At 69.2% G+C, this 55,350-nt stretch carries 56 protein-coding genes and 1 other RNA gene (2 of these 57 running past the window's edge); 40 read left to right on the forward strand and 17 right to left on the reverse strand.

Translation table 11 applies throughout. The features are described 5' to 3' along the window. The 10 genes from hpf to F790_RS0105310 form a co-directional block, all read right to left on the reverse strand. Positions 1-27, reverse strand: the 5' portion of a protein-coding gene (gene hpf / locus F790_RS0105265) for a ribosome hibernation-promoting factor, HPF/YfiA family (RefSeq protein WP_018869833.1). Its footprint begins 312 nt before the window's first position; only the first 27 of its 339 coding nucleotides appear in the window; its start codon is at positions 25-27; its stop codon lies beyond the left edge, outside the window. Positions 28-30: 3 nt separating this feature from the next. Beyond that, positions 31-1,551, reverse strand: a complete 1,521-nt coding sequence (locus tag F790_RS0105270; RefSeq protein ID WP_019591032.1) for an RNA polymerase factor sigma-54 — start codon at positions 1,549-1,551, stop codon at positions 31-33. 84 nt (positions 1,552-1,635) lie between these two features. Beyond that, complete coding sequence (gene lptB / locus F790_RS0105275) at positions 1,636-2,376, reverse strand: LPS export ABC transporter ATP-binding protein (RefSeq protein WP_019021459.1); 741 nt, start codon at positions 2,374-2,376, stop codon at positions 1,636-1,638. Then, positions 2,373-2,915, reverse strand: a complete 543-nt coding sequence (gene lptA, locus F790_RS0105280; protein ID WP_019021458.1) for a lipopolysaccharide transport periplasmic protein LptA — start codon at positions 2,913-2,915, stop codon at positions 2,373-2,375. The genes lptB and lptA overlap by 4 nt, the downstream gene beginning before the upstream one ends. Continuing rightward, complete coding sequence (lptC, locus tag F790_RS0105285) at positions 2,912-3,490, reverse strand: LPS export ABC transporter periplasmic protein LptC (protein WP_019021457.1); 579 nt, start codon at positions 3,488-3,490, stop codon at positions 2,912-2,914. The genes lptA and lptC overlap by 4 nt, the downstream gene beginning before the upstream one ends. Continuing rightward, complete coding sequence (locus F790_RS0105290; protein ID WP_019021456.1) at positions 3,487-4,023, reverse strand: HAD family hydrolase; 537 nt, start codon at positions 4,021-4,023, stop codon at positions 3,487-3,489. The genes lptC and F790_RS0105290 overlap by 4 nt, the downstream gene beginning before the upstream one ends. Beyond that, the gene (locus F790_RS0105295) at positions 4,023-5,000 is read right to left on the reverse strand and encodes a KpsF/GutQ family sugar-phosphate isomerase (RefSeq protein ID WP_019021455.1); all 978 of its coding nucleotides are present in this window, start codon (positions 4,998-5,000) and stop codon (positions 4,023-4,025) included. Before F790_RS0105295 ends, F790_RS0105290 begins: the two co-directional genes overlap by 1 nt. Then, positions 4,991-5,965 carry a calcium/sodium antiporter gene (locus F790_RS0105300; RefSeq protein ID WP_019591033.1) on the reverse strand — a complete coding sequence of 325 codons (975 nt, stop codon included), beginning with the start codon at positions 5,963-5,965 and terminating at the stop codon, positions 4,991-4,993. The genes F790_RS0105295 and F790_RS0105300 overlap by 10 nt, the downstream gene beginning before the upstream one ends. 18 nt (positions 5,966-5,983) lie before the next feature. Continuing rightward, positions 5,984-6,931, reverse strand: a complete 948-nt coding sequence (locus F790_RS0105305; RefSeq protein WP_026279483.1) for an NAD-dependent epimerase/dehydratase family protein — start codon at positions 6,929-6,931, stop codon at positions 5,984-5,986. A gap of 4 nt (positions 6,932-6,935) precedes the next feature. Further along, positions 6,936-8,021: an LLM class flavin-dependent oxidoreductase gene (locus F790_RS0105310; RefSeq protein WP_026332861.1), complete on the reverse strand. Its 1,086-nt coding sequence runs from the start codon at positions 8,019-8,021 to the stop codon at positions 6,936-6,938. 99 nt (positions 8,022-8,120) lie between these two features. On the opposite strand from F790_RS0105310, the gene F790_RS0105315 reads away from it, so the two are divergent. The 11 genes from F790_RS0105315 (at position 8,121) to hisC (ending at position 17,497) form a co-directional block, all read left to right on the forward strand. Further along, positions 8,121-8,741, forward strand: coding sequence for a hypothetical protein (locus F790_RS0105315; protein ID WP_019591035.1), 621 nt, complete (start codon positions 8,121-8,123; stop codon positions 8,739-8,741). Positions 8,742-8,844: 103 nt separating this feature from the next. Next, positions 8,845-9,678, forward strand: a complete 834-nt coding sequence (locus tag F790_RS0105320; RefSeq protein ID WP_019591036.1) for an ABC transporter ATP-binding protein — start codon at positions 8,845-8,847, stop codon at positions 9,676-9,678. Then, positions 9,671-10,453, forward strand: coding sequence for a lipid asymmetry maintenance ABC transporter permease subunit MlaE (gene mlaE, locus F790_RS0105325; RefSeq protein ID WP_018869845.1), 783 nt, complete (start codon positions 9,671-9,673; stop codon positions 10,451-10,453). The genes F790_RS0105320 and mlaE overlap by 8 nt, the downstream gene beginning before the upstream one ends. 17 nt (positions 10,454-10,470) lie before the next feature. Further along, positions 10,471-10,929, forward strand: a complete 459-nt coding sequence (mlaD, locus tag F790_RS0105330) for an outer membrane lipid asymmetry maintenance protein MlaD (RefSeq protein ID WP_018869846.1) — start codon at positions 10,471-10,473, stop codon at positions 10,927-10,929. 35 nt (positions 10,930-10,964) lie between these two features. Next, positions 10,965-11,657, forward strand: coding sequence for a phospholipid-binding protein MlaC (locus tag F790_RS0105335; protein WP_019591037.1), 693 nt, complete (start codon positions 10,965-10,967; stop codon positions 11,655-11,657). Beyond that, positions 11,654-11,986: a lipid asymmetry maintenance protein MlaB gene (locus F790_RS0105340; RefSeq protein ID WP_018869848.1), complete on the forward strand. Its 333-nt coding sequence runs from the start codon at positions 11,654-11,656 to the stop codon at positions 11,984-11,986. Before F790_RS0105335 ends, F790_RS0105340 begins: the two co-directional genes overlap by 4 nt. A 99-nt stretch (positions 11,987-12,085) precedes the next feature. Further along, positions 12,086-13,345, forward strand: a complete 1,260-nt coding sequence (murA, locus tag F790_RS0105345) for a UDP-N-acetylglucosamine 1-carboxyvinyltransferase (protein WP_019021448.1) — start codon at positions 12,086-12,088, stop codon at positions 13,343-13,345. A 1-nt stretch (position 13,346) separates the two neighbouring features. Then, a complete protein-coding gene (gene hisG / locus F790_RS0105350) occupies positions 13,347-13,997 on the forward strand; it encodes an ATP phosphoribosyltransferase (protein WP_018869850.1) in 651 nt (216 codons plus the stop codon). An 11-nt stretch (positions 13,998-14,008) separates the two neighbouring features. Then, complete coding sequence (locus F790_RS0105355) at positions 14,009-15,076, forward strand: 3-deoxy-7-phosphoheptulonate synthase (RefSeq protein ID WP_018869851.1); 1,068 nt, start codon at positions 14,009-14,011, stop codon at positions 15,074-15,076. 22 nt (positions 15,077-15,098) lie between these two features. Further along, positions 15,099-16,403, forward strand: a complete 1,305-nt coding sequence (gene hisD, locus F790_RS0105360; protein WP_019021447.1) for a histidinol dehydrogenase — start codon at positions 15,099-15,101, stop codon at positions 16,401-16,403. A gap of 32 nt (positions 16,404-16,435) precedes the next feature. Beyond that, entirely contained in the window at positions 16,436-17,497 is a 1,062-nt protein-coding gene (gene hisC / locus F790_RS0105365; RefSeq protein ID WP_232199248.1) for a histidinol-phosphate transaminase, read from the forward strand. A gap of 41 nt (positions 17,498-17,538) precedes the next feature. Here the strand turns inward: hisC and F790_RS0105370 are convergent, their stop codons facing one another. After that, positions 17,539-18,660 (reverse strand): trypsin-like peptidase domain-containing protein, encoded by a 1,122-nt coding sequence (locus F790_RS0105370; RefSeq protein WP_019591039.1) that lies wholly within the window; start codon positions 18,658-18,660, stop codon positions 17,539-17,541. A gap of 396 nt (positions 18,661-19,056) precedes the next feature. On the opposite strand from F790_RS0105370, the gene F790_RS0105375 reads away from it, so the two are divergent. From F790_RS0105375 to F790_RS0105400, 6 genes are all read left to right on the forward strand, one after another. Further along, a complete protein-coding gene (locus tag F790_RS0105375) occupies positions 19,057-19,803 on the forward strand; it encodes a Nif3-like dinuclear metal center hexameric protein (RefSeq protein WP_019591040.1) in 747 nt (248 codons plus the stop codon). A 233-nt stretch (positions 19,804-20,036) separates the two neighbouring features. Beyond that, positions 20,037-20,642: a ubiquinol-cytochrome c reductase iron-sulfur subunit gene (gene petA, locus F790_RS0105380; protein WP_026300780.1), complete on the forward strand. Its 606-nt coding sequence runs from the start codon at positions 20,037-20,039 to the stop codon at positions 20,640-20,642. After that, positions 20,642-22,051 (forward strand): cytochrome bc complex cytochrome b subunit, encoded by a 1,410-nt coding sequence (locus F790_RS0105385; RefSeq protein WP_019589130.1) that lies wholly within the window; start codon positions 20,642-20,644, stop codon positions 22,049-22,051. The genes petA and F790_RS0105385 overlap by 1 nt, the downstream gene beginning before the upstream one ends. Then, the gene (locus F790_RS0105390; RefSeq protein ID WP_018869858.1) at positions 22,051-22,788 is read left to right on the forward strand and encodes a cytochrome c1; all 738 of its coding nucleotides are present in this window, start codon (positions 22,051-22,053) and stop codon (positions 22,786-22,788) included. The genes F790_RS0105385 and F790_RS0105390 overlap by 1 nt, the downstream gene beginning before the upstream one ends. 100 nt (positions 22,789-22,888) lie before the next feature. Then, the gene (locus F790_RS0105395) at positions 22,889-23,515 is read left to right on the forward strand and encodes a glutathione S-transferase N-terminal domain-containing protein (RefSeq protein ID WP_019021441.1); all 627 of its coding nucleotides are present in this window, start codon (positions 22,889-22,891) and stop codon (positions 23,513-23,515) included. Further along, on the forward strand, positions 23,512-23,949 hold the full coding sequence (locus tag F790_RS0105400) for a ClpXP protease specificity-enhancing factor (RefSeq protein ID WP_018869860.1): 438 nt from the start codon (positions 23,512-23,514) through the stop codon (positions 23,947-23,949). The genes F790_RS0105395 and F790_RS0105400 overlap by 4 nt, the downstream gene beginning before the upstream one ends. Positions 23,950-23,958: 9 nt before the next feature. Here F790_RS0105400 and F790_RS0105405 read toward each other — a convergent pair whose 3' ends face one another. Genes F790_RS0105405 through F790_RS0105415 form a run of 3 tightly spaced genes read right to left on the reverse strand, consistent with a single transcriptional unit; the run spans position 23,959 to position 27,508 of the window. Further along, positions 23,959-25,332 (reverse strand): FAD-binding oxidoreductase, encoded by a 1,374-nt coding sequence (locus F790_RS0105405; RefSeq protein ID WP_019591041.1) that lies wholly within the window; start codon positions 25,330-25,332, stop codon positions 23,959-23,961. After that, entirely contained in the window at positions 25,329-25,685 is a 357-nt protein-coding gene (locus F790_RS0105410; protein ID WP_019570421.1) for a YraN family protein, read from the reverse strand. Before F790_RS0105410 ends, F790_RS0105405 begins: the two co-directional genes overlap by 4 nt. Continuing rightward, positions 25,685-27,508 (reverse strand): penicillin-binding protein activator, encoded by a 1,824-nt coding sequence (locus F790_RS0105415; RefSeq protein ID WP_019591042.1) that lies wholly within the window; start codon positions 27,506-27,508, stop codon positions 25,685-25,687. Before F790_RS0105415 ends, F790_RS0105410 begins: the two co-directional genes overlap by 1 nt. Positions 27,509-27,613: 105 nt before the next feature. On the opposite strand from F790_RS0105415, the gene rsmI reads away from it, so the two are divergent. The 19 genes from rsmI (at position 27,614) to lpxC (ending at position 47,800) form a co-directional block, all read left to right on the forward strand. Then, positions 27,614-28,510: a 16S rRNA (cytidine(1402)-2'-O)-methyltransferase gene (gene rsmI, locus F790_RS0105420; protein ID WP_019591043.1), complete on the forward strand. Its 897-nt coding sequence runs from the start codon at positions 27,614-27,616 to the stop codon at positions 28,508-28,510. Between the two features lie 51 nt (positions 28,511-28,561). After that, an RNA gene (rnpB, locus tag F790_RS14010) (RNase P RNA component class A) lies at positions 28,562-28,916 on the forward strand. Between the two features lie 274 nt (positions 28,917-29,190). After that, positions 29,191-29,631: a division/cell wall cluster transcriptional repressor MraZ gene (gene mraZ, locus F790_RS0105425; protein ID WP_019021436.1), complete on the forward strand. Its 441-nt coding sequence runs from the start codon at positions 29,191-29,193 to the stop codon at positions 29,629-29,631. Further along, on the forward strand, positions 29,631-30,566 hold the full coding sequence (gene rsmH, locus F790_RS0105430; RefSeq protein WP_019591044.1) for a 16S rRNA (cytosine(1402)-N(4))-methyltransferase RsmH: 936 nt from the start codon (positions 29,631-29,633) through the stop codon (positions 30,564-30,566). The genes mraZ and rsmH overlap by 1 nt, the downstream gene beginning before the upstream one ends. Then, entirely contained in the window at positions 30,566-30,850 is a 285-nt protein-coding gene (ftsL, locus tag F790_RS0105435) for a cell division protein FtsL (protein ID WP_019570417.1), read from the forward strand. The genes rsmH and ftsL overlap by 1 nt, the downstream gene beginning before the upstream one ends. Then, positions 30,838-32,550, forward strand: a complete 1,713-nt coding sequence (locus F790_RS0105440; RefSeq protein WP_019591045.1) for a penicillin-binding protein 2 — start codon at positions 30,838-30,840, stop codon at positions 32,548-32,550. The genes ftsL and F790_RS0105440 overlap by 13 nt, the downstream gene beginning before the upstream one ends. Further along, positions 32,547-34,064, forward strand: a complete 1,518-nt coding sequence (locus F790_RS0105445) for a UDP-N-acetylmuramoyl-L-alanyl-D-glutamate--2,6-diaminopimelate ligase (RefSeq protein WP_019591046.1) — start codon at positions 32,547-32,549, stop codon at positions 34,062-34,064. The genes F790_RS0105440 and F790_RS0105445 overlap by 4 nt, the downstream gene beginning before the upstream one ends. Then, positions 34,061-35,434: a UDP-N-acetylmuramoyl-tripeptide--D-alanyl-D-alanine ligase gene (gene murF / locus F790_RS0105450; protein WP_019591047.1), complete on the forward strand. Its 1,374-nt coding sequence runs from the start codon at positions 34,061-34,063 to the stop codon at positions 35,432-35,434. Before F790_RS0105445 ends, murF begins: the two co-directional genes overlap by 4 nt. Next, positions 35,415-36,497, forward strand: coding sequence for a phospho-N-acetylmuramoyl-pentapeptide-transferase (gene mraY, locus F790_RS0105455; RefSeq protein ID WP_024328184.1), 1,083 nt, complete (start codon positions 35,415-35,417; stop codon positions 36,495-36,497). Before murF ends, mraY begins: the two co-directional genes overlap by 20 nt. Further along, entirely contained in the window at positions 36,497-37,849 is a 1,353-nt protein-coding gene (murD, locus tag F790_RS0105460; RefSeq protein ID WP_019591048.1) for a UDP-N-acetylmuramoyl-L-alanine--D-glutamate ligase, read from the forward strand. The genes mraY and murD overlap by 1 nt, the downstream gene beginning before the upstream one ends. Beyond that, positions 37,846-39,054, forward strand: coding sequence for a putative lipid II flippase FtsW (ftsW, locus tag F790_RS0105465; protein ID WP_018869873.1), 1,209 nt, complete (start codon positions 37,846-37,848; stop codon positions 39,052-39,054). Before murD ends, ftsW begins: the two co-directional genes overlap by 4 nt. Next, complete coding sequence (gene murG / locus F790_RS0105470) at positions 39,051-40,148, forward strand: undecaprenyldiphospho-muramoylpentapeptide beta-N-acetylglucosaminyltransferase (RefSeq protein WP_019591050.1); 1,098 nt, start codon at positions 39,051-39,053, stop codon at positions 40,146-40,148. Before ftsW ends, murG begins: the two co-directional genes overlap by 4 nt. Then, the gene (murC, locus tag F790_RS0105475) at positions 40,145-41,569 is read left to right on the forward strand and encodes a UDP-N-acetylmuramate--L-alanine ligase (RefSeq protein ID WP_019591051.1); all 1,425 of its coding nucleotides are present in this window, start codon (positions 40,145-40,147) and stop codon (positions 41,567-41,569) included. The genes murG and murC overlap by 4 nt, the downstream gene beginning before the upstream one ends. Further along, entirely contained in the window at positions 41,566-42,540 is a 975-nt protein-coding gene (gene murB, locus F790_RS0105480; protein WP_019591052.1) for a UDP-N-acetylmuramate dehydrogenase, read from the forward strand. The genes murC and murB overlap by 4 nt, the downstream gene beginning before the upstream one ends. Then, positions 42,537-43,487 carry a D-alanine--D-alanine ligase gene (locus F790_RS0105485; RefSeq protein WP_019591053.1) on the forward strand — a complete coding sequence of 317 codons (951 nt, stop codon included), beginning with the start codon at positions 42,537-42,539 and terminating at the stop codon, positions 43,485-43,487. Before murB ends, F790_RS0105485 begins: the two co-directional genes overlap by 4 nt. Before the next feature lie 47 nt (positions 43,488-43,534). After that, positions 43,535-44,263, forward strand: a complete 729-nt coding sequence (locus F790_RS0105490) for a cell division protein FtsQ/DivIB (RefSeq protein WP_026332864.1) — start codon at positions 43,535-43,537, stop codon at positions 44,261-44,263. Between the two features lie 14 nt (positions 44,264-44,277). Next, positions 44,278-45,513: a cell division protein FtsA gene (gene ftsA / locus F790_RS0105495; protein ID WP_018869879.1), complete on the forward strand. Its 1,236-nt coding sequence runs from the start codon at positions 44,278-44,280 to the stop codon at positions 45,511-45,513. Positions 45,514-45,590: 77 nt separating this feature from the next. After that, positions 45,591-46,760, forward strand: coding sequence for a cell division protein FtsZ (ftsZ, locus tag F790_RS0105500; protein ID WP_019021424.1), 1,170 nt, complete (start codon positions 45,591-45,593; stop codon positions 46,758-46,760). Positions 46,761-46,879: 119 nt separating this feature from the next. Further along, a complete protein-coding gene (gene lpxC / locus F790_RS0105505; RefSeq protein WP_081617416.1) occupies positions 46,880-47,800 on the forward strand; it encodes a UDP-3-O-acyl-N-acetylglucosamine deacetylase in 921 nt (306 codons plus the stop codon). 6 nt (positions 47,801-47,806) lie between these two features. Here lpxC and F790_RS0105510 read toward each other — a convergent pair whose 3' ends face one another. Beyond that, positions 47,807-48,250, reverse strand: coding sequence for a DciA family protein (locus F790_RS0105510; RefSeq protein WP_019021422.1), 444 nt, complete (start codon positions 48,248-48,250; stop codon positions 47,807-47,809). A gap of 51 nt (positions 48,251-48,301) precedes the next feature. On the opposite strand from F790_RS0105510, the gene F790_RS0105515 reads away from it, so the two are divergent. From F790_RS0105515 to F790_RS0105530, 4 genes are read left to right on the forward strand one after another with little or no spacing between them, the layout of a single operon-like run. Then, on the forward strand, positions 48,302-49,171 hold the full coding sequence (locus F790_RS0105515) for a M23 family metallopeptidase (RefSeq protein ID WP_018869883.1): 870 nt from the start codon (positions 48,302-48,304) through the stop codon (positions 49,169-49,171). A gap of 58 nt (positions 49,172-49,229) precedes the next feature. Further along, complete coding sequence (gene secA / locus F790_RS0105520; protein WP_019591055.1) at positions 49,230-52,034, forward strand: preprotein translocase subunit SecA; 2,805 nt, start codon at positions 49,230-49,232, stop codon at positions 52,032-52,034. A 24-nt stretch (positions 52,035-52,058) separates the two neighbouring features. After that, positions 52,059-53,276: a bifunctional glutamate N-acetyltransferase/amino-acid acetyltransferase ArgJ gene (gene argJ, locus F790_RS0105525; protein WP_019591056.1), complete on the forward strand. Its 1,218-nt coding sequence runs from the start codon at positions 52,059-52,061 to the stop codon at positions 53,274-53,276. After that, complete coding sequence (locus F790_RS0105530; protein WP_026279491.1) at positions 53,257-54,243, forward strand: Nudix family hydrolase; 987 nt, start codon at positions 53,257-53,259, stop codon at positions 54,241-54,243. The genes argJ and F790_RS0105530 overlap by 20 nt, the downstream gene beginning before the upstream one ends. Positions 54,244-54,271: 28 nt before the next feature. Here F790_RS0105530 and zapD read toward each other — a convergent pair whose 3' ends face one another. Together zapD and coaE are read right to left on the reverse strand one after the other, a co-directional pair. Further along, entirely contained in the window at positions 54,272-55,042 is a 771-nt protein-coding gene (zapD, locus tag F790_RS0105535) for a cell division protein ZapD (RefSeq protein WP_018869887.1), read from the reverse strand. A gap of 55 nt (positions 55,043-55,097) precedes the next feature. Continuing rightward, on the reverse strand, positions 55,098-55,350 hold the final stretch of the coding sequence (coaE, locus tag F790_RS0105540; protein ID WP_018869888.1) for a dephospho-CoA kinase. The gene runs 359 nt beyond the window's last position; only the last 253 of its 612 coding nucleotides appear in the window; its start codon lies beyond the right edge, outside the window; the stop codon is at positions 55,098-55,100.

A 55,350-nucleotide genomic window follows, 5' to 3' on the forward strand; every position in this document is an offset into this window, starting at 1 on the left:
GTGGTGTCCGGTGAGATTGATCTGCATGGGTCAGGCTCCTTTCGGTTTGCTTCCGGTCGGCATGGCGGCCATCTGGCGGCGCTCGCTGGAGGATGGCAGGTTCATGCCCTCCCGGTATTTGGCCACGGTACGCCGGGCCACGTTGATGCCCCGATCCGCCAGGATCTGGGCGAGGCGGGAATCGCTGAGCGGTTTGCCCGGCGTTTCCTCTTCGATGAGTTCGCGGATCATGGCACGAATCGCGGTCGCGGAGCATTCCCCGCCGTCACTGGTGCCCACGTGACTGGAGAAGAAATACTTGAATTCGAACACCCCGCGGGGGGTGTGCATGTATTTCTGCGTGGTCACCCGCGAGATCGTGGACTCGTGCATCTCCAGGGCTTCGGCGATGTCGCGCAGGATCAGCGGCTGCATCGCCACCTCGCCGTGTTCCAGGAACCCCTGCTGGCGTTCGACGATCGCGCGCGCCACGCGCAGCAGGGTGTCGTTGCGGCTGTGCAGGCTCTTGATGAACCATCGCGCCTCCTGCAGCTGATCGCGCATGAAGGCGCTGTCGCGGGCATCGGAGACCTGGCGGACCATGCCGGCGTAGAGGTCGTTGATGCGAATGCGCGGGGCGATCTCGGGATTCAGGTCGACCTGCCAGCCCCGGTCGGTATGACGCACGTAGACATCCGGGACCACGTATTCCGGCGGTGTCTCGCTGATCTGGGCGCCGGGGCGCGGGTTGAGCGTGCGGATCAGGTCCAGCGCCGCGGCCAGTTCGTCGCCATCGCGTACGCCGCTCTGGCGCTGCAGGGCCTTGTAGTCACGCCGGGCAAGGGCGTCCATGCCGTGTTCCAGAAGCGCGCGCGCCGCCTCGCGCGAGGGCGCGTCCGGCGCCAGCTCGCCCAGCTGGACCTCCAGGCACTCGCGCAGATCCAGCGAACCGACCCCCAGCGGGTCGCAGTGCTGCAACCAGTGGCGTACGGCCTCGACCTCGTCGGTGTCGACGGGGGGTTCTTCACTCCGGCTGATGGTCTCGGCCAGGGTCTCGACGTCGCCCTCGAGGTAGCCGTCGCCGTTGATGGTGTCGATCAGGGCGGCGCCGATGCGCTGGTCGCGCGGGGTCAGGTGCGACAGATGCAGCTGCCACAGCAGGTGATCCTGCAGCCCGCCGCCGTCGTCGTCCGAGGTGTTCTCCAGCGGGTCGCGGTCGTCCAGACCGCGCGGGCTGGCGCTGGCGTCGTAGATGTCTTCCCAGCGGCTGTCGGTCACCAGCTCGTCGGGGATGACGTCCTCCGAGCCGCCGGCATCCACCGTTTCGCCGGTGCCGGCGGTGTCGCTGCCGCTCTCGCCGTCGTCGGTGTTCGCGTCGCTGTCGGTGTCCCCCGCGTCGGCACCGAGTTCGTCATCCTCGGCCTGTTCCAGCATGGGATTGCTTTCCAGCGCCTGCTGGATCTCGGCCTGGAGCTCCAGCGTGGACAGCTGCAGCAGCCGGATGGCCTGCTGCAGCTGCGGCGTCATGGTCAGCGTCTGACCGAGCTGCAGATTCAGCCCGGGCTTCAGCATGAGTTGGGAAAGGCGTTGGTCACCATAAGTGAATAGTAATCCCTTGCTGCGGGCTTGTGCACCGCCCGGGTGCGGCGGTCGGTGTCACAGGCGGAAGTTTTCGCCGAGGTAGACCTCGCGCACGCGGGTGTCGGCCAGCAGTTCGTCCGGCGTGCCCGCGCTCAGCAGGCGCCCCTCGCTGAGGATGTACGCGCGATGGCAGATGCCCAGGGTCTCGCGTACGTTGTGATCCGAGATTAGTACGCCGATGCCGCGTTCGGCCAGGTGGCGGATGACTTCCTGGATCTCGCCGACCGAGATCGGATCGACCCCGGCAAACGGTTCGTCCAGACAGATGAACCGCGGATCGCCGGCCAGCGCGCGGGCGATCTCGGCGCGCCGCCGCTCGCCTCCGGACAGCGCGATCCCGGGGCTGTGGCGCACGGTCTCCAGCTGGAATTCCTCGATCAGGGCGTCGCCGATGCGGCGGCGCTCGTGGCGGTCGAGTTCCGGGCGCAGTTCCAGCACCGCCTGCAGGTTGTCCTGGACCGACAGGCGGCGAAAGATCGATGCCTCCTGCGGGAGATAGCCCAGCCCGGCGCGGGCGCGTTCGTGGATGGGCGCCCGGGTGATGTCGCGCCCGCCCAGGGTGATGCGCCCGGTATTGGGCCGGATCAGTCCGACCAGGCTGTAGAAGCAGGTGGTCTTGCCGGCTCCGTTGGGTCCCAGCAGGCCGACCACTTCGCCGGGCACCAGGTCCACATCCATCGCGTCCAGCACGGTACGCTGGCCATAGCGCTTGCTCAGCTCGCGGGCGACCAGATGGCCGTCGGCCGCGGGGGTCATGGATTGTCCTCGCGTGGCTGCAGGCGGATGTGCACGCGCTCGTCGTCGGTGTCGCCGCGTTCGGCGCGGATCACGTCGCGTTCGAGATCGTAGGTGATGCGCTGCCCGCGGGCATCCTCGGCGGCGGTGATGACGCGTGCCCGTTCGGTCAGGATCACGCGTTCCTCGTCGAGGAAATAGTCGATGCGCAGCCCTTCGGCGATGCGCGTCTCGCCGGTCTCGGGATCGGGCGACTCCAGGCGTGCGGGCTCGCCGTGGGCCTCGATCTCGTAGGGGCGGCGCTCGCGCATGTGCACGATCACGCGGTCCGCTTCCAGCGTGGCATCGCCGCGCACCACGATCACGTCGCCGGTGTAGGTTCCGGTGCCCGCGCGTTCGTCCATCTCGGCGTGGTCCGCGGTGATCTCCACCGGCAGGGCATCCTCGCGGCCGGTCGCCGGCGGGGCCGCCAGGAACAGTGCGAGTATGCCCGCCACGGCAAGCAGCGGGGCCGGTCGGCGGATGCCCGCGCGGCGATGTTCGGTTGTGGCCGGGTTCATTCCGGGCGGTCCTCCTGCGGCAGGTCGCTGTACAGCGTGTAGACCTCGGCGAGCAGCTCAATGGTATCCGCTTGCGGGTCGGCGCGCAGGCCGGTACCCCGCTGGAACAGTCCCGGCTGTTCCAGGGTGCTCGGGGCCGACGAGGTCGTCAGCCGGGTGTCCAGCGCCACGCGCACGTCGCGCGACTCGATCACCGTGCGTACGCGCGCGTCGCGTTCGGGGCGCAGGCCGCGGGTGTGGCCGAAGGTATGCAGCAGTTCGCGATCGGGCTGATGTGCCGCGCGCGGGGCGCGCCAGGTCCAGTTCAGGCCCCGTTGGTCCAGCAGATCCAGCTCCGGGTCATCGATGAACTGGACCGCATCCCGGTCGTATTCGCGCAGCCGCGACCCCTGCAGGCGGTGGGTGGGCCGCCCGTCCTCGCCGGTGACATGCGCGGTAAACCCCTCGATCTGCAGCGTAGGTTCCGCGTCGGCCGCGGGTTCGGCGGGCGGCTCGGCCGCTGCCGGCCCGGCGAGCAGGCATCCGGCGGCCAGCAGCCGGGCGGCGAGCGGGGTGCGGCGCGGATCCGGGGTCATGCGTGCAGGTAGCTTTCGAGCACGGCCTCAAGGCGGCCGCGCGCGGCCAGCAGGTCCTCGCAGACTTCGCGGACCGCGCCGCGCCCGCCACCGGCCGTGGTGACCCATTGCGCGTGCTGGCGCACGAACGGATGGGCGTCGCCGACCGCGATGCCCAGGCCAACCCGTCGCATCGCCGGCAGATCGACCACGTCGTCGCCGACGAACGCGGCCACGTCGGCGCGGTGCCCGGTCTGCTGCAGCAGCTGTGCCAGTGCCTCCCCCTTGTCCCGCCGGCCCTGGATGCAGTGGCGGATGCCCAGATCCTGCAGGCGATGTTCGACGACCGCCGACTGCCGCCCGGTCAGGATCGCGACCTCCAGGCCTTCGTCCATGGCCATGCGCAGGCCGTGGCCGTCGCGGCTGTGGAAGGCCTTGTACTGTTCGCCACCGTCGCCGAGGAACAGCGCGCCGTCGGTCAGCACGCCGTCGACGTCCAGGATCAGCAGTCGGGTGCCGCGCTGCAGGCCGGCGAGATCGATGTCGTCATGCATCAGGCGACCCCCGCGCGCAGCAGGTCGTGCATGTTGATCACCCCCTGCAGCCGGCCGTCCGCATCGGCGACCGGGAGGGCGTTGATGCGGCGGCTTTCCATCACCTCCAGGGCCTCCGCGGCCAGCCAGTCGGCGCGGGCGGTGTGCCCGCCCCGGGTCATCACCTCGCCAATGGTCAGCGTCTCCAGGCTCTCGCCCCGGTCCAGGGTGCGGCGCAGGTCGCCGTCGGTGAAGACCCCCAGGATTCGCGCGTCGGCGTCGCTGACGATCACCAGTCCCAGTCCCTTGCGGGTGATCTCGAACAGCGCGTCCTTCAGCGGCGCTTCGGGCGCGATGCGCGGGATCGCCTCGCCGGTATGCATGATGTCGCCGACGTGGATCAGCAGGCGCCGCCCGAGGCGCCCGCCGGGGTGCGAACGGGCGAAATCGTCGGCGGTGAAGCCGCGCGCATCCAGCACCGCCACCGCCAGGGCATCGCTCATCGCCAGGGCCGCGGTGGTGCTGGAGGTGGGGGCCAGTCCCAGCGGGCAGGCCTCGCGTTCCACGCTGACGTCCAGATGGACGCTGGCATCGGTGCCCAGGCGCGAACCGGGATTGCCGGTCATCGCGATCAGCGGGACGTCGAGGCGCCGGATCAGCGGCAGGATGGTCAGGAGCTCGTCGGTCTCGCCGGAGTTCGACAGCGCGATCACCACGTCGTCGCGGGTGATCATGCCGAGATCGCCGTGGCTGGCCTCCCCGGGGTGCACGAAGAACGCCGGCGTGCCGGTGGAGGCGAGGGTGGCCGCCAGCTTGCTGCCGATGTGGCCGGACTTGCCCATGCCAGTGACCACCACGCGCCCGCGGCAGTCGAGGATGTGGCGGCAGGCCGCGAGGAAGGCGTCGTCGATGCGCGCGGCGAGGCCGCGCACCGCATCGGCTTCGTTCTCGAGGACCGCGAGGGCGAGCTTGCGGGTGGTTTCGGGGTTCAGATCCATGCCGGTGCCGTGATTGCGAGAGTCACAAGGTAGCCGCTGAAGGCCAGCAGGAGAAGGGCCCCGTGCCAGCGGGTGATGCGGCCGGCGCCGAAGCGGGCGGCCAGCAGCACCGCCACGGTCAGGGCCAGCATCACCGGATAGTCACGGGTCAGCACTGCGGGTTCCACCGCCAGTGGCGCGATCAGGGCGGGTACCGCCAGCACCGCCAGCAGGTTGAACAGATTGGAGCCGACGACGTTGCCGAGGGCCATGCCGGTTTCGCGCCGCAGCGCGCTGGCCACGGTGGTGGCCAGCTCCGGCAGACTGGTGCCGATCGCGACCAGGGTCAGGCCGATCAGCAGTTCGCCGGCTCCCAGGGCGGTGGCGATCTCGACTGCCCCCCAGACCAGCGCCTGGCTGCTCGCCAGCAGCACCACCAGACCGCCGGCGAGCCACCCCAGGGCGGTCGGGAGACCGCCGGGCGTGGCCGCCGGCGGGGGCGGGGCCAGCCCGGGGTCGGACTCCGGGGGCGTGCCGGGGTGGCGGGCCGCGCGGATCATCCAGACCACGACCGCGATCAGGCCGGCCAGCATGATCACCCCTTCCGCCCGCGCCAGCCGGCCGTCCAGCAGCAGCAACAGCACGCCGAGCGTGGCCAGCAGCAACAGTGGCAGTTCGCGTCGTACCAGCCCGTGACCGGCGATGATCGGGGCGATCAGGGCGGCCAGCCCGAGTACCAGTCCCAGGTTGGCGATGTTCGAGCCGATCGCGTTGCCCACCGCCAGCCCCGGCGCCCCCTGCAGGCTGGCCAGCAGCGAGACGATGATCTCCGGGGCCGAAGTGCCGAAGGCGACTACGGTAAGGCCGATCAGCACCGGCGAGACCCCGAGCCCGCGCGCCAGGCCGGCGGCGCCGAACACGAAGCGATCGGCACTGGCGGCGAGCAGCACGAGACCACCGACGACGGCGAGCAGCGGCAGCAGCATGCGTGGTCCGGTCGCCCCCTATCGATTGCCGACCCGCAGGCGCTCGAGGCACTCCGGGGTCGTGACCCGGGGTTGCCAGTCGAGTTCCCGGCGTGCGCGGGTGCAGTCCAGGACCAGCGGGCCGTCGAGCCCGCGCACCCAGCCCGGGTCGCCGGCGCGCGCGCTCAGGCGCCAGGCCAGCGGGTGCAGTCTGCGGATGAGGCCGGCGGGCACCGGCAGGGTCAGGCGCCGACCGTGACGGGCCATGGCGCGCAGCGACCACACCGGTTCGGTGCCCAGGTTGAAGCAGCCCGGGGCACGGCGGGTGACTGCGGCGGCGATCGCTCGCGCGGCGTCCTCCTCCCACAGGATCTGCACCGGTGCGTCGATCCCGGCGGGGTGAAGGCGGCTGCGGGCGATCCGCTGCAGCAGCGGCTGGGCATGTGGCCCGACCACCGCGGGCGGCCGCAGCACGGTGGTCACCAGCTCCGGATGCTCGCGGTCCAGAGCCTCCAGGGCCTGTTCGGTGGCGACCTTGTCCTCGGCATAGGGGAAGCGCGGGCGGGGCGGCTGGTCCTCGCTCAGGGGGACGGGCGAGTCCGGCCACGGGCCGTAGACCGCGGCGCTGGAGAGGAACACCACATGGCGCACACCGGCCTGCGCGGCGGCCGCGAAGACCGACCGCGACAGGTCCACGTTCTGCCGGCGAACCCAGTCGCGGTCGTGGCGCCGGCGTCCGCCGTGCCCGCCCATCAGCTGGAAGGCCAGGTGCACCAGGGTATCGGTCCCGGCGAGGTCTTCGGGCGTCAGTTGCGCCAGATCCTTCTGGCGCAGGTCGTAGCGGTCCGCCGGCAGGGTCGCGGCCCCGGGGAAGTCCGCCGGTTCGCGATCCAGGGCAATGATCCGCTCCACCTCCGGGGTGTGCAGCAGTTCGGGCAGCAGGACCCGGCCGATGCGACCCGCCGCACCGGTGACGGCAACACGCATGCGGTTATCGGGTCGGGGCGGGGCCATCGAGGAATTCCGGCATGACCTCTTCGGCGAAGCAGCGCATGGACTCCTCCGCCAGTTCGCGCGGCACGGCCCCGGCGCCGAAGGCCAGCAGCAGATGGTCCACGCCCGCCTCGCGCAGGGCCTCGATGCGCTCGCGGCATTCCTCGGGGGTGCCGACCAGCGTCATGCCCAGCATGTCGAGGATCTTCAGATTGATCCCGGCCTTGACCAGGTGGCGGAAGCGGCCCAGCGAGCGGTAGTAGTCGTAGCCCTCGATCAGGCGTTCCAGCACCGGCAGGGTCTGCCGGAACATGTTGCGGTAGAACCATTCGAACGCGGGCTTGGCCTCGCGTCGGGCACGCTTGCCGTCCGGCAGACACAGCACGCCGAGGGTCATGCCCACGCGCGGCGGATGCGGGGTGTCGCCGGCGGCATGGGTCCAGCCCTCGCGGTACAGGCGGATGTCCTCGCGGATCATCTGCCACGGCTTGAACGGGCCGGCCAGCGCACCGATGCCCTGTTCGGCTGCCCAGGTGAACGACTCGGGACTGACCGCGGCGGTCCACAGCGGCGGGTGCGGGTCCTGCAGCGGTGCCGGCATTACCGGGACGTCGTCGAGGTGGTGGAAGGGCCCGTGCTGGGTGATGCGGCCGGTGGCGAAGGCCTGGCGCAGCGCATCCAGTCCGGCATCCACCCGGGCGCGGCCCTCGCTCATCTCGGCGCCGAATGTGGCATATTCCGGCGGCGAGAAGCCGCGGCCGATGCCCAGCTCCAGGCGTCCCCCGGAGAGCTGGTCGAGCATGCCGACGCGCTGCGCGACCCGCAGCGGGTGGTGATAGGGCAGGGGCACGACCCCCAGGCCCAGGCGCAGGTTCCGGGTGCGCTGGCTGGCCGCGGCGAGCACCAGATCCGGCGCGGTGGAATGCGAGAATTCCGGCATCAGGTGGTGTTCCACCAGCCACGCGGTGTTGAATCCGAGGGTGTCGGCGAGATCCCACAGTGCCAGGGTGTCCTCGATCGCGCGGTGTTCGTCGATACCGAGGAATTCGGGGACCGAGATCTCGTGGAAGAGGTCGAAGTGCATCGGGAAACTGTGCCGCGCCACCGGGGTGCTGGCAAGTCGCAACGGGGGAGATACATGACGGCAGGAGATCCATCGGACGCGGCAACCGAAGGGAGGCGCGTGCAGCTTCAGCCGGCCGCGGTCGCCCGGCCGGGTACGCCGGCCTGGGACGGGTATTTCCCGGCCAGTCTGCCGCTGGACTGGCAGCTGGCCTATCTCGGCCATTTTCGTTCGCGGGTGTTCGTGCCCGGGGTGCTGGGGGCCGACCGGGCGCTCTCCGCTCCGTTCGGGGACTGGGACGACGCCGTGCCGCCCAACCTGCGCGTGACCGTCAGCTGGCCCGCGGACGTGCCCGCGGAGGCGGGGACCGCCGCTCTGGCCCGCCTCGCCGCGACCCTCGGCGAGCGTCTCGAGGGGGTCGCGTTCGAGCCGGGGGCGGCCGTCGAGGCGGCGGTTGCCGGGCTGCGGGGCGCAGGCCTGGAACGCCTGCAGGCGACAGGTCCGGGCGCATCCGTGGGGTTGCCCGGGGTGGACGAGGCGATATGGTACCCGCAGCTCCATGCCGGCGAGGGGCCGGGGCTCTGGCGTCTGCGTCCTGCGGGCGAGCCGGATCCCGCCGACTGGCGCGTGCTGGTGGAGGCGCTGGCCGGATGCAGCCCCGCAGGGGTGGTGCCGGTGTTCCTCGAGGCTTCGCCGGGTGTGCTCGACGATGTGCGCACCATCGCGAAACTGTTGACGTGATTCACGCTGGTTTGACGCACCGTGCGGCCGGGGCCAGACTCCGGCGTCCATGCCTGCGCCGCGCCGCGAGGGACGCCGCGCCCGCATCCCGGGAGACTCGAATGTGAGCCAGTCCGCATCCGCCGAAACGCCGCACATCGTGGTGGAGGACCTGCATTTCCGGCGGGGCCGGAAGGCCATCTTTGACGGCCTGTCGCTGGAGGTCCCGCGCGGTCGGGTGACCACGGTGATGGGCCCCAGTGGCTCCGGCAAGACCACGCTGCTGCGGCTGATCGGCGGTCAGCTGCGTCCGGATGCGGGGCGTATCCTGGTCGACGGCGAGGAGATCGGCCGGCTGTCCACGCGCCGGCTGTATGCGGTGCGCAAGCGCATGGGGCTGCTGTTCCAGACCGGCGCCCTGCTGACCGACCTGTCGGTGTTCGAGAATGTGGCCTTCCCGCTGCGCGAGCACACCGATCTGCCCGAGGATATCCTGCGTACCCTGGTGCTGATGAAGCTGGAGGCAGTCGGCCTGCGCGCGGCACGCGACATGGACCCCGCGGAGCTGTCCGGCGGCATGGCCCGGCGCGTGGCGCTGGCGCGGGCGCTGGCGCTGGATCCGGAACTGATCATGTACGACGAGCCGTTCACCGGTCTCGACCCCATCACCATGGGCCAGATCGTGACCCTGATCCGGCGCACCAACCACAGCCTCGGGCTCACCAGCGTGCTGGTGTCGCACGACGTGAACGAGGCCATGAGTATCTCCGATCACGTGGTGCTGATCGCCGAGGGACGCGCGGTGGACGCCGGCCCGCCGGATGCGCTGCAGGCGCGGGCCTCCGACTGGTCCGCCCAGTTCCTGGAAGGTCGGCCGGACGGGCCGGTGCCGTTCCATTATCCCGGGGCCTCGTATCAGGACGACCTGCTGGACGCGGGAGGGCGCAACCATGATTGACGCGATCGCGTCGGTCGGGCGCTTCAGCCTGAATGCCCTGGCGGTGCTGGGGCGGGCCTCGATGTTCCTGCTGCGGACCTTCGCCGCGCTGGATGCGGTGGTGCGGCGCTTCGGCCTGACCGTGTGGCAGGTCTATTCGGTGGGCGTGCGCTCGCTGCTGATCGTGGTCGTCTCGGGGCTGTTCGTGGGCATGGTGCTGGGCTATCAGGGCTATATCACCCTGGTGGACTTCGGCGCTGCCGAGGCCCTGGGCGGGGTGGTCGCGCTGTCACTGGTGCGCGAGCTGGGGCCGGTGGTGACCGCGCTGCTGTTCGCCGGGCGGGCCGGTTCCGCGCTGACCGCGGAACTGGGCCTGATGAAGACCACCGAGCAGCTCTCGGCGATGGAGATGATGGCGGTGAATCCCTACCGCAGGGTGTTCGCGCCGCGCTTCGTTGCCGGCTTCCTTTCCATGCCGCTGCTCGCCGCGATGTTCAGCGCGGTAGGCGTGATGGGCGGTTACATCGTCGGGGTCGGGCTGCTGGGCGTCGACAGCGGGGCCTACTTCTCGCAGATGCAGGCGGTCACCGACTGGAACGAGGATGTCCTCTCCGGGGTCATCAAGAGCATCGTGTTCGGCTTCGTGGTCACCTGGATCGCGGTGTTCCAGGGCGTGGACGCCTCGCCGACCTCGGAGGGCATCTCGCGCGCGACCACGCAGACGGTCGTGGTCTCCTCGCTGGCCGTGCTGGGGCTCGATTTCATCCTGACCGGCCTGATGTTCGGCGGGGACTGAGAAGTGGAGAAGCAATCATGAAGATGCGTTTCGTCGAGCTGGCCGTCGGGGTGTTCGTGCTCCTGGGCGTGGCGGCGCTGTTCTATCTGGCGGTGCAGGTCAGCAACATCACCGAATACCGCGACGGCGACACCTACGAGGTAACCGCCTACTTCTCCAACGTGGGCGGGCTGAAGGTGCGCGCGCCGGTCAACATCTCCGGGGTGCGGGTCGGCCGCGTGGCCGACATCCGCTACGACCCCGAGGCCTTCGAGGCGAAGGTAACCCTGGCGATTCGTTCGGAACACGACTACCTGCCGGCGGATACCCAGGCGAGCATTCATACTGCGGGCCTGCTGGGCGAGCAGTACGTCGCGCTGGAGCCGGGTGGCGACTACGATACCCTGCAGGACGGTGACCGGATCCTGTTCACCCAGTCGGCCGTGGTCCTCGAGAACCTGATCGGTCGGTTCATGACCAACATGGGGGATGACTGAGTCATCCCGGCCACCCAACCCCGAGGGAGTGTGCCATGCGTTTGTTGCCGAATTTCGTTCGTTCCCCGCGTACCGCGCCGGCATGGCTGGCCGCGGCGGCCCTGCTGCTGGCGACGCTGGCCCCGGCCGCTCAGGCCGAAAGCCCGGTGCAGATGATGGAGCGCTCGGTGAACGAGGTGTACGAGGTCCTGCGCGAGAACGAGGAGCGCGCGCAGGAAGAGCCCGAGTTCGTGATCGAGGTGCTGCGCGAGCGGGTGCTGCCGCATGTCGACATGGACGGCATGGCACGGCTGGTACTGGCGCGCCACTGGCGCGATGCGTCCGACGAGCAGCGCAGCCGCTTCACCGAGGCCTTCACCACGACCCTGCTGCAGGTCTACGGGGTGCAGCTGGCGGATCACCTGGACAAGGAAGTGCGCATCATCGAACGGCGCTCGCGCGAGGACGACCGCATGGCGGTGGTGGCCAGCGAGATCGTGATGGGGTCCGGGCAGTCCAATCTGCAGGTCAATTACCGCCTGCGTCCGGTCAATGGCGAGTGGAAGGTGTTCGACGTGGAGGCCGAGGGGCTGTCGTTCGTGGGCAATTTCCGCAGCCGCTTCGGTGACGAGATCTCCAGTAACGGGCTCGAGGAGCTGATCGTGCGCCTGGAGGATGGCGACGAGGAGCTGATCGAGGAGGCGGTGGACGACGTGGCCGAGGAGACCGGCGCCGCGGAGGACCGGTGAGCGACGCCCGGATCACCGCCGATGACGCGGGCCTGGTGCTGCGCGGTCATCTGACCTTCGTGACCGTGCCGGGACTGGAACGCCAGGTGCGACCGCTGTGGCAGGGCCTGCCCGAACATGCCCGGGTGGCGCTGGACGACACCGGGCGCATCGACAGTGCCGGTCTGGCGTTTCTGGTGACCCTGTGGCGCCAGGCCCGGCACCGGGGGCATTTCCTGGTGTTCGAGCCGGTGCCCGCACGGCTGGCGCCCCTGCTGGAACTGTACGACCTGCGGGGCGTGATCAGTGAATCCGCGGCGAAGGCGGCGGATCCGCCCGGCTGCCACTGACCGGCCCGGGGCGGGGCGCCGCGCGCCGGCGACGCAGTTTCGTTATCATTGCGGGTTTTGCCGGTCCGCTCCTGGCCCGGCGTGCGAACCGGGCAATACATGGACAAGCTCATCATCACCGGCGGCGAGCCCCTGGACGGTCAGGTCTGGGTCTCCGGCGCCAAGAATGCGGTACTCCCCATCCTGTCGGCGACGCTGCTGGCCGACAGCCCCATGGTGATCGGCAACGTACCGCACCTGCAGGACGTGACCACCACCATGGAACTGCTGGGGCGCATGGGCGTGAGCCTCACGGTGAACGAGCGCATGCGCATCGAGGTGGATCCCGCCACCCTGACCCAGTGCGTTGCGCCCTACGATCTGGTCAAGACCATGCGCGCGTCCATCCTGGTGCTGGGGCCGCTGCTGGCGCGCTTCGGCGAGGCCGAGGTGTCCCTGCCCGGGGGCTGCGCGATCGGTTCGCGGCCGGTGAATCTGCATCTGCGCGGGCTGGAGGCGCTGGGCGCCGAGATCGACGTCGATGGTGGCTACATCCATGCGCGGGCCGGGCGGCTGCAGGGCGCGCGGGTGGTGTTCGACCAGGTCACCGTCACCGGCACCGAGAACCTGCTGATGGCGGCGACCCTGGCCGAGGGCGAGACCCTGATCGAAAACGCCGCCCGCGAGCCGGAGGTGGTGGACCTGGCCGACTGCCTGACCGCGATGGGGGCCAGGATCCGCGGCGCCGGGACCGACACCATCCGGGTCGAGGGCGTGGAGCGCCTGCATGGCTGCGATTACGACGTGATGCCCGATCGCATCGAGACCGGGACCTTCCTGGTCGGAGCCGCGATGACCCGGGGGCATGTGTGCACCCGCAACACCCGGCCGGAGCTGCTCGATGCGGTGCTGGCCAAGCTGGACGAAGCGGGCGCCCGGGTGGAGACCGGTCCGGACTGGATCGATCTGGACATGCGGGGGCGTCGCCCGCGGGCGGTGAATCTGCGGACCGCGCCGTTTCCCGCGTTTCCGACCGACATGCAGGCGCAGATGATGGCGATGAACACGGTCGCCGAGGGAACCGGTTCGGTGGTGGAGACGGTGTTCGAGAACCGCTTCATGCATGCGCTGGAACTGCAGCGCATGGGCGCCCGGATCACCATCGAGGGGAACACCGCGATCGTCGAGGGTGTGGAACAGCTGGTCGGTGCGCCGGTGATGGCCACCGACCTGCGCGCCTCGGCCAGCCTGATCCTCGCCGGTCTGGTCGCCGAGGGGGAGACCGCCGTGGAGCGCATCTACCATATCGATCGCGGTTATGAATGCATCGAGGAAAAACTGAGCCAGATCGGCGCAACGATTCGCCGGGAGCCTGCCTGACATGATGGACGCCAATACCCTGACCATTGCCCTGTCCAAGGGCCGCATCCTCGAGGACACCCTGCCGCTGCTGGCACAGGCGGGGATCGAGCCGCTGGAAGATCCGGACAGGACACGCAAGCTGATCCTCGACACCACTCGCGAGGACGTGAAGATCGTGGTGGTGCGGACCACCGACGTGCCGACCTACGTGCAGCACGGTGCCGCCGCGGTGGGAGTGGCCGGCAAGGACGTGCTGATGGAGCACGGGGCCGCCGGGCTGTACGAACCGCTTGATCTGGGCATCGCCCGCTGCCGCATGATGCTGGCGGGCCACCCGGGGCAGCAGCCGGACCCGGGCACGCGCCTGCGGATCGCGACCAAGTTCGTGAACATCACGCGTAATTATTTCGCCAGCCAGGGGCGCCAGGTGGAGATCGTCAAGCTGTATGGCTCGATGGAACTCGCGCCGCTGGTGGGGCTGGCCGACTACATCGTGGATCTGGTGGATACCGGCAATACGCTGCGCGCCAACGGCCTGGAGCCGCTGGAGGAGATTACCCCCATCAGTTCCCGGTTGATCGTGAATCAGGCAGCCATGAAGATGAGACATGGACTGATTCAAAATCTCATTGAGAACCTGCGCGAGGCCGTGACGCCCGCGACGACGTAACCGAGACTGCCATGACCGCCGATACCGACGACCTCAGGATCCGTGACATCCAGGAGGTGTCCGCCCCGGACACCGTGCGCGACGAACTGCCGATCACCGATGCGGCATCCGACACGGTGTACGAGGCCCGCCAGGCCTGCCATCGGATCCTGCATGGCGAGGACGACCGCCTGCAGGTGATCGTGGGCCCCTGCTCGATCCACGACGTGGATGCCGCGCTGGACTATGCCGACCGCCTCAAGCCCCTGCGTGATGAACTCTCCGATGCGCTGAACATCGTGATGCGGGTGTATTTCGAGAAACCGCGTACCACGGTGGGGTGGAAGGGCCTGATCAACGATCCGGATCTGGACGGCAGCTTCCACATCAACAAGGGGCTGCGCGTGGCACGCGGACTGCTGCGCGATCTGGCGGTCAAGGGCATGCCGGCGGCCACCGAGTACCTCGACCTGATCAGCCCGCAGTACATTGCCGACCTGGTCGCCTGGGGCGCGATCGGCGCCCGCACCACCGAGAGCCAGGTGCATCGCGAGCTGGCCTCCGGGTTGTCGTGCCCGGTGGGCTTCAAGAACTCCACCGACGGCAGTCTGCGGGTGGCGATCGACGCGATCCGTTCGGCGTCGCGGCCGCACCACTTCCTGTCGGTGACCAAGGCCGGGCGCTCGGCGATCTTCTCCACCACCGGCAACGACGACTGTCACATCATCCTGCGCGGTGGCAAACAGCCCAACTACGATGCCGAGAGCATCGACCAGGCGTGCCGGGAGCTGCAGATGGCCGAGCTGCCCGAACAGGTGATGGTGGACTGCAGCCATGCCAACTCGCGCAAGGACCCGGCGCAGCAGATGGAGGTCGCGCGGGTGCTGGGCGAGCAGATCGCCGGGGGGGATCGGCGGATCATCGGGGTGATGCTGGAAAGCCATCTCCTCGGCGGGCGCCAGGATATCCTCCCGGGGCAGCCGCTGAACTACGGCCAGAGCATTACCGACGCCTGCATGGGCTGGGATGACTCCGAGGCCACCCTGCGCGGGCTGGCGGAAGCCGTGCGCGCGCGCCGCAAGCACAACACCCCGGCCTGACGCCCGGGCACGAGGACACGCCATGCCTTCGATCAAGCGACTCGACACGCGGGACACCGGATTCGCAACCGAGCTGGAGCGCCTGCTCGCCTGGGAGTCGGGCGAGGAGGCCGGGGTGCGCGACGCGGTGCGCGAGATCCTCGACGCGGTGAAGGCCGAGGGGGACGCCGCGGTGCTGCGCTACACCGAGCGCTTCGACCGCCTGGAGCGCGACTCGGTCGCCGGGCTGGAAGTCCCGCAGCAACGCCTGCAGGCGGCGCTGGAGGCGATACCCGCGGCGCAGCGCGAGGCGCTGGAGACGGCCGCCGAACGCATCGGCGAATACGCCCGACACCAGTCGATGCAGGACTGGCAGTTCACCGACGCCGACGGCACGGTGCTGGGGCAGCGGGTGACCCCGCTGGACTCGGTAGGGCTGTATGTGCCGGGCGGCAAGGCCGCCTACCCGTCCTCGGTGCTGATGAATGCGGTGCCGGCGCGGGTCGCGGGGGTCGAGCAGCTGATCATGGTGGTGCCGGCGCCGGACGGCGAGCTGAATGATCTGGTCCTGGCGGCTGCTGCGGTCGCCGGGGTGGACCGGGTGTTCACCGTGGGCGGTGCCCAGGCCGTCGGGGCGCTCGCGTTCGGAACCGCCACCATCCCGGCGGTGGACAAGATCGTCGGCCCCGGCAACATCTTCGTCGCCGCGGCCAAGCGCGAGGTCTTCGGCACCGTGGGGATCGACATGATCGCCGGTCCGTCGGAGATCCTGGTGGTCTGCGACGGCGAGACCGACCCCGAGTGGATCGCGGCCGACCTGTTCTCGCAGGCGGAGCACGACGAACAGGCCCAGGCGATCCTGGTGTCCTGGGACCATGCCTTTCTCGATCGGGTGAACGAGGCGATGGACCGCCTGCTGGCGGACATGCCGCGGGCCGACATCATTCGCACGAGTCTGCAGGACCGCGGCGCGCTGATCGCCGCGCGCGACCTGGACGATGCCGTTGCGGTGGCCAACCGGGTCGCCCCCGAACACCTGGAGCTGTCGCTGGCCGACCCGCAGGCGGCGCTGGACGCCGGACTGCGGCACGCCGGCGCGGTGTTCATGGGCCGGCACACCTCCGAGGCCCTGGGCGACTACTGCGCCGGGCCCAACCACGTCCTGCCGACTTCGCGCACCGCCCGTTTCTCGTCCCCGCTGGGGGTCTACGACTTCCAGAAACGCTCCAGCATCATTCAGTGTTCGCCCGAAGGCGCGGCGCGGCTGGGTCGCACCGCTGCGGAGCTGGCCCATGGCGAGGGGCTGACCGCGCACGCACGCTCCGCGGAACTGCGGCGGGAATCGTGAGCGTGAGCCGCCACGACCGGCCGGAAGACCTGATGCGCCCGGAGGTTCTGGCGCAGCCGGCCTACGCGGTGGCGGATGCCACGGGGCTGCTCAAGCTGGACGCGATGGAAAATCCGTGGCCCTGGCCGGGCGAGCTGGAGGCCGCCTGGCTGGAAGCCCTGAGCGAGCCCGAGCTCAATCGCTACCCGGATGCCGCGGCGCGCGACCTGGCGGCGCGCGTGCGTGCGGTTGAGGCGGTGCCCGAGGGCGCCGGGCTGATGTTCGGCAACGGCTCCGACGAGCTGATCCAGATTCTGATCCAGGCAGTGGCCGGCAGCGGGCGGCCGGTGATCGCGCCCGAGCCCGGATTCGTGATGTACGGCGTGCTGGCGCGCGCGCTGGGTGTACCCTTCCGCGGCGTGTCCCTGCGGCCCGACTTTTCCCTGGACCTGGAGGCCCTGCTGGCGGCGATCCGCGAGGAGCAGCCGGCGATCGTGTTCCTGGCCCACCCCAACAATCCGACCGGCCGACTGGAAGACCCCGCGACGGTGCAGGCGGTGATCGAAGCCAATCCCGGCATCACCGTGGTGGACGAGGCCTACGCGCCGTTCGCGGGTCACAGCTTCATGCCCCGGGCCGGGAGTACCGCGGGGCTGCTGGTGATGCGGACGGTATCCAAGCTCGGCCTGGCGGGTACCCGGCTGGGTTATCTGGCGGCGGAGCCTGCCTGGATCGATGCGCTGGACCGGCTGCGTCTGCCCTACAATATCAACACCCTGACGCAGCGTAGCGTCCGCTTTGCCCTCGATCACCGCGATGTGCTGGATGGTCAGGCGCGGGCGATCGTGGCCGAGCGCGAGCGTCTGCTGCAGGCCCTGGAGGCGCTGGGCGGGGTCACTTCGGTGGTGCCCTCGCAGGCGAATTTCGTGCTGTTCCGCGTGCACGAAGGGCAGGGGCCGGCGGTGTTCGCCGGGCTGCGCGAGCGCGGGGTGCTGATCAAGGACGTGGGTCGCGCGCATCCGCTGCTGGCCGATCACCTGCGGGTGACCGTGGGCCGCCCGGAGGACAACGACCGTTTTCTCGAGGCGCTGGAGGCCACGCTGGCGCCGAGCTGAGGCCCCGAGGCCGTGGCACGCGGGAGAGGGTGGCGCCGGCGTCAGATGGGGCGCTGGGCGACTTCTGCTGCCAGATCGTGGCGGTCGCCGGCGCGCTCGATGCGGATGTCCAGTGATTCGCCCGGCGCCGTGCGGGCGATGATGTCGAGGGCATCGCGCGGGGATTCCACCCGGTCACCGTTGAGGTGAGTAATCACGTCCCCGGGCTCGATGCCGGCCTTTGCGGCGGGTCCTTCGCGCAGCACACCGGCGACCAGCACCCCCAGGGCATCGTCGATACCGAACGAGCGGGCGAGGTCCGGGCTCAGGGACTGGACTTCGATCCCCAGCCAGCCGCGCGTTACATAGCCCTGTTCGATGATCTGGGTCATCACGTCACGGGCCAGATCCGCCGGGATGGCAAAGCCGATCCCGTGGGAACCGCCGGAGCGGGAAAAGATCGCGGTGTTGATCCCCACCAGCTCGCCGTGCGCATTGATCAGCGCCCCGCCCGAATTGCCGGGGTTGATGGCGGCGTCGGTCTGGATGAAATCCTCGAAGGTGTTGATGCCCAGGCGGTTGCGGCCGGTGGCCGACACGATGCCCTGGGTGACGGTCTGGCCCACCCCGAACGGATTGCCGATGGCGAGGACCACATCGCCCACCCGCAGATCGCTGGACCGGCCCAGGGGGGCGACCGGCGGCTCGTCGGTCTCCACCCGCAGCACCGCCAGGTCGGTGTCCGGATCGATCCCGATGATCTCCGCGGGCAGCGCCCGATCATCGGGCAGGACCACCGCGATCGCCTCGGCTTCTTCGATCACGTGATGGTTGGTCAGTATGTGCCCCTGCCCGGTCATGATCACGCCCGAACCCAGGCTGGACTCCTCGCGTTCGCCGGGCGGCGGGACCCGGCGGCCGAAGAATTCCTCCAGCAGCATGCCCGGGTCCGGCTCCACGGTGCGCGAGGCCATGATGTTCACCACGGCCGGGGCCGAGCGTTCCACGGCCGGCGCATAGGAAGCGGGCGCGGCTGTGGCATCCTCGGCCGGCGTTGCCACCCGGTCCACGGTCGTGCCGTCCTCGCCGGTACCGAGCCAGTCCGGGAAGAACACCGCGATCGCCACCGCGATCAGGACGCCGGTCGCCGCAGCTTGCAGGAAGAAGCGAGAAAAATTCACCATATGGGGCAGCTTAAGGAAACACTGGTCCATGTGCACGTGCGCGTTGGTGCCCCGGGTTTTCCGAGACAAGGCGCGTCGTGCAGCGGGTAGTGGTTCTTACCCGCAAGCGGCGCAACGCAGGATCGGGGAACCCGGGGCGCCAACCCCGAAGTGGCTCGGCCGCTTTTGCGCGCGCACGGCGTTGCGGCTTCCTTGTGCAGAATGACTGCACGGCGGTCGCCGCGCCTTGTTCGCACGCAAAAGCGTCTCGAGCGCGAACGTGCACATGGACCCGTGTTTCCTTAAGGAAACACGGGTCCATGTGCACGCCTGCCCGCGCGGATCATGTGATCCTGACACCCCCAGTCCCAACCCCTTGCCCGGGTCGTCGGCCCGGCCGGAACCGGAGTCCCTCCCATGCATCGTGACGAGCTGCTTGCGGGCCTCGACGCCCAACTCGAGCCTGCCCGGTTTACCGATTACTGTCCCAATGGCCTGCAGGTCGAGGGCCGCGCCGAGGTACGCCACGTGGTCAGTGCCGTGACCGCCTCCGCTGCCACCATCGAGGCCGCCGCCGAGCGCGGCGCCGATCTCCTGCTGGTGCATCACGGCTATTTCTGGAAAGGCGAGCCGCAGGTCATCACCGGCATGAAGCAGCGGCGGATCCGTCGCCTGCTGGAGAGCGGAATGAACCTCGTCGCCTACCATCTGCCCCTGGATGCCCATCCGGAGGTGGGCAACAACGCCTCCCTGGCACGCGACCTGGGGCTGATAGCCGACGGTACGCTGCGTGACGACGGCGTGGGCCTGGTCGGCGCGCCGGACGAGCCGCTCTCGGCCCCGGGGCTTGCCAGCCGCATCGCCACCGCCCTCGGACGCGAGCCCCTGCTGGTCACCGCCGGCGAACACCCCGTGCGCCGGGTGGCCTGGTGCAGCGGGGGCGCCCAGTCGTTGCTGCCCCGCGCCGCCGAGCTGGGCGCCGATGCCTACATCAGCGGCGAGATCTCCGAACAGACCACGCACGAGGCGCGCGAGCTGGGCGTGCACTACCTGGCCGCCGGCCACCACGCGACGGAGCGGGGCGGACCGCGGGCGCTGGGCGAATGGTGCGCGCGGACGTTCGACCTGACCCACGAATTCCTCGATCTCGACAACCCGGCCTGATACCCTGCGCCGCGGGCCGCAGCCGTCTGCTGCCGGCGGACGCCCCGGATCCTGCGACGCCGCGACGATCCGCGTCGTACTTGACCTTATTAGCGTGTTCGGGAATTCTATTACGATTTTCCTGCCCGCCCGTCGGGTCCGAACAAGAGAGCCACAAGGCTCCTTCGAGCAGGCTGCGCCCGGCGGGTGCATCCTCGCATCACGCTTTCAACACGTTGTTTGGAGAGACAAACATGGCAAACCAAGGCGTAAATCGAGGCCGTCGCCGGTTCCTCGTCGCCGCGACTTCGGTCGTGGGCGGGGCCGGTGTGGCTGCAGTCGCCGCACCGATGCTGGCGTCCCTGCAGCCGAGTGCGCGCGCCCAGGCGGCCGGGGCTCCGGTCGAGGTCGCCCTCGGCGAGATCGAACCGGGCCAGCGCATCTCCGTCGAGTGGCGCGGCCAGCCCATCTGGGTGGTCCGGCGCACGGACGAGATGATCGAAGGGCTGTCCAAGATCACGGACCGTCTGCGCGACCCGAACTCCGAAGTCGAGGAGCAGCAGCCTCCTTACGCCCAGAACGAACACCGTTCGATCGATCCCGAATTCCTCGTCGTGATCGGCATCTGCACCCATCTGGGATGCTCGCCGACCTATCGTCCGGAAATCGGTGATCCCGAGATGGGGGCCGCCTGGCAGGGCGGCTGGCTGTGCGGTTGCCACGGTTCCCGCTTCGACCTGGCCGGACGCGTCTACTCCAACATGCCGGCGGCCACCAATCTCGTGATCCCGCCGTACAAGTATCTCACGGACGACGTGATCCTGGTTGGCGAAGACGACGAAGAAGGAGGGACCGTCTGATGGCCAGTAATCCGGACGAAAAGATCCAGGGCGGCTTCCTGGGCTGGGTGGATGCACGCTTCCCCCTGTCCCAGATGTGGAACGACCACCTGGCCAAGTATTACGCGCCGAAGAACTTCAACTTCTGGTATTTCTTCGGCTCGCTGGCCCTGCTGGTGCTGGTCATCCAGATCGTCACCGGCATCTTCCTGACCATGTTCTACAAGCCGGACGCGGAGCTCGCCTTCTCGTCCGTCGAGTACATCATGCGTGACGTGGAATGGGGCTGGCTCATCCGCTACATGCATTCCACCGGCGCCTCGATGTTCTTCGTCGTGGTCTATCTGCACATGTTCCGGGCGCTCCTGTACGGCTCCTACAAGAAGCCGCGCGAGCTGATCTGGATCTTCGGCATGCTGATCTACGTCGTGCTGATGGCCGAGGCCTTCGCCGGCTATCTGCTGCCGTGGGGCCAGATGTCCTACTGGGGCGCGCAGGTGATCGTGAACCTGTTCCAGACCATCCCGTACATCGGGCCGGAGCTGGTGACCTGGATTCGCGGTGACTTCCTGCTCTCGGATGCCACGCTGAACCGGTTCTTCGCCCTGCACGTGGTGGCCCTGCCGCTGGTGCTGATCCTGTTGGTGGCCGCGCACATCATCGCGCTGCACGAGGTGGGTTCGAACAACCCCGACGGCGTCGAGATCAAGGCCCACAAGGACGAGAACGGCATTCCGAAGGACGGCATCCGGTTCCACCCGTACTACACGGTGAAGGACATCGTGGGCGTGGGCGTGTTCCTGATCGTCTTCTTTGCCATCGTGTTCTTCGCCCCCGAGGGTGGCGGCTACTTCCTGAAGCCGGACAACTTCATCCCGTCCGATCCGCTGGTGACCCCTGACCTGATCCCGCCGGTCTGGTACTTCACCTCGATGTACTCGGTGCTGCGCTCCGTGCCGGATCCGTTCCTGGGCGTGGTGGCCATGGGGGCCGCGGTGGTGATCCTGTTCGTCATCCCCTGGCTGGACCGCAACCCCGTCAAGTCGATGCGCTATCGCTCGTTCGCGGCCAAGTTCAACCTGGCGGTGTTCGTGGTTGCGTTCGTGATCCTCGGCTGGCTGGGCCTGCAGCAGGCCACCACCGCGGTCAGCGACATGAGCCTGCGCTTCGCTCAGGTCTATTTCCTGTTCTTCTTCCTGCTGTGGTTCCTGTCGCGGGAGCGTTCGGCCGGCTTCAGCATCCTGGCGTTCCTGGTGCTGGTCGCGATCTACACGTTCTACGACGTGGTCCGCTTCGATCCGGACGAGGCCTCCCTGATCATGTGGGGCTGGCTCATCCCGACCGTTTATCTGTTCGTGACCATGGTGGCCCCCGTGTTCGCACGTGGTCTGGGCCGTGACCGTGCCGTTCCGCAAAGGGTGACTTCGTGATGAAAAAGCTGATTGCTGCAACCTTCGTGGGCCTCGCGGCCCTGTTCATGGGGCCGGCGGGTACCGCCGGCGCCAGCGAACTGATGTCGGCCAACGTGGACATCTCCAACCAGAACGCGCTGCAGCGGGGTGCCCGCCTGTTCGCGGACAACTGCATGGGATGCCACTCGACCAAGTACGAGCGTTACAACCGGGTCGGCAAGGGCATCGGCCTGACCGAAGAGCACATGGAAGAGCACTTCATCTTCGTCACCGACGAAGAGGGTGAGCCGGTAGGTGTCGGTTCGCTGATGGAGATCGCCATGGAAGACGACTATGCCGAAGAGGCCTTCGGCGTTGTCCCGCCGGATCTGACCCTGACCGCCCGCATCCACGGCGAGGACTGGCTGTATACCTTCCTCAAGTCGTTCTACCGTGACGAGTCCCGTCCGCTGGGCGCCAACAACACCATCTTCAGTAATGTCGGCATGCCGCATGTCCTGTGGCACAAGCAGGGCTGGCAGGAGCTGGTCGAGGACGAGGATGGCAACGAACGCCTGGAACTGGTCGAGAGCGGCAGCATGAGTCCGACCGAATACGATCGAGCGGTGCGCGACATCGTTACCTATCTGTCGTACATCGGCGAACCCGTGCAGCTGGAGCGCCAGCGGATCGGGGTCTTCGTGATGATCTTCCTCGCCTTCTTTACCGTGCTGGCGTACTTCTTGAAAAAGGAATACTGGAAGGACGTACACTAGGCGGGACGAGCCGTAGTCGGCGTGCCCCGGAAGACCGGGGTGCGCCGGCATCCTGTACCGTCGACCCGGCGGAACCCCATGCCGGGCTAGGGAGAATGCCATGGCGCTGGTCGCCAACCGCCGTTCCGTTATGACGCTGTTTTCTGCACACGACTGCGTGCGCTGTCACCGGGTGCGCATCATCCTCGCCGAGAAGGACATCGCGGTGGACGTGGTCAATCTCGGGCCCGACGACATGCCCGAAGATCTCTCCGACCTGAACCCGTACAACGAGGTCCCCACCCTGGTGGACCGGGATCTGGCCCTGTACGGGACCCATGTCATCACCGAGTATCTCGACGAGCGCTTCCCGCATCCGCCACTGATGCCGGTGGATCCGGTCTCGCGCGCGGCCGCGCGTCTGGCGCTCTATCGCGTCGAGCGCGACTGGTACGAGGGACTGGACAACCTCGCGAAGGCTTCGGGTTCCGGTATCAGCAAGGCCCGCAAGGTGCTCAAGGAGAGCTTTATCGCGTCCGGCGAGATCTTTGAACTCAAGCCGTACTTCCTGAGTGACGAGTTCAGTATCGTGGATGCGGCCATCGCCCCGGTCATCTGGCGGTTGCCGGCCGTGGGCATCGAACTGGAAAGCCTGCCGCAGGCGATCCAGGACTATGCCGAACGGGTGTGCCGGCGCGAATCCTTCTCCATCAGCCTGACCGAAGCCGAACGGGAGCTGCGGCTTTGACTTCTTCCCGCCCCTATCTGCTGCGTGCCCTGTGGGACTGGATCACCGACAACGGCATGACACCGCACCTGCTGGTGGATGCCACGGTGGACGGCACGGTCGTGCCGGACGCCTTCGTCGAGCAGGGCAAGATCACCCTGAATGTGGGCCCCACGGCCGTGCAGGGTCTGGAGCTGGGGGACGAGTACGTGTCGTTCTCGGCACGGTTCGCCGGCAGTCCGATGGATGTCTTCGTGCCGCAGACCGCGGTGATGGCGATCTACGCGCGCGAGAACGGCCAGGGGATGATGTTCGGCAGCGAGCCCGGGCCGGATCCGGACCCCGGTCCCGGAGACGGGCCGCCGGATGACGGCGACGACGCGGGTGATGGCGGCGAGGGCGGCGACGAGGCGCCCCGGCGCAAGGGCGGCCCGTCCCTGACCGTGGTCAAGTAAGGCCGCGCGTCACGGCGCGGGCGGCGCCTTCCCCGGATTGAGGATCCCGTCCGGATCGAACACCGCCCGCACCCCTTCCATCAGCGTCAGTGCGGCCGGATCCAGTTCGCGATCCACGAACGGTCGCTTGACCAGTCCTACGCCATGTTCCCCCGACAGGCTGCCGTCGAGCGACAGGACGAGGCGGAACACTTCATCCAGACACACTTCGGCCCGTTGCATCTCTTCCGGGTCGTCCGGATTGACCAGCAGGTTCACGTGGATGTTGCCGTTGCCGGCGTGGCCGAAATTGACGATGCGGATGGCGTGCCGCTCGGCCAGTTCCTCCAGGCCGCCGATCAGGGCGGGGATCCGCGATACCGGCACCACGACATCTTCGTTGATCTTCTTCGGGGCAATGGTCCGCAGCGCCGGTGACAGGGCCTTGCGTACCTGCCAGAGACGGTCCATCGCCTGGGGTGTGTCGGCGACATCCACGCTCAGGGCCCCTTCCGCAGCCGTCCGGCGGATCCCGTCGGTCCGGGGTTCGATGATCTCCGCGGGACCGTCGGATTCGATCATCAGGATGGCCCCGGCGTCTTCCGGCAGTTCCACCCCGCCATACCCGCGGATCATCCCGATCGCCGAGCGATCCATGAACTCCAGCGCCGAAGGCGACTCCGCGCGCGCCATCAGTCTTGCGACTGCCCGGGCCGCCGCATCGATACTCGGGTAGACCGCCTGCAGCAGGCGGGTGCACTCCGGACGGGGTGTCAGCTTGAGGGTCGCCTGGGTGATGATCCCCAGAGTCCCCTCCGAGCCGATCAGCAGGCGGGTGAGGTCGTAGCCGACCACACCCTTGGTGGTGCGTACGCCGGTGCGAAAGTATTCCCCGGTGCCCGCGACGGCCTCCAGACCAAGCGTATTGTCGCGCGGCGTTCCGTACTTCACCGCGTGCGGCCCGGCCGAGTTGTAGGCGAGATTCCCTCCCAGGGTGCAATACGCGGCGCTGGTCGGGTCGGGCGGCCAGAAGAAACCGTGTTCGCCTGCCGCGGCCTGAATCTCGGCGTTGGTGACCCCGGGTTCGGCAACCAGCCAGCGATTCGCGGGATCCACATCCACGATGCGGTTCATGCGCTCCAGGGACAGCACCAGCCCGCCGCGGTCGGGAACCGCTGCACCGGTCGTCCCCGTGCCCCGGCCGCGCGCCACCAGCGGCGCCCCGAGGCGCCGGCACAGGCGGACGAGTTCGACGACGGTCTGACTGTCGCGGGCGAACGCCACGGCTTCGGGCGGGGCGTGCAGCCGCGAATTGTCGGCGCCATAGGCCCAGCAGTCCGCCGGGTCCAGCAGGCGGTCCTCCGGCGGCAGCAGGCGTTCGATCTCGCGCGCCAGATCGCTCATGAGTCGTCCGCCCGGATCGCGTCCACGATCCATTCCACGCCGCCATCACCGTCCAGCGCCACAACGTCGAAGCGAGCCGGGCCGTTCCAGTCTTCCTCCAGCATCCAGGTTTCCGCCATGCGCACCAGTTTGCGGCGTTTGCGCCGGTCGACGCTCTCGAGCCCGCCTCCGTAGTCCTGATTACTACGCATGCGGACCTCGACGAAGACCACGGTGTCCCCTTCGCGCAGAATCAGATCCAGCTCGCCCCAGGGACGCCGGACATTGCTGGCGACCAGCCGCAGCCCGCGATCCTGGAGATAGCGCGCGGCGCGTTGTTCGGCCTGCTGGCCGGATTCTCCCGGACGAAACATCAGTCCGAGGGAGTTCCGGCATCCAGCCGCCGGGGTTCACCACGGACGAACCGCGCCCAGGCCGGCGTCCGCTGCCAGTCACCGGTCAACGGGTTGAGTTGCCACTCGCCGGCGGTACCGACGAGCGTCGTATGCGGGGCCGCGTAGCTTGTATCGGCGCGCACGGCCAGGCGCCGGGCGTCCATGCCGAGGGCATAGAAGCGCGGCAGTCCGGATTGTTCCCGCAGCGGCTCGGCTCCGGTGTTCCCCAGCGCGGCGATTTCAGTGAACAGGCCGGGCGCATCCGGGAAGGCGATCCCGTTGAGATCGCGGTCGCGCGAGGCGTCGGGGCGGCCCGGATAGACGTGTGGCGTGGACATCATCGGCAGGCGCGACGCCTGGTGGAAATGCAGATGCGGCGCGATGCGGCGTACGTCGGCAGCGCTCCCCGCGACGAAGATGTAACCGACATCGGCGCGAATCTGCGGGTCGCCTTCAAGACCGAGTCCGAGGCGCCGGGACACCGACGCAATGCGCTCGCGACTGCGATCAATCCCGACGTGGGCGGCGATGCGGTCGTTGAGGTCCCCGGCGCGAGTGTCCACCCGCGCCACCTCCCGCGGTGGTTCCCCGTGTTCTTCGGCGGCCAGTGACCATGCGGACGCCAGGCGATCACCGAAGGCCCCCTCGGCGATGATACCGAGGCCGGCGCCCCAGCCGGTGCGAGCCGCGCGGTCGGCCACGGCGCGGGCGTCGGCCTCGGGATCCAGCGCCAGTGCGCTCACGCCGCGCGGCAGCGCATTGGCGGTGCGGTTGAGGAGCACGCCGGGGCGATGCTCCTCGAGGTCGGCCACCGCGGCGACGGCATCGCGCTGCAGCGGACCGATAATGTGATCGGCACCTTCGAGGACTGCATCCCGGTAAAGGGCAACGGCCTGGCGTGGATCGCCCCGGGTGTCGCGCACCCGCAGCTGCCCCTGGCCGTCGGCATAATGCGCCCGGGTGATGCCGTCGAGAACCGCCTCCCCCAGGTCGGCCAGATTGCCCGACATTGGCAGCAGGACCACCGTATCTCCGGCCGGGTCCGCGCTGGCGGGCGACGCCGCGAGCAGCTCCGGGAGATGGCTGTTCGCGGGATGCCGGGGGAAGGCTTGCTGCCAGCGTCGGGCAAACGTTTCCGCTGCGGCGGCATCGTCTGCCCGGCCCAGTCCCCGGAACAGTTGGTGCCAGCCATCGGCCCCGACGATGTCCTCGCGCCCGAGTCGTTCCCGCTGGGTCGGGCGCAGGGCGGCCATGAGGCCCCAGATCCGCTCATGGTTGGCGGTCTGCAGATCGGGTTCCAGGGTCAGCAGCGAATCCAGCCGAAATCGCACATTCAGGGCCTGATACCATTGCTGCTCCCGTTCCAGCAGCCGGGCATGCAGCTCCATCCCGCGCCGATGGAATTCCGGGGTGCGTGTCGGATCGTCCGGATCGTCAGCCCCCAGGCGCTCGGCCGCGAGGTCGGCCTCCCCACGGTGCCAGGCCAGCCAGCCGCCGCGCACGCGGTCGGCAAGCGGGCGTGGCTCCGCGTCGGGCAGGCGGTTCCAGGCCGCCTCCGCGCGTTCCAGCAGCGGTTCCGGGACCGGGTCCAGTGCCAGCACCGCGTCGACCGCGGCCCGCAATTCCTGCGGCTCGGCCTGCTCGTCCGGCAACGCCTCGATTCGCTCGAGCCGATGCTCGGCCAGCGGCTCCGGGGCCAGCTCGATCTCGGCCGGGATTTCGGGGTCCGGGTCCGGTGTCGGCGCGGGATCCGGTTGCGGCGCAGCGCAGGCGGCCATCAGGCCGGCCGCCAGCAGTACCATGAGCGGGCGCGTCAGGCCCGGGCCCGGCACGGAGCGGTGTAGCGGGCGGAAGGGGAGCGGGAGTCGGTTCACGGCAGACATCGGATTGGCGATAAGGAGTCAGTATTGGAAGCGCGCGAAACAGTGTCAACGCAGGGCGGAACCCTGTGGGTGGTGGCCACCCCGATCGGCAACCGGGCCGATCTGGGGCAGCGCGCCCGGGATGTATTGTCGCATGTCTCGCGCATCGCGGCGGAGGATACGCGTCACAGCCGCGCGCTGCTGGCGCCGCTGGGCATCGACACGCCGCTGGTCAGTCTGCACGAACACAACGAAGAACAGCGCGTCGCGGGGCTGCTCGCACAGCTGGCCGCGGGCGAAGATGTGGCGCTGATCTCGGATGCGGGCACCCCGCTGGTGTCGGACCCCGGGTTTCGCCTGGTCCGCGGGGCCCGCGAAGCCGGCCATGCCCTGCGCGCGGTGCCCGGCCCGAGCGCCCCCCTGGCCGCGCTGGCGGTCTCGGGGATGCCGTGCGACCGGTTCTGTTTTGACGGCTTCCTGCCGCACGCCGCGGGCGCGCGCGAAAGGCGCCTGGCCGAACTGCTGGCGCGTCCGCAGACCGGCATCGTGTTCGAGTCCGCGCATCGCATCCTTGCGGCGGCCCGGGAGCTGGCCGCGCAGGCGCCGGACCGCTCCGTGTTCCTCGGGCGCGAGCTGACCAAGCAATACGAGGAACATTATTACGGTCCGGCCGGCCGCCTGCCCGAATGGCTGGAGGCGGATGCCTGGCGTACGCGCGGCGAATTCGTGCTGGTGCTGGCCCCGGCGCCGGCCGTCGACGAAGACGGCGACGCGCTGTCGGGTGAACAGGAACGGCTGCTTGCCGGCCTGGTCGCCGAGCTTCCGGTCAAGCGGGCCGCGCGCCTGCTGGCGGACGCCACCGGGCTGCCGCGCAATCGGCTCTACGCCCGCGCGCTGGAACTGCAGCAGGCGGACCGCGAAGGGGGCGATGATCCCGCCTGACTGCCCCGGATATCCTTGCATCCGGAGCAGGGCGCGGGTAAAAGGGAGGCGGGAGTCGGCCGGGCGGTCGCTGCGTCCGTGTGGCGTGGAGGAAAGTCCGGGCTCCGCAGGGCAGGACGCCAGGTAACACCTGGGCGGCGCGAGCCGACGGAAAGTGCAGCAGAAAACATACCGCCGATGGCCCGGCTCGTTCGGGCACAGGCAAGGGTGAAATGGTGCGGTAAGAGCGCACCGCACGGCTGGTAACAGTCCGTGGCAAGGTAAACCCCGTCCGGAGCAAGGCCAAATAGGGGTGCATGGTGTGGCCCGCATCGCACCCGGGTAGGCTGCTCGAGGCGTCCGGTGACGGACGTCCCAGATGAATGATCGTTCTCGACAGAACCCGGCTTACAGGCCGGCTCCCACTTTTCCCCACCATTGTCCCCGCGTGTCTCGCGCGCCCCGGCCGGGTGCTCGCGAAATCATCAAGTAATTTCTCAAGAGTGATCGCCAGGCTCCTGGTTTTCAACGGTCCGTTCCGGTTCCCTCCCGTCGCATTGACCGCGTCTCGTAAGTCTCTGTGATGCAAGGCTTATTTTTCTCGTGCAAGCCCGTTTTTCCTTGACCCTCAACAGGGGTGTACCTATAGTGGATTCAAGTGGGGAAAAGTGGGAGAAGGTGGGATTCCACCGCCAGCGGCCATGTTTCGAGGTGTCAGTCAGCTCAATCTGGATGCGAAAGGACGCCTGGCCATGCCGGCGCGTTATCGCGATGAGCTCGTGGCGTCCTGCGACGGCCAGCTGGTGGTTACGGTTCACCCGGATCGCTGTCTTCTGGTGTATCCGCGTCCGGAATGGGAGCGGGTCGAGCAGAACCTGATGTCGCGCCCCAACCTGAAGCCGGCCGTGGTCCGCCTGCAGCGCCTGCTGGTCGGGCATGCCTCCGACTGCGAGCTGGACGGCAACGGGCGCCTGTTGCTGCCGCAGCCGCTGCGCAAGTTTGCCGGCATGGACAAGCAGGTCGCCCTGCTGGGTCAGGGCAAGAAGTTCGAGATCTGGGATCAGGCGACCTGGGATCAGCGCTGCGAGGAGATGTTCGAGGATGGCATCGATACCGAAGAACTCGAGTCGATCTCGCTGTGATGCAGGAATCGCAACAGGCCCATGTCCCGGTCCTGCTGGACGCCGTGCTCGAGGGGCTGGCGGTGCGCGCTGACGGTTTCTACGTGGACGGTACCTTCGGAAGGGGCGGGCACAGCCGCGCCTTGCTTGACCGTCTGGGGCCGGACGGTCGCCTGCTGGCGATGGACCGGGATCCCGAGGCGGCCGAGGCCGCCTCTTCGTTTCTGGGGGATCCGCGTTTCGCGTTCGAGTCCGCGCCGTTCTCGTCCATGGCCGAGGTGCTGCGGCAGCGCTACCCGGATCGCCGGCCGGATGGCGTGTTCCTCGATCTCGGGGTGTCATCGCCGCAGCTGGACGATGCCGCGCGCGGTTTCAGTTTCCAGCATGACGGCCCGCTGGACATGCGCATGGACCCGTCGTCCGGCGAAAGCGCGGCCGACTGGCTGGCGCGTGCCGAGGAAAAGGAGATCGCGGACGTGATCTACCGGTACGGCGAGGAGCGTTTCTCGCGGCGCATCGCCCGCGCGATCGTGCGCGCCCGTGCCGAGGGCCCGATCACCCGCACCGCGCGCCTGGCGGAACTGGTGCGTGGCGCGGTGCCGCGCCGCGAACCCGGCAAACACCCCGCGACGCGCACCTTCCAGGCCCTGCGCATTCACGTGAACGCCGAGCTGCGCGAGCTGGAGACATGGCTGGAAACCATTCCCGAGGTCCTGCCGTCCGGGGCGCGCCTGGTGGTGATCGCGTTTCATTCGCTGGAAGATCGCATGGTCAAGCGGGCCTTCCGCGGGGACCGTGACGATGCGCCCCGAATCCCGCGCGGGCTGCCGGTCATGCCGGAGGCGGCACCGCGTTCGTTGCGCCCGCTGGGCAAGCCGGTGCGGGCGGATGCCGGGGAACAGCAACGCAATCCGCGGGCACGCTCGGCCGTGCTGCGCGTGGCGGAGCGCAACTGATGGTCTGGCGCGGGCTCGCGATCGTCGCGCTGTCGGTGGGCGCGTTTGCGTCGGCGATTGGCGTGGTGGTGGCGCGCCACGAGGCGCGTCAGGCGTTCGTTGAGCAGCAGGCGGTGCTGGCCGAGCGCGACCGGCTCAACCTGGAATGGACCCGGCTGCAGATCGAGCAGTCCACCTGGGCGACGCCCGGGCGTATCGAGCGTCATGCACGCGAGGAGCTGGGCATGTCGCGCCCCGATGCGGATCGCCTCGTGGTGATCGGGAGGGACGCATGGGCGCGCTGAAACGCGAAATCTCGATGGGCCGGCTGCGGGCGCTGGTGGTCCTGCTGGTCCTGATGCTGATCGCGCTGGTACTGCGCGCCGCCGATCTGCAGATGTTCAAGAGCGAGTTCCTGTCCGCCCAGGGCGAGGCGCGCCAGGTGCGCACGCTGACCGAGACCGCCCACCGCGGTGCGATTACCGATCGCCACGGCGAACCGCTGGCGATCTCGGCACCGGTGCAGACCGCATGGGCGCATCCGGGGGCGCTGCTGGAGGCGCGCGAACGCTGGGGCGAGCTGGCCGCGGCCCTGGACATGGACCGCGAGACCCTGGCGGAGCGCATCGAGAATCGCGCCGACCGCGAGTTCGTCTATCTGCGTCGGCACATGCTGCCGGCGCGGGCCGAAGCGGTGGCCTCTCTGCGCGTCCCCGGGGTGTCCCTGACCCGCGAGTTCCGCCGTTACTATCCGCATGGCGAGGCGGTCGCGCATGTGCTGGGCTACACCGACATCGACGACCAGGGCCAGGAAGGGGTCGAGCTCGCGTTCGACTACTGGCTCTCCGGGCAGCCGGGCGCCAAGCGGGTACTGCGCGACCGGCATGGTCGTACCATCCGCGACGTCGCCAGCATCCGTCCGGCGCGCGAAGGCAACCCCCTGCGGCTGACGCTGGACGCACGGCTGCAGTTCCTGGCCTACCGCGAACTCAAGGCCGCGGTGCAGCGCCACGACGCGCGCGGCGGATCGGCCGTGCTGCTGGATGCGCGCAGCGGCGACATTCTCGCGATGGTCAATCAGCCCGGCTTCAACCCCAACAATCGCAGTTCGATCCGCTCCGACCGCGCTCGCAACCGGGCGGTCGTGGACGCGTTCGAACCCGGCTCGGTCATCAAGCCGTTTACCGTCGCGGCGGCCCTGGATGCCGATGCGGTCGACCCTCACGTGACCCTGGACACCGCGCCCGGCACCATGCAGGTGGGACGTCTGACGGTCCGTGATCTGCGCGACTACGGCACCATCGACCTGACCACGCTGATCGCGCGGTCCTCCAACGTGGGCGCAACGCGTCTTGCCCTGGACACCGATCCGGCCGATTTCTGGCAGACGCTGCACCGCGCCGGTTTCGGGCAGGCAACCGGCCTGCATTTCCCGGGAGAGGCGCGTGGCACCCTGCGCGACTTCACCGCCTGGCGCGAGGTCGAGCAGGCCACGCTCGGCTACGGTTACGGGCTCGCGGTCACGCCGCTGCAGATGGCTGCCGGGTACACGGCCTTTGCCAATGACGGACGTCGCCTGCCGGTGCGCCTGGTCGAGACCGCCGATGATGCCCGCGAGCCGCAACGGGTGATGAGCGCGGACACCGCCGGACGGCTGCGCGCGATGATGGAACATACCGTGGGCAGCGAGGGCACCGCGCGCCAGGCCGTGATCGACGGATATCGGGTCGCCGGCAAGACCGGCACCGCGCGCAAGGCGGTGCGCGGTGGTTATGCCGAGGACCGTTACTACTCCAGTTTCGTCGGTCTGGTCCCGGCATCCGAGCCACGGTTCGTGATGGCGGTGGTGGTGGACGAACCCGCCGACGTGCATTACGGCGGGGCGGTCGCGGCGCCGGTGTTCCGCGAGGTCACCGCCTCGGCCCTGCGCATGTACAACGTGCGCCCGGACGCGATGCCCGAGATCCCGATGCAGCTCGCCACCGGCGAGGAGGCGCAGCCATGACCGCCGCGGCGACCGATCCACGGGTGGCCGGGGTGGATCTGCACGCGCAGTTCCCCGAGGCCCTGGAGGGCCACGGCCCGCTGGTCGTGACCGACCTGGTGCAGGACAGCCGCGCGGTGACCCCGGGCGCCGGGTTCGTGGCCCTCCGGGGAACCCGCGAGCACGGTCTGGCCCACGCCGAGGATGCCGCGGCGCGCGGCGCCGGCGTGATCCTGTGGGACGAGGCCGATGCGGGGCCCCCCGCCGGCTCGCCCGGGGTGCCCGGCGTTCATGTGCCGGGGCTGCGTGCCCTGTTGCCGGTCATGGCGCAGCGGGTATTCGGCGCCTGGCCGGAGGCCGCACCGATCGTCGCGGTGACCGGCACCGACGGCAAGACATCGGTGACGCATCTGATTGCAGCGGCACTCGAACGTCTGGGTACCCCGACCGGACTGGTTGGCACCCTGGGCGTCGGGCGTCCGGGGCAGCTGCGCCCGGCCGGGCACACGACCCCGGGCGTGCTCGAGCTCCATCGGCATCTGGCCGGGCTGGCGCGCGAAGGCTGCGAAGCCGCGGCGCTGGAGGCCTCTTCGCACGGGCTCGTCCAGGGGCGTCTGGACGGGGTCCCGGTGCGTGTCGCGGTGCTGACCCGCCTGGGCACGGATCATCTGGATTTCCATGGCAGTCAGGCCGCGTATGCCGAGGCCAAGGCCATGCTGTTCGACCGCCCGGGACTGCGCACGCGGGTGATCAACGCCGATGACGAGCTCGGTCACGAGCTTCTGCGCCGTCCGGTGCCCGAGGGGATCACCGACATCACCTGGGGTCTGGAGTCTTCCGCAGCGATGGCGCGCGCCGAGGCCATCGAGGCCGGCCCGGAGGGACTGCACTTCGTGCTCGTTGCCGACGGGCGGCGCGTGCCGGTGCGGTCGCGGCTGTACGGACGGTTTCAGGTCGAGAACCTGCTGGCCACTCTGGCCGCCCTGCATGCCCTCGGACATGCCTGGGAGGCCGCCGCGGACGCGGTGGCCGAGCTGCCCGGGGTCCCCGGGCGCATGGAGCGTCACGATCTGCCGGGCGGAGCCCAGCTGGTGGTCGATTACGCCCACACCGCGCAGGCCCTGGAGGCCGCATTGAGTGCGTTGCGTCCGCATGTGCGTGGCCGCCTGTTGGTGGTCTTCGGCTGCGGCGGCGATCGCGACCGGGGCAAGCGTCCGGCGATGGGGCGCGTGGCCATGCGTGCCGCGGACCGGGTGATCGTGACCGATGACAATCCGCGCCACGAGGACGCGGCGGCCATCCGTCACGCGGTGCTCCAGGGCTGTGACGATCCCGCGCGCTGCCGCGAGATGGGCGATCGCGAAGCCGCGGTGCGTACCGCGGTCGCCGATGCCGGGCCGGGCGACATCGTGCTGCTGGCGGGCAAGGGGCACGAAACCACCCAGCAGATCGGTGACCGGTTTCATCCATTCAGTGATCGCGAGCTGGCCGCCCGGCTGGCGCGCGAGGGGATTTCCGGGGAGGGGGAGCGATGATCCGGATGACGGCCGGAGAACTGGCGACCGCCGTGGGCGGGCGCCTGCAGGGGGACGCCGGGGCGGCATTCACCGGCGTGTTCAGCGACACGCGTAACCCGCGTGAAGGCGGGCTGTTCGTCGCCCTGCGCGGTCCGAACTTTGATGCCCATGACCATCTGCACGCCGACTTGCCGGCACCGGTGCTGCTGGTTCGCCGCGCACGCGAAGACCTGCCGCAGACCCAGGTGGTGGTGCCCGATACCGGCGAGGCCCTGGGGCGACTGGCCGCGACCTGGCGCAGGCGGTGCCACGCGCGGGTGATCGCGCTGACCGGCTCCAACGGCAAGACCACCACCCGCGAGATGCTGCGCTCGATCCTCGCGCGCATGGGGCGGGTGCATGCCAGCGAAGGCAACCTGAACAACGAGATCGGGACACCGCTGACCCTGCTGGCGATGCCGGAGGATACCGACTTCGCGGTGATCGAACTGGGCGCCAACCACGCCGGCGAGATCGGCCGCATGGCCGCGTGGACCCAGCCGCACGTCGCCATGATCACCAACGCCGGTCATGCGCACCTCGAAGGTTTCGGCAGCCTGGAAGGCGTGGCGCACGCCAAGGCCGAGATCTATTCGGGGCTGCCGGCCCAGGGCGGAACCGCAGTGGTGAATCTGGACGACCCGTTTGCCGACTACTGGCTCTCGCTCAACGAGCACCATCATCTGCAGCGCTTCTCCCTCGAGGGGGGCGGCGAGGTCGAGGGCGTGTGGGTCGCCCCGGATCGCCTGCGCCTCACGATCCTCGGGGCCAGCCGCGAGATCCGCCTTGCCGGTCCCGGCCGCCATGTCGCGGCGAATGCCGTGGCGGCCGCTGCCGCCGCCAATGCCGCGGGCGCCGCGATCGACATCATTGCGCAGGGACTGGGCGACTGGCGCCCGGTCGCCGGTCGCCTGCAGGCACTGCAGCACGCCGGCGGTGCCCGCATCTGGGACGACAGCTACAACGCCAACCCCGATTCCCTGCGGGCCGGCCTGGAGGTGCTGGCGGCGGTGCCCGGTCGGCGCATCCTGGTGCTGGGGGAAATGGGCGAGCTGGGCGGCGACGCCGCGGCCCTGCACGCGGCCACCGGGCAGGAGGCCCGCGCAATGGGGATCGATTTCTGCCTGGCGCTCGGCGAGCTGGGCCGCGAAACCGCGGATGCCTTCGGCGAGCAGGGCGAGTGGTTCCCCGATCATGCCGCACTGGTCGCGCGTCTGCAGGGGTTGCTGGACGAGCGAACCACCGTGCTGGTCAAGGGTTCGCGCAGCCAGCACATGGAATCCATCGTGGAGGCGCTGGACGCGCAGCCCGTGAATCCGGAGGCGGCGGATGCTGTTCGCACTGACTGAATATCTCGCCCAGTTCCATACCGGGTTCACGGTCTTCCAGTACCTGACCCTGCGCGCCATCCTCGGGGTGGTGACGGCGCTGGCGATCGCGCTCCTGATCGGTCCCTCGGTGATTCGCCGTCTGACCCTGGGCAAGGTGGGTCAGAACATCCGCGAGGACGGCCCCGAATCGCACCTGAGCAAGGCCGGCACGCCCACCATGGGCGGTGCGCTGATCCTGGTGGCCGTGGCGGTGGCCACCCTGCTGTGGAGCGACCTGACAAACCGTTTCGTCTGGATCGTGCTGCTGACCACGCTGGCCTTCGGTGCCGTCGGCGGCTGGGATGACTACCTCAAGCTGCGTTACGGCAACAGCCAGGGGCTGTCGGCGAAATCCAAGCTGCTGTGGCAGACCCTGTTCGCCCTGGTGGCCGCCGGGGTGATCATGCTCACGGCCCAGGATCCGGTGGAAACCACCTTTTATCTGCCGGTGTTCAAGGACATCGAATTCAGTCTGGGCTGGCTGTTCATCCCGCTGGTGTGGCTGGTGGTGGTGGGCTCGTCCAATGCGGTCAACCTGACCGACGGGCTCGACGGGCTGGCCATCATGCCGGCGGTGCTGGTGGCCGGTGCGCTGGGCATCTTCGCCTATGCCGCGGGCCATGCGGTGTTCGCCGACTATCTCGGCATTCCCGCGGTGCCCGGGGTCGGCGAGGTGGGGATCTTCGCCGCCTCGCTGGTGGGGGCGGGGCTCGGGTTCCTGTGGTTCAACACCTATCCCGCGCAGGTGTTCATGGGCGATGTCGGGGCCCTCGCCCTGGGCGCGGCGCTGGGAATGATGGCCATCCTTACGCGCCAGGAGATCGTGCTGCTGATCATGGGCGGCGTGTTCGTGCTGGAGACCGTCTCGGTCATGCTGCAGGTCGCCTCGTTCAAGCTGACCGGACGGCGGATGTTCCGCATGGCGCCGCTGCATCACCACTTCGAACTCAAGGGCTGGCCGGAGCCGCGCGTGATCGTGCGCTTCTGGATCCTGACCGTGGTGTTCGTCCTCATCGGTCTGGCGACCCTGAAGGTGCGCTGATGGAACGGGTGCGAAGCGACAACCTGATCGTCGGGCTGGGCGCCACCGGGCAGTCGGTGGCGCGCTACCTGCTCGCGCGCGGGATGTCGTTCGCGGTCACCGATACCCGTCGCGAGCCGCCGGCCTGTGACGATCCCGAACTGGCGCGGATCCTGAACGAGCGTTGGGTCGGCCCGCTGGACGGCCTGGATGCGAGCGGGGTGCGTCGCCTGATCGTCTCGCCCGGGGTGGCCCTGGAGCACCCGGTGATCGCCGCCGCCAGTGAGGCCGGTGCCGAAGTCACCGGGGATATCGACCTGTTCGCCCGCGAGGCCGGAGCCCCGGTGATCGCGATCACCGGTTCCAACGGCAAGAGCACGGTGACGGCGCTGGTCGGCGAGCTGCTGGATGCGGCCGGCTACGCGGTGGCGGTGGGGGGCAACTACGGGACCCCGGCGCTGGACCTGCTGGAACGCGACCCGGAGGTGTTCGTGCTGGAGCTGTCCAGCTTCCAGCTGGAACGGTGTCACGAGCTTGCGCCCGCTGCTGCCGTAGTGCTCAACCTGTCGCCGGATCACCTCGATCGCCATCCCGACATGGCCGCCTACCTGCGCGCCAAGCAGCGGGTGTTCCGCGGCGCGCGGCGCGGACTGCTCAATCGTGACGACCCGATGGTGGCGGAGCTGACCACCCCGCCGGGCATGGCGCGCGAGACCTTCGGTCTGGGCGCGCCGGCGGCGGACGCCGACTGGGGCGTTTGTGTCGGCGGCCACGGGGAGGGACCGCACCTGTGTCGTGGCGGCCAGGCCCTGCTGGAGACCGCGCGCCTGCGCATGCGCGGCCAGCACAACTGGGCCAACGCCCTGGCCGCACTGGGCCTGGTCTGGCCGTGGCTGGACTCGGCCGGGCGCCGGGCGCGGGCCCTGGCGGCGCTGGCCGATTTCCCGGGGCTGCCGCATCGCTCGCAGTGGATCGCCTCGGTCGACGGCGTGGACTGGATCAACGATTCCAAGGGCACCAACCTCGGTGCCACCCTGGCCGCATTGCGCGGCACGCCCGGGCCGCTGGTTCTGATCGCCGGTGGCCAGGCCAAGGGGCAGGATTTCGCCCCGCTGGCCGATCAGCTGGCCGGCAAGGTGCGCGGCGCAGTGCTGCTGGGAGAGGACGCACCGTTGATCGCGCGTGCCCTCGCCCCGGTGGTGCCGGTGCAGCGGGTCGACGACATGGATGCGGCGGTGGCGCATGCCGCGGAATGGGCGCAGCCGGGTGACACCGTGTTGCTGTCGCCCGCCTGCGCCAGCCTGGACATGTATCCGGACTATCGCGCCCGGGGTGACGCCTTCGCCCGGGCCGTGCGGGAGCTGGCCGCATGAGCGCCCCGGTCAGCCAGCCGACTTCGCCAATGGTCCGGCGCCTGCAGCAGGAGGTGGACCTGCCGCTGCTGGCGTTGACCGCGGCGCTGGTGGCGCTGGGGCTGGTGATGGTCGCTTCGGCCTCCATGGAGATGGGTGCGCGTGATTTCGGCAATGCCTGGCACTTTCTGCAGCGCCAGGTGCTGTTTGCCGCCCTGGGTACGATGGCCGCGGTGGCGGCATGGAACGTGCCGCTGGCGCGCTGGGAACGCGCCGGCCCGTGGCTGCTGGCGCTGTTCCTGCTGATCCTGGTGGTGGTCCTGCTGCCCGGCGTCGGACGCACGGTCAACGGGGCAACCCGCTGGATTCCGCTGGGAGCGTTCAACCTGCAGGTGGCCGAGCTGGCCAAGTTGCTGGTGGTGATGTACCTGGCGGGCTACATCGTGCGCCATTACTCCACCCTGCGCCTGCAGCTGGCCGGGTTCGTGCGTCCGCTGGTGGTGCTGGGGGCCGGTACCGTCCTGCTGTTGCTGCAGCCGGATTTCGGCGGGGCCGCGATCATGCTGGCGATCGGCATGGGCATGCTGTTCCTCGCCGGCGCCCGCCTGTCGCAGTTCCTCGCGCTGGGGGGCACGATCGCGGCGGGCATGGCGGTCGCCGCGGTTGCGGCGCCTTACCGCATGGCTCGCCTGACGGCCTTCCTGGACCCGTGGCAGGACCCTTTCGCGAGCGGTTTTCAGCTGACCCAGTCGCTGATCGCGATCGGCTCCGGCGGGGTGACCGGGTCGGGGCTGGGCGGCAGCGTGCAGAAGCTGTTCTACCTGCCGGAGGCACACAACGATTTCCTGTTCGCGGTGTTCGCCGAGGAGTTCGGTTTCTTCGGTGTGCTGGTGCTGATCGCACTGTTCGCAGGGCTGGTCTGGCGCTGCCTGCGCATCGGCCTGGAGGCCCAGCGCAGCGGTCATGCCTTCGGTGCCCATCTGAGCTTCGGCGTGGCGATCTGGCTGGGCCTGCAGGCGGCCCTGAACATGGGCGTGAACATGGGGCTGCTGCCGACCAAGGGGATGACGCTGCCGTTTTTGTCCTACGGCGGCAGTTCGCTGATCGTCAGTCTGATCGCGGTGGGTCTGGTACTGCGGGTGGCCCGCGAGGCGCGGACCCCGGCACCGGCCCCGGTGCCTCGCCGGCGTTCGCGCACCGCCCGGCAGAGCGGAGGTGCGGCATGACGGCCCCGCGCGTGCTGATCATGGCCGGCGGTACCGGCGGCCATGTCTTCCCCGGGCTGGCGGTGGCCGAGGCCCTGCGCGAGCGCGGGGTCGAGGTGGTCTGGCTGGGGACCCGTGCGGGCGTGGAGGCGCGCCTGGTGCCGCAGGCCGGGATTGACCTGCACACCCTCCCGATCGCCGGTATTCGCGGCAAGGGGCTGTTCGGCCTGGCCTTCGCCCCCTGGCGCCTGGGGCTGTCGCTGTGGGCGGCCCTGGTGCTGCTCCGGCGCATCCGCCCGCAGGCGGTGATCGGTTTCGGCGGGTTTACCGCCGGACCCGGCGGGCTGATGGCCGCGGCCCTGGGACGCCCTCTGGTGATTCACGAACAGAATGCGGTGGCCGGCCTGACCAACCGCTGGCTGGCGAAGGTCGCCGACCGCGTGTACGCCGGTTTCGACGGTGCGTTCCCGCCCGGGGTGCGCGCCACGCGGGTTGGCAATCCCGTGCGCTCCGCGATCGCGGCCCTGCCCGCCCCGGGCGAGCGCTACGCCGCACGCAGCGGGCCGCTCAACGTGCTGGTCCTGGGGGGCAGCCTGGGCGCGCGTTCGCTGAATCACGCGGTGCCCGTCGCGCTCGGCCTGCTGCCGTCGGAGCAGCGCCCGCAGGTTCTGCACCAGGCCGGCTCGCGCACCCTGGAAGAAGCCCGCGCGGCGTATGCCGAAGCCGGGGTGGAAGCCACGGTCACCGAGTTCATCGCGGACATGGAGGCGGCCTGGGCCGAGGCGGATCTGGTGATCTGTCGCGCCGGGGCGCTGACCGTGGCCGAGGTGGCGGCCGCCGGTGTGGCCGCGGTGTTCGTGCCCTATCCGCATGCGGTGGACGATCACCAGTACGCGAATGCTCAGGCCCTGGTGGACGCCGGGGCGGCCTGGCGTTTCCGCGATGCCGAGCTGGAGCCGCAGGCGCTGGCGCAGCTGCTGGGCTCGCTGGACCGCGAGACCCTGCGCGACCGTGCCGAACGCGCGCGGGCGCTGGCCTGCCCCGACAGTGCCGCGCGCCTCGCCGATGTCTGTGTGGAACTGGCGGGGCCGGGCCCCGCGGGGGAGGGATCATGAGCCACGCGCGCCTGCCGGAACATGCGATGCGCCGCATCCGCCGGATCCACTGCGTGGGGATCGGCGGCTCCGGGATGAGCGGCATCGCCGAGGTGCTGCATCAGCTGGGTTACCGGGTCTCGGGTTCGGACCTGGGGCGGTCGCCGATGATCGACCGCCTGGTGGAGATGGGCGTGCGCGTGGTCGGCGAGCACCGGCCGGAGAACGTGGCCGAGGCCGATGTGCTGGTGGTGTCTTCGGCCATCGATCCGTCCAATCCCGAGGTCGCCGCGGCGCGCGAGCGCGGTATCCCGATCGTGCGGCGTGCCGAGATGCTGGCGGAACTGATGCGTTTCCGCTTCGGGATTGCGGTCGCCGGGACCCATGGCAAGACCACCACGACCAGTCTGGTGGCCAGCGTGCTGGCGGAGGCGGGGATGGATCCGACCTTCGTGATCGGCGGCCGACTCAATTCCACCGCCAGCCACTCGAGCCTGGGGGCGGGTGACTATCTGGTGGCCGAGGCCGACGAGAGCGATGCCTCGTTCCTGCATCTGCAGCCGCTGCTCGCGATCGTGACCAACATCGATGCCGATCACCTGGGGACCTATGGCAATGATTTTCGCCAGCTGCACGAGACCTTTCTCGAGTTCCTGCACCATCTGCCCTTCTACGGGCTGGCGATCCTGTGCGCCGATGATCCGCAGGTGCGCGAGCTGATGCCGGAGCTGGAACGCCCGCGGCTGACCTACGCGATCGATGCCGACGCCGATGTGCGCGCCCTGGACGTGCGCCAGGAGGGCGTGCAGACCCGTTTCCGCCTGCAGCTGCCGGAGGCCGGCGAGCCGTTCCCGGTCACCCTCAATCTCCCGGGGCGCCACAACGTGCTCAATGCCCTGGCCGCGGCGGCCGTGGCCTGGGAGCTGGAGGCCCCGCGCGAGGCGATCGCCACGGCGCTCGAACGCTTCCAGGGCATCGGGCGGCGGTTCCAGGTCCACGAGTGGGCGGGGCCGGCCGGGTCGGTGACGCTGGTCGACGATTACGGCCATCACCCGCGCGAGATCGCCGCGACCCAGGCCGCGGCGCGGGATGCCTGGCCCGGTCGCCGGCGGATCACCGTGTTTCAGCCGCATCGCTACACCCGCACCCGCGACCTGTTCGAGGACTTCGTGGAGGCGCTGTCGGAGACCGACGTGCTGATCCTGCTGGAGGTGTATGCCGCAGGCGAGGCGCCGATCGCCAGCGCCGACGGGCGCAGCCTGGCGCGGGCCATCCGTCTGCGTGGCCAGGTCGAGCCGATTTTCGTGGAACAGGCCGCGGACGTGGCCGGCGTGCTGGAGGGCCTGCTGCAGGCGGACGACGTGATCATCGCCCAGGGGGCGGGCGACATCGGTCGCCTGGCGGCCCTGCTGCCGCGAGAGCTCACCGGAGGTGGCGCATGACACCGCTGGACCCTGCCGCAGCCGCGGCGCGTCATCTGCATGAGCTGCAGCCACGCGGCGAACTGCAGGCGCGGGCACCGCTGGCACCGCTGACCTCATGGCGTGCCGGCGGGCATGCCGACTGGCTGTTCCGCCCCGCGGACCGCGAGGATCTCGCGAACCTGCTGGCGCAGGTCGCCCGCCTTGCGCCCGACCTGCCGATCACCTTCCTCGGGCTCGGCAGTAACGTCCTGGTGCGCGACGGCGGCGTTGCCGGGCTGGTGGTGCATCTGCAGGGCGTTCTGGCCGAGCGCGAACGCCTGGACGGCGACCGGGTGTTTCTGGGCGGCGGCCTGGCCTGTGCCCAGGCTGCGCGCTTCTGTGCCCGCGAGGGCCTGGTGGGGGCGGAGTTCCTCGCCGGCATCCCCGGCACCGTGGGCGGCGCCCTGCAGATGAACGCCGGGGCCTGGGGCGGCGAGACCTGGCCCCTGGTGGAATCGGTGGAGGTGATCGACCGTGAGGGCCGGCTGGAAACCCGCCGCCCGGATGCGTTCCGGGTCGGTTACCGCCGGGTCCAGGGGCTCGATCCGCGTGAACGCCTGTGGTTCACCGGGGCGACCCTGCGTCTGAGCCCGGGCGACCCGGAGGCCGGTACCCGGCGCATCCGCGAACTGCTGCGCGAACGCTCGGCGAAACAGCCGCTGGGTCAGCCGTCCTGCGGCTCGGTGTTCCGCAACCCGGAAGGCGATCACGCCGCACGCCTGATCGAGGCCGCCGGGCTCAAGGGCCTGCGCGCCGGCGCGGCCGAGGTGTCGCCGGTGCATGCCAATTTCATCACTCACGACGGTACGGCGCGGGCGGAAGACATCGAGCGCCTGATCGACACGGTGCGCAACACGGTGGAGCAGCGGTTCGGCGTCCGCCTGGAGCCGGAGGTACGCATCCTGGGCCGGTTCATCGACCCGGGCGACGACAGCGAGGGAACCGCATGAATTGTAACGACGCAGAACCCCGCGACTATGGCCGGGTGGCGGTATTGATGGGCGGCTGGTCCGGAGAGCGCGAGGTCTCGCTGGCCAGCGGCAACGCCGTGCTGGCGGCTCTGCGACGTCAGGGCGTGGATGCGCATCCGGTCGATCTCACGCGGGCGCACCTGGGGCATCTGCACCTCCCCCTGGAGGGTTTCGACCGCGTGTTCATCGCGCTGCATGGAGAGTGTGGCGAGGACGGGGCCCTGCAGGGCTGCCTGGACCTGGCCGGCATGCCTTACACCGGCACCGGCGTGCTGGGTTCCGCCCTGGGGATGGACAAGCTGGCCTGCAAGCGACTGTGGACCGGGAGCAACCTGCCCAGTGCGCCCTACCGGTTGCTGAACTCGGGGTTCGACCCGGATGCGGTGGCCGAGGCGCTGGGGCTGCCCCTGATCGTGAAGCCGGCCCGCGGGGGCTCGAGCCTGGGCATTACCCGGGTGGATCGGGCGGCCGATCTCCCGGCCGCGTGGGAGGCGGCGCGCAGCCAGCCCGGGCAGATCTTCGCCGAACAGTGGATCGAGGGCCACGAATACACCGTGGCCATTCTCGACAACCAGCCGCTTCCGGTGGTCGAGATCCGCGCCGACGGCGGGTTCTACGACTACCACGCGAAATACGAGTCGGACCGCACCGGGTATGTCTGCCCGCCGCCGCTGGATGAAAGCTCGTTACTCGAATTGCAGTCACTGGCGCTGGGTGCGTTTGCCGCGCTGGAAGGCTGCGGCTGGGGACGGGTCGACATCCTGCAGGACGAGCACGGCGACAACCATCTGATCGAGATCAACACCGTGCCCGGCATGACCGATCACAGCCTGGTGCCCAAGGCGGCGGCCGAGGCGGGGATCGATTTCGACACCCTGTGCCTGCGCATCCTGGACTCCAGTTTCCAGTGCGGAGGGCTGCGATGAATCGCCGGCGCACCCCGCCGGCAGCGCGCTTAGCGCGGCTGCGCAGCGTGTCCGGCCCGGCCCTGCGTCTGCTGGCCGGAATGGCGCTGGCCGCGGCGATCGTGCTGGTCCTGCTGGCGACGACCCGGTTCGAACCGGACGCGCTGGTGCCGGTGGAGAGTATCGAGATCACCGGCGAGCCCCGCTACGCCGACGTGGAGCGGGTGCGTGAACTCGCGCGTCGCCACGCGCCGGGGTTCATTACCGCCGATCTGGCGGCACTGGAACGTTCGCTGGTCGCCGAGCCCTGGATCGATGGCGTGCAGCTGCGCCGGCAATGGCCGGGGACGCTGGTGGTCGAGGTGCGCGAACCGGTACCGGTGGCGCGCTGGGGCGAGGACCAGCTGGTCGACCGGCATGGCCGGGTGTTCGGGCCGGTGGATCAGGCCGAGTGGGACTACCTGCCCGCGCTGGAGGGGCAGGACGGGCGCCAGGTGGTGCTGATGCGCCGTTACCTCGAGGTGTCGGCACGTCTGGCGGATGCCGGCCTGGAAGTGGCCGGCGTGGCCGAGGGTCGTCGCCATGACTGGACCATCCGTCTGGAGTCCGGGGGGCGGATCCTGATGGGGCGGGACGCCGAGGCGGCCCGCCTGAATGCTCTGGTACGGGCGGCCGACGTCGTGCGCGAGCGCCGCGACGCGCCGGTGGAACGCTGGGACCTGCGCTATCCGCACGGCATGGCGGTGGCCTGGGCCGATGAAGACGGGGACGCCGCCGGCGATCCCGGGACACAGTGAAAGGACGCGGGGAGATGATGGCAAAGAAGGCGGAATCGGGTCTGATCGTCGGGCTGGATGTCGGGACCTCGAAGATCGAGGCCATCGTCGGCGAGCTGAAGGACGATGGCGAGATCGAGATTATCGGCATCGGCTCGTCGCCCTCGCGCGGCCTGAAGAAGGGCGTGGTGGTCAACATCGAGTCCACCGTGCAGTCGATCCAGCGCGCGGTGGAGGAGGCCGAGCTGATGGCCGGCTGCGAGATCCACTCGGTGTATACCGGTATCGCCGGGAGTCACGTGAAGAGCTACAACTCGACCGGCGTGGTGGCCATCAAGGACGGCGAGGTGGGGCCGGGCGACGTCGAGCGGGTCATCGACGCCGCGCGGGCGATCGCGATCCCCGCCGACCAGCGCATCCTCCACGTGCTCCCGCAGGAATACATCATCGACGAGCAGGAGGGCATCCGCGAACCGGTGGGGATGTCCGGCGTGCGCCTGGAGGCCAAGGTCCATCTGGTCACCGGCGCGGTGTCGGCGGCGCAGAACATCGTGAAGTGCGTGGAGCGCTGCGGCCTGCGGGTGGACGACATCATCCTCGAGCAGCTGGCGTCGTCCTATTCGGTGCTGACCGAGGACGAGAAGGACCTGGGGGTCTGCCTGGTGGATGTCGGGGGCGGCACCACCGACATCGCGGTGTTCTCCCACGGCGCGATCGCGCACACCGCGGTACTGCCGATCGCCGGTGACCAGGTGACCAACGACATCGCGGTCGCGCTGCGCACGCCCACGCAGTACGCCGAAGAACTGAAGATGAAATACGCCTGCGCGCTGCGCTCGCTGGCCGACCCCGGGGAGTCCATCGAGGTCCCGGGGGTGGGCGACCGCGAAGCGCGCCGGCTGTCGCGGCAGACCCTCGCCTCGGTGGTGGAGCCGCGTTACGAGGAGCTGCTGCAGCTGGTTCAGGCCGAACTGCGCCGTTCCGGGACCGAGGAAATGATCGCCGCCGGTGTCGTTCTGACCGGCGGATCGTCGCGGATGGAAGGTGGGGTGGATCTCGCCGAGGAGGTCTTCCACATGCCCGTTCGCCTGGGGGTCCCGCAGCACGTGACCGGGCTGCTGGACGTGGTGCGCAACCCGGTGCACGCCACCGGGGTGGGCCTGCTGCTGTATGCCCGCGAGTCACGGGCCCTGCAGGAGGCCCGCCCGGTGGAATCCGGGTTCCAGGGGATCTGGGCGCGCATGAAGCGCTGGTTTACCGGCCAGTTCTAGGCCGGACCGAAGGGCCGGACCGCTCTCCGGCTACCGAGAAGGAAGGACATGTACACACGAAACAAGAGGACGCAATCATGACGTTCGAACTGATGGATACCTTTAGCCAGAGCGCCACGATCAAGGTCGTGGGCGTGGGTGGCGGCGGCGGCAACGCCGTACAGCACATGGTTCATTCGCAGCTGGATGGTGTGGATTTCATCTGCGCCAATACCGATGCCCAGGCGCTCAAGAGCCTGGATTCCAAGACCCTGCTGCAGCTGGGCGGGGACATCACCAAGGGCCTGGGCGCCGGGGCCGACCCGTCGGTGGGCCGCGAGGCCGCACTGGAGGATCGCGAGCGGGTGCAGGACCTGCTGCACGGCGCGGACATGGTCTTCATCACCGCCGGCATGGGCGGCGGCACCGGCACCGGCGCGGCCCCGGTGGTGGCACAGATCGCCAAGGAGATGGGCATTCTGACGGTCGCCGTGGTGACCAAGCCGTTCCCGTTCGAGGGCAAGAAGCGCATGCAGGTCGCCATGTCCGGGATCAAGGCGCTGACCGAGCAGGTGGACTCCCTGATCACCATCCCCAACGAGAAGCTGCTCACGGTGATGGGCAAGAACACCACCCTGCTGGACGCCTTCAAGGCCGCCAACGACGTGCTGTTCGGCGCGGTGCAGGGCATCGCCGAGCTGATCACCCGTCCGGGCCTGATCAACGTCGACTTTGCCGACGTACGCAACGTGATGCGCGAGATGGGCATGGCAATGATGGGGACCGGCACCGGTTCCGGCGAAGACCGTGCGCGCCAGGCCGCCGAGGCCGCGATTGCCAGCCCGCTGCTGGAGGACATCGACATTTCCGGGGCCCGCGGCATCCTGGTCAACGTGACCGGCGGCATGGATGTCGGTATCGGCGAATTCGAGGAAGTCGGCGAAGCGGTGAAGGCGCTGGCCTCCGAGGACGCCACCGTGGTGGTGGGTACCGTCATCGATCCCGAGATGAGCGACGAGATGCGGGTCACGCTGGTGGCCACCGGCCTGGGCGCGCAGACCGAGCAGCCCGAACGCCCGCAGGTGCGCGTGGTGGATGCCCAGCCGCAGCAGGCGGCGGCCGGTTCCGACGTGGACTTCGACCGCCCCACGCACCAGCGTCAGCGCCGCGGCCAGGACGAGGTCGCGACCGATTACGGCAGCGGTAACCAGCAGTCGAATATCGATGTGCTCGACATCCCGGCTTTCCTGCGCAAGCAGGCTGACTGAGGGACTTGACATGCAGGAGGAGCGGAATCCTGCAATAATGGAGCATTCGTTGTGTGCATGAACGGAGCCCGGGAGGGCCCGGGCTCCCCTCCATGCGCTCTCGCAGAAGAGGCAGTGCGTTGATCAGGCAAAGAACGCTCAAGAACAGCATCCGGGCGACCGGAGTGGGGCTCCATACGGGCGAGAAGGTGGTCCTTACGCTGCGTCCGGCCCCCCCCAATACCGGAATCGTGTTTCACCGCGATGACCTCGACCCGCCGGTGGAAATCCCGGCACGGGCCGAGAACGTCGGGGACACGCGGCTGTCCACGACCCTGGTCAACGGCGATGCGCGGGTTTCCACCGTGGAACATCTGCTGTCGGCGGTGGCCGGTCTGGGCATCGACAATCTCTTCGTCGACGTGAGCGCGGCGGAGGTCCCGATCATGGACGGCAGCGCGGGACCGTTCGTGTTCCTGCTGCAGTCCGCGGGTCTCAAGGAGCAGGATGCTCCCAAGGAATTCATCCGGGTGAAGCGCAGCGTGGAGGTTCGCGACGGCGACAAATGGGTGCGCTTCGATCCCTATGAAGGGTTCAAGGTCGGCTTCTGCATCGACTTTGAACACCCCATGTTCACCGACGGGAGCCAGCGCGCCGAGCTGGATTTCTCGTCGACCTCGTTCGTGAAGGAAGTCTCGCGCGCCCGGACCTTCGGGTTCATGCGCGACATCGAGGCCCTGCGTGCGAATCAGCTGGCACTGGGCGGCAGCCTGGACAATGCCGTGGTGCTGGACGACTTCAAGATCCTCAACGAGACCGGGCTGCGCTACGACAACGAGCTGGTAAAACACAAGATCCTCGACGTGGTCGGCGATCTCTACCTGCTGGGCCACAGCCTGATCGGGGCCTTCACCGGGCACAAGTCCGGCCATGCCCTGAACAATCAGCTCATCCGTCAGCTGGCCGCGGATCGGACGGCCTGGGAAAAGGTCACCTTCGAGGATCCCTCCGAGCCGCTGCCGATCTCGTTCGGGCAGCTGGAGCCGGGCGCCACCGGCTGAGGGACGTCACTCTCTGTCGTTCCCCGCATCGCGGGGACGGGCGCGGGCCAACCGCCGCAGTGCTCCCGCCAGCCGGGGATCGTCGACCTCGCCGGCCGTCTGTTCCAGGGTCTGGCGGGCGCTGTCCGGGATCGGCGGACGGCTGCGCACCGGATCCGGTTCGGTGGAGCGGGCCGCACCGCCCAGGGCGACCCGCACGCGCTCCACTTCGGGGTAGCCGGCCGCCTGCAGGGTCTTGAGGATCTCGCGCTGCTGGAAGCGCATCTCGGTGCACAGGGCACGGTCGCGGCAGACCGCCACCAGGGTGGTGTCGTGGCGCACCAGCTGGAGGCGCCCGCTGGCGACGTGCGTTCCGACCAGCCCGGCCAGCGCCCGTTCCAGTGCCCGGTCCGGGGTGACGTGGCTCTGCCACGCGGCGCGGATGTATCGGCCGATGCGGGGCGGCGTCATGGCTGACATGGCGCCTCCCGCTCGGGGCTTGGAGGAATCAACGGAGGTTGCATGGACCTGATGCTACTACGAGCCGGCGGTGTCTGTACCCGGATCCCGCTGTGGCTGGTGGTTCCGGCGCTGCTGGGGATGCTGGCCGCGGTCGTGACCGCCGGCTATCAGCTGGGCCAGCAGCAGCGTGACGTGGTCGAAATCCCCGTGCTTCCGACCGTGGGCTCGCCCGATCTCGAACTCGCGGAACGCGAGCTCGCGCGCGAGGGGGTGGAGTCGCTGGCGTCCCGTCTGGTCGAGCTGGAAAACCGCCAGGCGCGTCTGGACCTGCGCATGTCCGGTCTGGGCGACGCCCTGGATCTGGACCCGGAGGCGCTGGAACCGGAGGCCGGCGGTCGCGGCGGACCGGCGCCGCCGGACTCCGCGGCCGCGGTGGACCGTCGCATCGCCGCGCTGGATCACCTGCTGGGGCGGCGCGACACGACGGTCGCGCGCCTGGACGAGGCGGTGCGCGGCGATGCCCGGGACGAGCGCATGCGCCCCGGCGTGCGGCCGGTGGAATCCGAGGCCTGGGTCAGTTCGGCCTTTGGATACCGCGACGATCCGTTCACCGGCGAGCGGCGTTTCCATTCCGGCATCGACTACGCCGGACGCGAGGGCTCCGAGATCCGGGCGGCCGCGGACGGGATCGTGGTGCGGGCGGACACCAACGGCGGGTTCGGGCGCAGCGTCGACATCGTTCATGCCGACGGGTTGCTGACCCGTTACGCGCATAATTCGGAGTTGCTGGTCGATCCCGGGGAACGGGTGGAAGCGGGCCAGCCCATCGCCCGCATGGGCAGTACCGGACGGGCGACGGATACCCATCTCCATTTCGAAGTCCACGGTCCCGGCGGACCGGAGAATCCGGCCGACTACGTCCATCGCTGAGCGTGACCTCCGCGGATCGTTTATCCTAGGTCGGTTTCAGCCAATCTTCCGGATCCCCATGAAGCAGCTCGTACGCAAGTTCTTCGGCAGTCGCAACGACCGCATCATCAAGCGCTACGCGAAAAAGGCCGAGCGCATCAATGCCCTGGCCCCGGCCATCGACGATCTGCCGCAGGAAGAGCTGCGGCACAAGACCGATGAATTCCGCCGGCGGCTGCAGTCGGGCGAGGACGTGGATGCGCTGCTGCCGGAAGCCTTCGCGGTCTGCCGCGCGATGAGCGACCGCGTACTGGGCCTGCGCCACTTCGATGTCCAGCTGATGGGCGGGATGGTCCTGCACGACGGACGGATCGCGGAAATGCGCACCGGCGAGGGCAAGACCCTGGTCGCGACCCTGACGGCCTATCTCAATGCGCTGCCGGGCGATGGCGTGCACGTGGTGACCGTGAACGACTATCTCGCCCGCCGCGATGCGGCCTGGATGGGACGGCTCTACCAGGCCCTGGGGCTGACGGTCGGCGTCATCAACTCCTCCGGCGGGCAGTCGGGCGGTGCCTCCTCGTTCGTGTTCGACCCCGACCATGTGGCGGGTGAGGACGGCATGGACGGCCTGCGGCCGGTCACCCGTACCGAGGCCTACGCGGCCGACATCACCTATGGCACGAACAACGAGTTCGGTTTCGACTATCTGCGCGACAACATGGCCTTCTCGGCCGATCAGCGCGTGCAGCGGGGCCTGAACTACGCGCTGGTCGACGAGGTGGACTCGATCCTGATCGACGAGGCGCGCACGCCGCTGATCATTTCCGGCCCGTCCGGTTCGGACTCCGAGCTGTACGAGCGCATGAACGCGATCCCGCCGCAGCTGACGCGGCAGGAAGACGAAGAGAGCGAGGGCGACTACTTCGTTGACGAGAAGGCCAAACAGGTATTCCTCAGCGAGGACGGCCACGAGAAGGCCGAGGCCCTGCTGCGCGAGGCCGGCCTGCTGGAGGAGGACCAGTCGCTGTACGACGCCGGCGCGATCGCGGTCCTGCACCATCTGAACGCAGCGCTGCGCGCGCATGCCCTGTTCCATCGGGATGTCGACTATCTGGTGCGCGACAACCAGGTCCAGATCATCGACGAATTCACCGGCCGCATCATGACCGGTCGGCGCTGGTCCGAGGGGCTGCATCAGGCGATCGAGGCCAAGGAGGGCGTGCCGATCCAGCGCGAGAACCAGACGCTCGCCTCGATCACCTTCCAGAACTACTTCCGCCAGTACGACAAGCTGGCGGGCATGACCGGCACCGCGGATACCGAGGCCTACGAGTTCCAGACCATCTACGGCCTGGAGGTTGTGGTGGTTCCCGGGAACAAGCCGCTGATCCGCGAGGACATGCAGGATCTGGTGTACCTGACCCAGGACGAGAAGTACGACGCGATCGCCAAGGAGATCCAGTGGTGCGTCGAACGCGGCCAGCCGGTGCTGGTCGGCACGGCCTCGGTGGACAGCTCCGAGCGGCTGGCGAAGTCCCTCAAGGAGAAGGGCATCGAATTCGAGGTGCTCAACGCCAAGCAGCACGAGCGCGAGGCGCACATCATCGCCCAGGCGGGACGTCCGGGGGCCGTGACCCTGGCCACCAACATGGCCGGGCGCGGTACCGACATCGTCCTCGGCGGCAGTCTCGACGCGGAACTGGCCGGTGTCGATCCGAACGACGAGCAGCAGCGCGAACGCATCCGCGAAGACTGGCAGAAACGCCACGACGACGTCATCGCCGCCGGCGGCCTGCACATCATCGGCTCGGAGCGGCACGAATCGCGGCGCATCGACAACCAGCTGCGCGGGCGTTCGGGGCGCCAGGGCGATCCGGGCTCCAGCCGGTTCTTCCTGTCCCTGGAAGACAACCTGATGCGGGTGTTCGCGTCCGAACGGGTGAAGTCCCTGATGGGACGCCTGGGCATGAAGGAAGGCGAGGCGATCGAGAACGCCTGGGTCTCGCGCGCCATCGAGAACGCCCAGCGCAAGGTCGAGGCGCACAACTTCGATATCCGCAAGCAGCTGCTGGAATACGACGACGTCGCCAACGACCAGCGCCAGGTCATCTACGAGCAGCGCGCGGAACTGCTGACCACCGAGGACATCAGCGACACCATCGATGCCCTGGTGGCCGACGTGATGAATGCGCAGATCAGCGAGTATATCCCGCCCGGCAGCATCGAGGATATCTGGGATCCGGAAGGGCTGGAGCAGGCGCTGCGCAACGAATTCGGCCTGGAACTGCCGGTCAAGCAGTGGCTGGATGACGAGGACGACCTGCACGAGGAGCCGCTGCGCGAGCGCATCATCGAGCGGGCGCGCGAGGCCCTCAACGGCAAGCGCGAACAGCTGGGCGATGCCACCATGAATCGCCTGCAGCGCGACGTGATGCTGCAGGTGCTGGATTCGCAGTGGAAGGAACACCTGGCGGCGATGGACTATCTGCGCCAGGGGATCGGCCTGCGCGGGTATGCCAACCGCAATCCCAAGCAGGAATACAAGAAAGAAGCGTTCGCGATGTTCCAGTCGCTGCTGGAGCGCATCAAGCACGACGTGATCAAGATGCTGCTGCGTATCCAGCTGCGTTCCGCCGAGGACGCCGAACAGCTGCAGCCGGAACGCCAGGCACCGGACACCGGGGCCATGAATTTCCGCCACGAGAACCCCGACAGTCCGTTGGCCGCGGACGAGGACGACGGGGGCGCCGCGGACGAGGACGCGCGCAAGGTCGCCGGTGGTGACGAGACGTACCGGCGGGAGGAGCCCAAGCTCGGACGCAACGAGCCCTGCTGGTGCGGTTCCGGCAAGAAATACAAGCACTGCCACGGCCGTCTCTGACGGCCGGTCCGGGGAGACGCGCTGATGGCCGTGGGACTGCAGGAACCGTCGGCGCCGCCGGCCGTGCCGGGCATCCGTCTGGCAGCCGGGGCGGCCGGCATCCGGTATGCCGGTCGTGATGACCTGGTGCTGATGGACGGTGGCGAACACGCAGTGGTCGCCGCGTTGTACACAACCAGTGCCTTTCGCGCCGCGCCGGTGGAGGTCGCTCGTCGCCATCAGGCGGAGGGGCGTCCCCGCTGGCTTCTGATCAACGCCGGGAACGCCAACGCGGGTACCGGTGAGCCCGGGCTGCGTGCGGCCAAGGCCAGCTGCACGGCCCTGGCCCGGTTGGTCGACAGCGAGGCCTCGGCGGTGCTGCCGTTTTCCACCGGGGTGATCGGCGAGCCTTTTCCGCTGGAGCGGCTGGAGGCGGCCCTGCCTGCGCTCCATGCCGGACTGGCCGAGGATGGCGTGAGCTGGCTGCGGGCGGCGCGGGCGATCATGACCACCGACACGGTGACCAAGGTCGCAAGCCGCGACGTCCGGCTGTCCCAAGGGCGCGTGCGGCTGACAGGCATGGCGAAGGGATCGGGGATGATCCATCCCGACATGGCGACGATGCTGGGGTTTGTCGGCACCGATCTGGCCACCGATGCGGACGAGCTGGACGCGCTGCTGCGCGAGGCGAACCGTGACAGTTTCAACGCCATTACCGTGGATGGCGATACCTCGACCAATGACGCGCTGGTCTGCATGGCCAGCGGGGCCAGCGGTGTCCGCCTCGCCGGCGATGCCAACCGCACCGCGTTCGCGCAGGCGCTGGGGTCACTGTGTCTGGAACTGGCGACCGCGATCGTGCGCGACGGGGAAGGGGCGACCAAGTTCGTGACCGTGGAGGTGACGGGCGCATGCGAGCGGGCGGAAGCCGAGCGCGTTGCCGAGACGGTCGCGTTGTCCCCTCTGGTGAAGACCGCGCTGTACGCCAGCGACCCGAACTGGGGGCGCATCCTCGCAGCTGTGGGACGGGCCGGCGTCAGCGATCTCCGGATCGAGGGTGTCACGGTGGACATCAACGGTCTGGCGATCGTGCGCGCTGGCGGCCGCGCGCCCGAATACCGCGAGGAAGACGGCCAGGCCGCCTTCGCGGCCGACGAGATCACCATCGCCATCGACCTCGGACGGGGCGATGCGCGGGCGCGCAAGTACACCTGCGATTTCTCCCACGAGTACGTGCGCATCAATGCCGAATACCGCTCCTGAGGCGGCACCGCTTGATGTGGCGCTGGGCGTGATCGAGGACGGGGCCGGCCGGGTCCTGGTTGGTCAGCGCGGGGCCGGGCAGCATCAGCCGGGCCGCCTCGAATTCCCCGGCGGCAAGCTGGAGGCGGACGAGTCCCCGGTCGCGGGCCTGGTACGCGAGATCCGGGAGGAGACCGGCCTGGGGGTCGAGCAGGCCATCCCCTGCCTGCGGCTGGAGCACGACTACGGCGACCGCCGCGTCAGGTTGCACGTGTTCCGGGTGCCGGACTGGAGCGGCGAGGTCCGGGAGTGCGAAGGACGTGCCCTGTGCTGGCGCGAGGCGGCCGCGCTGGATCCGGCGGATTTCCCGGCCGCCAACGGCCCGATACTGCGCCTGTTGCAGCTCCCCGATTTCCTTCTGGTGACGCCCGACCCGGCCGGGTCCGACGGCATCGCCGCCGTGGTGGACCGTGTGGCGGCCCGCCTCCGGCACGGGGACGTGGGGCTGTTGCAGATCCGTGCGCCGGGGCTGGCACGGGACGACTATCTCCGCTTTGCCCGGGATCTGGTGGCGGTGTCGCAGTCGCTGGGTACCGAAGTGCTGCTGAACGCGCCGCTGGACTGGCTGGACGAGCTGCCGCCGGCCGGGGTGCATCTGCCGGAGCGGCGCTGGCGGGCGCTGTCCCGGCGCCCCGCGGTAGCCGGCCGTATCAGCGTCTCGGCGCACGATGTCACGGGTCTCCAGGAGGCGGGGAGGCTGGCGCCCGATCTGGCCGTGGTCGGTCCGGTCCGGCCGACCCGGACGCACCCGGGGGCGACGCCGCTGGGCTGGGACGGTCTGGCACGTCTGACCGCTGCGAGTCCGGTGCCGGTCTACGCCCTGGGGGGGCTGGACGCGGGCAGCCTCGCGCCGGCCCGCGCCGCCGGTGCCTGCGGGATTGCGGCCATTCGTGGTCTGCTCGGAGAGCCGCCGGGCGGCGGGGAGTGACGGCACGGGCGGTGCCGCCCGGTCCTAACTACAGGGCGCAGCAGCAAAGGCCGAACGTCACATCCTCGCGCACCGGATTCGGGCGCGAGCGGAAATCGCCGGGATCCATGAAGCGCACGGTGAAGCGCTGACGCCCGCCCGAGATCTCGGGGTAGATGCCCAGCTGCGGGTCCACGCTGACCCGGATCATCTGCCAGGCGTGCTGGCTGTCCAGGGGCTGTTCCAGGAAGCCCTCCTCCGCGGTGACGCTGCGGTCGTTACCGGATCCGCGGATATAGCGCAGCACGTGCTGCGTGGCCTCGGTCACGCTCTCCAGCGGCCGGAACCACTCCAGCAGCAGCTCGGTGCGTGCTTCCACGGGCTGTGACAGCCAGTGGTGGTAGATCGGCAGATCGAAGTCGAAGGCTCCCCCGGGCAGGGCCATCCGCTGGCGCACACTGTTGAAGAATTCGTTCTCGCGGACCGCCCCGTCCAGCGCCCCGGCCTGCTCTTCGAGTGCGGTATGCAGGCGTCGCTGGTCGTCCATCGTGCTTCGGAAACGGCTGGCGTCGATCCCGGGCTGGTCGGCCAGCCGTTGCAGATTGGCGGTCTGGCGTTCGATCTCGCCCATCAGTTCGCGCTTGATGTCGACGCGCGTGACCAGCGCATAGATGTCGACCAGGGAGACCAGGGCTTCGTGATGGTCGTAAGGTTGCCCTGCCTGCAGGGCGTCACCGAAACGTTGCGTGAGCGCCTCCAGCCGGAGCAGGAGGCGGATCCGTTCGTGGAGGGGCTGTTCGAAGATCAGCGGACGGGTCACGGCGGCGCCATTGGATTGAAGATCCTGCAGTATCGAACATTGGGGGGCATGGTTTCTACCCGTCGGAAGTGAGGGAGCGCAATTCGCGGTCGATGGTCAGTACCTGTTCACGAAGCCGGGCATCGTCCACGCTGTCCCGATTGTCGATCCAGGCGTCCGCCCGCCGGCGCCGTTCGTCGGACCCGAGCTGACGCTCCATGATGGCGGCGACCTCCTCCCGGGTCCGGTCGTCGCGCCGGGTGACTCGTTCGATTTGCTCCTCGGGCGTGCATTCGACGGTGATCACCCGAACAAAATCGTCCTCCCAG

The organism is Thioalkalivibrio sp. ALE20, from assembly GCF_000381405.1.
Lineage (GTDB): Bacteria > Pseudomonadota > Gammaproteobacteria > Ectothiorhodospirales > Ectothiorhodospiraceae > Thioalkalivibrio.

What these genes read in the sequence shown, in the direction of transcription:
- F790_RS0105270 (WP_019591032.1), bottom strand. Translation starts at nt 1,551, where the DNA reads ATGCTGAAGCCCGGGCTGAATCTGCAGCTCGGTCAGACGCTGACCATG.
- lptB (WP_019021459.1), bottom strand. Translation starts at nt 2,376, where the DNA reads ATGACCCCCGCGGCCGACGGCCATCTGGTCGCCCGCGAGCTGAGCAAG.
- lptA (WP_019021458.1), bottom strand. Translation starts at nt 2,915, where the DNA reads ATGAACCCGGCCACAACCGAACATCGCCGCGCGGGCATCCGCCGACCG.
- lptC (WP_019021457.1), bottom strand. Translation starts at nt 3,490, where the DNA reads ATGACCCCGGATCCGCGCCGCACCCCGCTCGCCGCCCGGCTGCTGGCC.
- F790_RS0105290 (WP_019021456.1), bottom strand. Translation starts at nt 4,023, where the DNA reads ATGCATGACGACATCGATCTCGCCGGCCTGCAGCGCGGCACCCGACTG.
- F790_RS0105295 (WP_019021455.1), bottom strand. Translation starts at nt 5,000, where the DNA reads ATGGATCTGAACCCCGAAACCACCCGCAAGCTCGCCCTCGCGGTCCTC.
- F790_RS0105300 (WP_019591033.1), bottom strand. Translation starts at nt 5,965, where the DNA reads ATGCTGCTGCCGCTGCTCGCCGTCGTCGGTGGTCTCGTGCTGCTCGCC.
- F790_RS0105305 (WP_026279483.1), bottom strand. Translation starts at nt 6,931, where the DNA reads ATGCGTGTTGCCGTCACCGGTGCGGCGGGTCGCATCGGCCGGGTCCTG.
- F790_RS0105310 (WP_026332861.1), bottom strand. Translation starts at nt 8,021, where the DNA reads ATGCACTTCGACCTCTTCCACGAGATCTCGGTCCCCGAATTCCTCGGT.
- mlaE (WP_018869845.1), top strand. Translation starts at nt 9,671, where the DNA reads ATGATTGACGCGATCGCGTCGGTCGGGCGCTTCAGCCTGAATGCCCTG.
- mlaD (WP_018869846.1), top strand. Translation starts at nt 10,471, where the DNA reads ATGAAGATGCGTTTCGTCGAGCTGGCCGTCGGGGTGTTCGTGCTCCTG.
- F790_RS0105335 (WP_019591037.1), top strand. Translation starts at nt 10,965, where the DNA reads ATGCGTTTGTTGCCGAATTTCGTTCGTTCCCCGCGTACCGCGCCGGCA.
- murA (WP_019021448.1), top strand. Translation starts at nt 12,086, where the DNA reads ATGGACAAGCTCATCATCACCGGCGGCGAGCCCCTGGACGGTCAGGTC.
- hisG (WP_018869850.1), top strand. Translation starts at nt 13,347, where the DNA reads ATGATGGACGCCAATACCCTGACCATTGCCCTGTCCAAGGGCCGCATC.
- F790_RS0105355 (WP_018869851.1), top strand. Translation starts at nt 14,009, where the DNA reads ATGACCGCCGATACCGACGACCTCAGGATCCGTGACATCCAGGAGGTG.
- hisD (WP_019021447.1), top strand. Translation starts at nt 15,099, where the DNA reads ATGCCTTCGATCAAGCGACTCGACACGCGGGACACCGGATTCGCAACC.
- hisC (WP_232199248.1), top strand. Translation starts at nt 16,436, where the DNA reads ATGCGCCCGGAGGTTCTGGCGCAGCCGGCCTACGCGGTGGCGGATGCC.
- F790_RS0105370 (WP_019591039.1), bottom strand. Translation starts at nt 18,660, where the DNA reads ATGGTGAATTTTTCTCGCTTCTTCCTGCAAGCTGCGGCGACCGGCGTC.
- F790_RS0105375 (WP_019591040.1), top strand. Translation starts at nt 19,057, where the DNA reads ATGCATCGTGACGAGCTGCTTGCGGGCCTCGACGCCCAACTCGAGCCT.
- petA (WP_026300780.1), top strand. Translation starts at nt 20,037, where the DNA reads ATGGCAAACCAAGGCGTAAATCGAGGCCGTCGCCGGTTCCTCGTCGCC.
- F790_RS0105385 (WP_019589130.1), top strand. Translation starts at nt 20,642, where the DNA reads ATGGCCAGTAATCCGGACGAAAAGATCCAGGGCGGCTTCCTGGGCTGG.
- F790_RS0105390 (WP_018869858.1), top strand. Translation starts at nt 22,051, where the DNA reads ATGAAAAAGCTGATTGCTGCAACCTTCGTGGGCCTCGCGGCCCTGTTC.
- F790_RS0105395 (WP_019021441.1), top strand. Translation starts at nt 22,889, where the DNA reads ATGGCGCTGGTCGCCAACCGCCGTTCCGTTATGACGCTGTTTTCTGCA.
- F790_RS0105405 (WP_019591041.1), bottom strand. Translation starts at nt 25,332, where the DNA reads ATGAGCGATCTGGCGCGCGAGATCGAACGCCTGCTGCCGCCGGAGGAC.
- F790_RS0105410 (WP_019570421.1), bottom strand. Translation starts at nt 25,685, where the DNA reads ATGTTTCGTCCGGGAGAATCCGGCCAGCAGGCCGAACAACGCGCCGCG.
- F790_RS0105415 (WP_019591042.1), bottom strand. Translation starts at nt 27,508, where the DNA reads ATGGTACTGCTGGCGGCCGGCCTGATGGCCGCCTGCGCTGCGCCGCAA.
- mraZ (WP_019021436.1), top strand. Translation starts at nt 29,191, where the DNA reads ATGTTTCGAGGTGTCAGTCAGCTCAATCTGGATGCGAAAGGACGCCTG.
- rsmH (WP_019591044.1), top strand. Translation starts at nt 29,631, where the DNA reads ATGCAGGAATCGCAACAGGCCCATGTCCCGGTCCTGCTGGACGCCGTG.
- ftsL (WP_019570417.1), top strand. Translation starts at nt 30,566, where the DNA reads ATGGTCTGGCGCGGGCTCGCGATCGTCGCGCTGTCGGTGGGCGCGTTT.
- F790_RS0105440 (WP_019591045.1), top strand. Translation starts at nt 30,838, where the DNA reads ATGGGCGCGCTGAAACGCGAAATCTCGATGGGCCGGCTGCGGGCGCTG.
- F790_RS0105445 (WP_019591046.1), top strand. Translation starts at nt 32,547, where the DNA reads ATGACCGCCGCGGCGACCGATCCACGGGTGGCCGGGGTGGATCTGCAC.
- murF (WP_019591047.1), top strand. Translation starts at nt 34,061, where the DNA reads ATGATCCGGATGACGGCCGGAGAACTGGCGACCGCCGTGGGCGGGCGC.
- mraY (WP_024328184.1), top strand. Translation starts at nt 35,415, where the DNA reads ATGCTGTTCGCACTGACTGAATATCTCGCCCAGTTCCATACCGGGTTC.
- murD (WP_019591048.1), top strand. Translation starts at nt 36,497, where the DNA reads ATGGAACGGGTGCGAAGCGACAACCTGATCGTCGGGCTGGGCGCCACC.
- ftsW (WP_018869873.1), top strand. Translation starts at nt 37,846, where the DNA reads ATGAGCGCCCCGGTCAGCCAGCCGACTTCGCCAATGGTCCGGCGCCTG.
- murG (WP_019591050.1), top strand. Translation starts at nt 39,051, where the DNA reads ATGACGGCCCCGCGCGTGCTGATCATGGCCGGCGGTACCGGCGGCCAT.
- murC (WP_019591051.1), top strand. Translation starts at nt 40,145, where the DNA reads ATGAGCCACGCGCGCCTGCCGGAACATGCGATGCGCCGCATCCGCCGG.
- murB (WP_019591052.1), top strand. Translation starts at nt 41,566, where the DNA reads ATGACACCGCTGGACCCTGCCGCAGCCGCGGCGCGTCATCTGCATGAG.
- F790_RS0105485 (WP_019591053.1), top strand. Translation starts at nt 42,537, where the DNA reads ATGAATTGTAACGACGCAGAACCCCGCGACTATGGCCGGGTGGCGGTA.
- ftsA (WP_018869879.1), top strand. Translation starts at nt 44,278, where the DNA reads ATGATGGCAAAGAAGGCGGAATCGGGTCTGATCGTCGGGCTGGATGTC.
- ftsZ (WP_019021424.1), top strand. Translation starts at nt 45,591, where the DNA reads ATGACGTTCGAACTGATGGATACCTTTAGCCAGAGCGCCACGATCAAG.
- F790_RS0105510 (WP_019021422.1), bottom strand. Translation starts at nt 48,250, where the DNA reads ATGACGCCGCCCCGCATCGGCCGATACATCCGCGCCGCGTGGCAGAGC.
- F790_RS0105515 (WP_018869883.1), top strand. Translation starts at nt 48,302, where the DNA reads ATGGACCTGATGCTACTACGAGCCGGCGGTGTCTGTACCCGGATCCCG.
- secA (WP_019591055.1), top strand. Translation starts at nt 49,230, where the DNA reads ATGAAGCAGCTCGTACGCAAGTTCTTCGGCAGTCGCAACGACCGCATC.
- argJ (WP_019591056.1), top strand. Translation starts at nt 52,059, where the DNA reads ATGGCCGTGGGACTGCAGGAACCGTCGGCGCCGCCGGCCGTGCCGGGC.
- F790_RS0105530 (WP_026279491.1), top strand. Translation starts at nt 53,257, where the DNA reads ATGCCGAATACCGCTCCTGAGGCGGCACCGCTTGATGTGGCGCTGGGC.